The 52,820-nt window shown below is 63.1% G+C and carries 46 protein-coding genes and 1 pseudogene; 35 read left to right on the forward strand and 12 right to left on the reverse strand.

Annotation, left to right across the window (positions count from 1 at the left end):
• Positions 1 to 181 precede the first annotated feature (181 nt).
• Complete coding sequence (locus B3361_RS22040) at positions 182 to 1,558, reverse strand: glutamine synthetase family protein (protein WP_009681720.1); 1,377 nt, start codon at positions 1,556 to 1,558, stop codon at positions 182 to 184.
• Between the two features lie 574 nt (positions 1,559 to 2,132).
• Here B3361_RS22040 and B3361_RS22045 point away from each other — a divergent pair.
• The 7 genes from B3361_RS22045 to B3361_RS22075 all read left to right on the forward strand — a co-directional run bounded on the left by B3361_RS22045 (position 2,133) and on the right by B3361_RS22075 (position 10,443).
• A complete protein-coding gene (locus B3361_RS22045) occupies positions 2,133 to 3,491 on the forward strand; it encodes a glutamine synthetase family protein (protein ID WP_009681719.1) in 1,359 nt (452 codons plus the stop codon).
• Between the two features lie 48 nt (positions 3,492 to 3,539).
• Positions 3,540 to 4,901 (forward strand): aspartate aminotransferase family protein, encoded by a 1,362-nt coding sequence (locus B3361_RS22050; RefSeq protein ID WP_054905163.1) that lies wholly within the window; start codon positions 3,540 to 3,542, stop codon positions 4,899 to 4,901.
• A 169-nt stretch (positions 4,902 to 5,070) separates the two neighbouring features.
• Entirely contained in the window at positions 5,071 to 6,168 is a 1,098-nt protein-coding gene (locus tag B3361_RS22055) for a polyamine ABC transporter substrate-binding protein (RefSeq protein ID WP_009681717.1), read from the forward strand.
• A gap of 159 nt (positions 6,169 to 6,327) precedes the next feature.
• The gene (locus B3361_RS22060) at positions 6,328 to 7,422 is read left to right on the forward strand and encodes a polyamine ABC transporter substrate-binding protein (protein ID WP_009681716.1); all 1,095 of its coding nucleotides are present in this window, start codon (positions 6,328 to 6,330) and stop codon (positions 7,420 to 7,422) included.
• A gap of 71 nt (positions 7,423 to 7,493) precedes the next feature.
• The gene (potA, locus tag B3361_RS22065; RefSeq protein ID WP_009681715.1) at positions 7,494 to 8,636 is read left to right on the forward strand and encodes a polyamine ABC transporter ATP-binding protein; all 1,143 of its coding nucleotides are present in this window, start codon (positions 7,494 to 7,496) and stop codon (positions 8,634 to 8,636) included.
• Positions 8,633 to 9,553 (forward strand): ABC transporter permease subunit, encoded by a 921-nt coding sequence (locus B3361_RS22070; RefSeq protein ID WP_009681714.1) that lies wholly within the window; start codon positions 8,633 to 8,635, stop codon positions 9,551 to 9,553. Before potA ends, B3361_RS22070 begins: the two co-directional genes overlap by 4 nt.
• Positions 9,550 to 10,443, forward strand: coding sequence for an ABC transporter permease subunit (locus B3361_RS22075; RefSeq protein ID WP_054905162.1), 894 nt, complete (start codon positions 9,550 to 9,552; stop codon positions 10,441 to 10,443). Before B3361_RS22070 ends, B3361_RS22075 begins: the two co-directional genes overlap by 4 nt.
• A 105-nt stretch (positions 10,444 to 10,548) precedes the next feature.
• Here the strand turns inward: B3361_RS22075 and B3361_RS22080 are convergent.
• Positions 10,549 to 11,003 (reverse strand): annotated as a pseudogene (locus B3361_RS22080) (REP-associated tyrosine transposase).
• Between the two features lie 314 nt (positions 11,004 to 11,317).
• On the opposite strand from B3361_RS22080, the gene B3361_RS22085 reads away from it, so the two are divergent.
• From B3361_RS22085 to B3361_RS22135, 11 genes are all read left to right on the forward strand, one after another.
• Entirely contained in the window at positions 11,318 to 12,406 is a 1,089-nt protein-coding gene (locus tag B3361_RS22085) for an efflux RND transporter periplasmic adaptor subunit (protein WP_054905161.1), read from the forward strand.
• Positions 12,403 to 13,470 (forward strand): efflux RND transporter periplasmic adaptor subunit, encoded by a 1,068-nt coding sequence (locus B3361_RS22090; protein ID WP_054905160.1) that lies wholly within the window; start codon positions 12,403 to 12,405, stop codon positions 13,468 to 13,470. The genes B3361_RS22085 and B3361_RS22090 overlap by 4 nt, the downstream gene beginning before the upstream one ends.
• Positions 13,467 to 16,520 carry an efflux RND transporter permease subunit gene (locus B3361_RS22095; protein ID WP_054905159.1) on the forward strand — a complete coding sequence of 1,018 codons (3,054 nt, stop codon included), beginning with the start codon at positions 13,467 to 13,469 and terminating at the stop codon, positions 16,518 to 16,520. Before B3361_RS22090 ends, B3361_RS22095 begins: the two co-directional genes overlap by 4 nt.
• Before the next feature lie 244 nt (positions 16,521 to 16,764).
• Positions 16,765 to 16,947 carry a sulfur starvation response protein OscA gene (oscA, locus tag B3361_RS22100; RefSeq protein WP_009683706.1) on the forward strand — a complete coding sequence of 61 codons (183 nt, stop codon included), beginning with the start codon at positions 16,765 to 16,767 and terminating at the stop codon, positions 16,945 to 16,947.
• Between the two features lie 47 nt (positions 16,948 to 16,994).
• A complete protein-coding gene (locus B3361_RS22105) occupies positions 16,995 to 18,002 on the forward strand; it encodes a sulfate ABC transporter substrate-binding protein (protein WP_054905158.1) in 1,008 nt (335 codons plus the stop codon).
• A gap of 172 nt (positions 18,003 to 18,174) precedes the next feature.
• Entirely contained in the window at positions 18,175 to 18,993 is an 819-nt protein-coding gene (cysT, locus tag B3361_RS22110) for a sulfate ABC transporter permease subunit CysT (RefSeq protein WP_009683704.1), read from the forward strand.
• A gap of 11 nt (positions 18,994 to 19,004) precedes the next feature.
• Positions 19,005 to 19,877, forward strand: coding sequence for a sulfate ABC transporter permease subunit CysW (gene cysW, locus B3361_RS22115; RefSeq protein ID WP_009683703.1), 873 nt, complete (start codon positions 19,005 to 19,007; stop codon positions 19,875 to 19,877).
• A gap of 3 nt (positions 19,878 to 19,880) precedes the next feature.
• Entirely contained in the window at positions 19,881 to 20,870 is a 990-nt protein-coding gene (locus B3361_RS22120; protein ID WP_054905157.1) for a sulfate/molybdate ABC transporter ATP-binding protein, read from the forward strand.
• 201 nt (positions 20,871 to 21,071) lie between these two features.
• Positions 21,072 to 21,653 (forward strand): alpha/beta hydrolase, encoded by a 582-nt coding sequence (locus B3361_RS22125; protein WP_054905156.1) that lies wholly within the window; start codon positions 21,072 to 21,074, stop codon positions 21,651 to 21,653.
• 49 nt (positions 21,654 to 21,702) lie between these two features.
• Positions 21,703 to 22,545 (forward strand): sigma 54-interacting transcriptional regulator, encoded by an 843-nt coding sequence (locus B3361_RS22130; protein WP_054881744.1) that lies wholly within the window; start codon positions 21,703 to 21,705, stop codon positions 22,543 to 22,545.
• 161 nt (positions 22,546 to 22,706) lie between these two features.
• Positions 22,707 to 23,492, forward strand: coding sequence for a MetQ/NlpA family ABC transporter substrate-binding protein (locus B3361_RS22135; protein ID WP_054905155.1), 786 nt, complete (start codon positions 22,707 to 22,709; stop codon positions 23,490 to 23,492).
• A gap of 162 nt (positions 23,493 to 23,654) precedes the next feature.
• On the opposite strand, the gene B3361_RS22140 is transcribed toward B3361_RS22135, so the two are convergent.
• On the reverse strand, positions 23,655 to 26,018 hold the full coding sequence (locus tag B3361_RS22140; RefSeq protein ID WP_054905154.1) for a penicillin acylase family protein: 2,364 nt from the start codon (positions 26,016 to 26,018) through the stop codon (positions 23,655 to 23,657).
• A gap of 85 nt (positions 26,019 to 26,103) precedes the next feature.
• On the opposite strand from B3361_RS22140, the gene B3361_RS22145 reads away from it, so the two are divergent.
• Positions 26,104 to 26,670 carry a sugar O-acetyltransferase gene (locus tag B3361_RS22145; protein WP_054905153.1) on the forward strand — a complete coding sequence of 189 codons (567 nt, stop codon included), beginning with the start codon at positions 26,104 to 26,106 and terminating at the stop codon, positions 26,668 to 26,670.
• On the opposite strand, the gene B3361_RS22150 is transcribed toward B3361_RS22145, so the two are convergent.
• The gene (locus B3361_RS22150) at positions 26,649 to 27,218 is read right to left on the reverse strand and encodes a DUF6436 domain-containing protein (protein ID WP_054905152.1); all 570 of its coding nucleotides are present in this window, start codon (positions 27,216 to 27,218) and stop codon (positions 26,649 to 26,651) included. The genes B3361_RS22145 and B3361_RS22150 overlap by 22 nt on opposite strands.
• A 217-nt stretch (positions 27,219 to 27,435) precedes the next feature.
• Here B3361_RS22150 and B3361_RS22155 point away from each other — a divergent pair, with 217 nt between their 5' ends.
• Complete coding sequence (locus tag B3361_RS22155) at positions 27,436 to 28,362, forward strand: alpha/beta hydrolase (RefSeq protein ID WP_286920362.1); 927 nt, start codon at positions 27,436 to 27,438, stop codon at positions 28,360 to 28,362.
• Here the strand turns inward: B3361_RS22155 and B3361_RS22160 are convergent, their stop codons facing one another.
• The gene (locus B3361_RS22160) at positions 28,363 to 29,115 is read right to left on the reverse strand and encodes a DUF2059 domain-containing protein (RefSeq protein ID WP_054905150.1); all 753 of its coding nucleotides are present in this window, start codon (positions 29,113 to 29,115) and stop codon (positions 28,363 to 28,365) included.
• 113 nt (positions 29,116 to 29,228) lie between these two features.
• Between B3361_RS22160 and B3361_RS22165 the strand changes: the two genes are divergently transcribed.
• A complete protein-coding gene (locus tag B3361_RS22165; RefSeq protein WP_054905165.1) occupies positions 29,229 to 29,861 on the forward strand; it encodes a 2OG-Fe(II) oxygenase in 633 nt (210 codons plus the stop codon).
• A gap of 83 nt (positions 29,862 to 29,944) precedes the next feature.
• Here the strand turns inward: B3361_RS22165 and B3361_RS22170 are convergent, their stop codons facing one another.
• Entirely contained in the window at positions 29,945 to 30,433 is a 489-nt protein-coding gene (locus B3361_RS22170) for a transporter substrate-binding domain-containing protein (RefSeq protein WP_009683689.1), read from the reverse strand.
• 224 nt (positions 30,434 to 30,657) lie between these two features.
• On the opposite strand from B3361_RS22170, the gene B3361_RS22175 reads away from it, so the two are divergent.
• Positions 30,658 to 31,134, forward strand: coding sequence for a DUF4399 domain-containing protein (locus tag B3361_RS22175; RefSeq protein ID WP_054905149.1), 477 nt, complete (start codon positions 30,658 to 30,660; stop codon positions 31,132 to 31,134).
• A 150-nt stretch (positions 31,135 to 31,284) separates the two neighbouring features.
• Here the strand turns inward: B3361_RS22175 and serA are convergent, their stop codons facing one another.
• Positions 31,285 to 32,514 carry a phosphoglycerate dehydrogenase gene (serA, locus tag B3361_RS22180; protein ID WP_009683687.1) on the reverse strand — a complete coding sequence of 410 codons (1,230 nt, stop codon included), beginning with the start codon at positions 32,512 to 32,514 and terminating at the stop codon, positions 31,285 to 31,287.
• Between the two features lie 171 nt (positions 32,515 to 32,685).
• On the opposite strand from serA, the gene B3361_RS22185 reads away from it, so the two are divergent.
• The 4 genes from B3361_RS22185 to B3361_RS22200 all read left to right on the forward strand — a co-directional run bounded on the left by B3361_RS22185 (position 32,686) and on the right by B3361_RS22200 (position 36,899).
• A complete protein-coding gene (locus B3361_RS22185; protein ID WP_054905148.1) occupies positions 32,686 to 34,083 on the forward strand; it encodes an FAD-binding oxidoreductase in 1,398 nt (465 codons plus the stop codon).
• A gap of 25 nt (positions 34,084 to 34,108) precedes the next feature.
• Positions 34,109 to 34,774: a fumarylacetoacetate hydrolase family protein gene (locus B3361_RS22190; RefSeq protein WP_054905147.1), complete on the forward strand. Its 666-nt coding sequence runs from the start codon at positions 34,109 to 34,111 to the stop codon at positions 34,772 to 34,774.
• Between the two features lie 211 nt (positions 34,775 to 34,985).
• Positions 34,986 to 35,906: an SdiA-regulated domain-containing protein gene (locus B3361_RS22195; protein ID WP_029887617.1), complete on the forward strand. Its 921-nt coding sequence runs from the start codon at positions 34,986 to 34,988 to the stop codon at positions 35,904 to 35,906.
• Between the two features lie 90 nt (positions 35,907 to 35,996).
• Positions 35,997 to 36,899: an SdiA-regulated domain-containing protein gene (locus tag B3361_RS22200; RefSeq protein ID WP_054905146.1), complete on the forward strand. Its 903-nt coding sequence runs from the start codon at positions 35,997 to 35,999 to the stop codon at positions 36,897 to 36,899.
• A 103-nt stretch (positions 36,900 to 37,002) separates the two neighbouring features.
• Here the strand turns inward: B3361_RS22200 and rpiA are convergent, their stop codons facing one another.
• The gene (gene rpiA / locus B3361_RS22205; RefSeq protein WP_047150262.1) at positions 37,003 to 37,677 is read right to left on the reverse strand and encodes a ribose-5-phosphate isomerase RpiA; all 675 of its coding nucleotides are present in this window, start codon (positions 37,675 to 37,677) and stop codon (positions 37,003 to 37,005) included.
• A gap of 133 nt (positions 37,678 to 37,810) precedes the next feature.
• Between rpiA and ilvA the strand changes: the two genes are divergently transcribed.
• The 4 genes from ilvA to ptsP all read left to right on the forward strand — a co-directional run bounded on the left by ilvA (position 37,811) and on the right by ptsP (position 42,724).
• Positions 37,811 to 39,325: a threonine ammonia-lyase, biosynthetic gene (gene ilvA / locus B3361_RS22210; protein ID WP_054905145.1), complete on the forward strand. Its 1,515-nt coding sequence runs from the start codon at positions 37,811 to 37,813 to the stop codon at positions 39,323 to 39,325.
• A 43-nt stretch (positions 39,326 to 39,368) separates the two neighbouring features.
• The gene (locus B3361_RS22215) at positions 39,369 to 39,794 is read left to right on the forward strand and encodes a DUF2269 domain-containing protein (protein ID WP_054905144.1); all 426 of its coding nucleotides are present in this window, start codon (positions 39,369 to 39,371) and stop codon (positions 39,792 to 39,794) included.
• Positions 39,795 to 39,942: 148 nt separating this feature from the next.
• The gene (locus B3361_RS22220) at positions 39,943 to 40,422 is read left to right on the forward strand and encodes an RNA pyrophosphohydrolase (protein ID WP_003249017.1); all 480 of its coding nucleotides are present in this window, start codon (positions 39,943 to 39,945) and stop codon (positions 40,420 to 40,422) included.
• Between the two features lie 22 nt (positions 40,423 to 40,444).
• Complete coding sequence (gene ptsP, locus B3361_RS22225; protein WP_009685081.1) at positions 40,445 to 42,724, forward strand: phosphoenolpyruvate--protein phosphotransferase; 2,280 nt, start codon at positions 40,445 to 40,447, stop codon at positions 42,722 to 42,724.
• A 57-nt stretch (positions 42,725 to 42,781) separates the two neighbouring features.
• On the opposite strand, the gene B3361_RS22230 is transcribed toward ptsP, so the two are convergent.
• Positions 42,782 to 43,528: an NRDE family protein gene (locus B3361_RS22230; protein WP_054882075.1), complete on the reverse strand. Its 747-nt coding sequence runs from the start codon at positions 43,526 to 43,528 to the stop codon at positions 42,782 to 42,784.
• A 129-nt stretch (positions 43,529 to 43,657) separates the two neighbouring features.
• Between B3361_RS22230 and B3361_RS22235 the strand changes: the two genes are divergently transcribed.
• Genes B3361_RS22235 through B3361_RS22245 form a run of 3 tightly spaced genes read left to right on the forward strand, consistent with a single transcriptional unit; the run spans position 43,658 to position 46,286 of the window.
• Positions 43,658 to 44,440: a sulfite exporter TauE/SafE family protein gene (locus tag B3361_RS22235; RefSeq protein ID WP_054882076.1), complete on the forward strand. Its 783-nt coding sequence runs from the start codon at positions 43,658 to 43,660 to the stop codon at positions 44,438 to 44,440.
• 16 nt (positions 44,441 to 44,456) lie between these two features.
• The gene (lgt, locus tag B3361_RS22240; protein WP_009685084.1) at positions 44,457 to 45,263 is read left to right on the forward strand and encodes a prolipoprotein diacylglyceryl transferase; all 807 of its coding nucleotides are present in this window, start codon (positions 44,457 to 44,459) and stop codon (positions 45,261 to 45,263) included.
• A 51-nt stretch (positions 45,264 to 45,314) separates the two neighbouring features.
• A complete protein-coding gene (locus B3361_RS22245) occupies positions 45,315 to 46,286 on the forward strand; it encodes a thymidylate synthase (RefSeq protein ID WP_029887260.1) in 972 nt (323 codons plus the stop codon).
• Between the two features lie 190 nt (positions 46,287 to 46,476).
• Here the strand turns inward: B3361_RS22245 and cadR are convergent, their stop codons facing one another.
• Positions 46,477 to 46,920 (reverse strand): cadmium resistance transcriptional regulator CadR, encoded by a 444-nt coding sequence (gene cadR, locus B3361_RS22250; protein WP_054905143.1) that lies wholly within the window; start codon positions 46,918 to 46,920, stop codon positions 46,477 to 46,479.
• Between the two features lie 82 nt (positions 46,921 to 47,002).
• Here cadR and B3361_RS22255 point away from each other — a divergent pair, with 82 nt between their 5' ends.
• Entirely contained in the window at positions 47,003 to 49,231 is a 2,229-nt protein-coding gene (locus tag B3361_RS22255; protein WP_054905142.1) for a heavy metal translocating P-type ATPase, read from the forward strand.
• Positions 49,232 to 49,275: 44 nt separating this feature from the next.
• Here B3361_RS22255 and B3361_RS22260 read toward each other — a convergent pair whose 3' ends face one another.
• Positions 49,276 to 50,640, reverse strand: a complete 1,365-nt coding sequence (locus tag B3361_RS22260; protein ID WP_029887257.1) for a GTPase/DUF3482 domain-containing protein — start codon at positions 50,638 to 50,640, stop codon at positions 49,276 to 49,278.
• Positions 50,633 to 52,024 carry a DUF2868 domain-containing protein gene (locus B3361_RS22265; RefSeq protein ID WP_082414655.1) on the reverse strand — a complete coding sequence of 464 codons (1,392 nt, stop codon included), beginning with the start codon at positions 52,022 to 52,024 and terminating at the stop codon, positions 50,633 to 50,635. The genes B3361_RS22260 and B3361_RS22265 overlap by 8 nt, the downstream gene beginning before the upstream one ends.
• A 54-nt stretch (positions 52,025 to 52,078) precedes the next feature.
• Between B3361_RS22265 and B3361_RS22270 the strand changes: the two genes are divergently transcribed.
• Positions 52,079 to 52,594: a dihydrofolate reductase gene (locus B3361_RS22270; RefSeq protein ID WP_029887255.1), complete on the forward strand. Its 516-nt coding sequence runs from the start codon at positions 52,079 to 52,081 to the stop codon at positions 52,592 to 52,594.
• Positions 52,595 to 52,820: the final 226 nt, after the last annotated feature.

The following is a 52,820-nucleotide window of genomic DNA, read 5'->3' on the forward strand; positions in this document are numbered from 1 at the left end:
CGAGCGCAGCTCGCGATGCGCCGCGCGGGCGGCGCTAGCTCAAACAGGCGCTGCATACGTTGAGGCAAACACCTGTCAGCCCTGATGCGATCACCGTGGGAGCTGGCTTGCCGGCGATAGGGCCGCAAAGCGGCCCCGGCAATCTCAGCGTGTACAGAACATCTTGGCGGCGGCGTTTTGTTTACACGGTATGCAGGTACCAGTTGTACTCGAGGTCGGAGATCGAGTGTTCGAACTCCTCCAGCTCGCTTTCCTTGCACGCGACGAAGATGTCGATGTACTTCGGATCGATGTACTTGTTCAGAATCTCGCTGTCGTCCAGCTCACGCAAGGCATCGCGCAGGTTGTTCGGCAAGCTCTGCTCAAGTTGCTCGTACGAGTTGCCTTCGATCGGCGCGCCTGGCTCGATCTGGTTGGTCAGGCCATGGTGCACGCCCGCCAGCACGGCAGCCATCATCAGGTACGGGTTGGCGTCGGCACCGGCTACGCGGTGCTCGATGCGCACAGCATCGGCCGAGCCGGTCGGTACGCGCAACGCCACGGTACGGTTGTCCAGGCCCCAGCTTGGCGCGTTCGGTACGTAGAACTGCGCACCGAAGCGGCGGTAGGAGTTGACGTTCGGGCAGAGGAACGCCATGGACGCTGGCAGGGTCTCGAGCACACCGCCGACAGCGTGACGTAGCGCGGCGTTCTGCTCGGGATCCTCGCTGGTGAAGATGTTGTTGCCATCTTTGTCCAGCACGGAAATGTGTACATGCAGGCCGTTGCCTGCCTGGCCCGGGTAGGGCTTGGCCATGAAGGTGGTGTCCATTTCATGGTCGTACGCAATGTTCTTGATCAAGCGCTTGAGCAGTACCGCGTAGTCGCAGGCCTTGAGCGGGTCTGGCACGTGGTGCAGGTTGACTTCGAACTGCGCCGGGGCGCTTTCCTTGACGATGGCGTCGGCCGGGATGCCTTGTTCCTTTGCGCCTTCGAGGATGTCCTGCAGGCAGTCGGCATATTCGTCGAGGTCGTCGATCAGGTACACCTGGGTCGACTGCGGGCGTTTGCCCGAGATTGGCGAGCGCGGTGGCTGTGGGCGGCCGTTCACGTTCTCCTGGTCGATCAGGTAGAACTCCAGCTCGAACGCGGCGCAGATGGTCAGGCCCATGTCGGTGAACTTGCTCACCACCTGGCGTAGCACTTCGCGCGGGTCGGCGAAGAACGGCTCGCCTTCCAGCTCGTGCATGGTCATCAGCAGCTGGGCAGTGGGGCGCTTTTGCCACGGTTCGTTACAGAGTGTGTCTGGGATCGGATAGCAGATGCGGTCGGCATCGCCGATATCCAGGCCCAGGCCAGTGCTTTCGACGGTGGAACCGTTGATGTCGAGGGCGAAGAGAGAGGCCGGCAAGTTGATGCCTTTCTCGTAAACCTTGTGGAGGCTGGTGCGCTCTATGCGCTTGCCGCGCACCACACCATTCATATCTGCAATCAGAAGGTCAACGTAGAGAACCTCAGGATGTTCCTTAAGGAACGCGTTCGCTTCGTTAAGCTGAACGGCACGCGGGGGTACCGACATGATGCAACACCTTTGTTGTTAAAAATATCAATCAAGGGGGGCTTGCAAGACCAGTCAACCGAAAAGCCATACTGATGTCAAGCCAACCCCATGATGCCCTGAAATGGCCCATCTACGGCAGATTTGCTGCAAATCGGGGCATGGCATTATCCGCTATTTCCCCGGTAAAGAGCTATCTCAAGCGTGCCGTGTTTTATTTTTTACGCGGGTGTTGTGTAAAAAAATGAACAAGGCTAAGCTCGGTCTCAACCCAGAACACAATAATACGAGGGTCACATGGTCCGCTTGCCGCGACCTGAAAGCACTGCGTGCGCAGTGCCATCGGGTACCTCCGCCGTTCATGCAAGCTGCGTCGCTGTTGCTGCCGCCCTGGCCGCAATAATTGACGTTTGGCGTTCCCGGACCTGCCCTCGCAGCGGCTTGCCGCCCTTCGTTTCATCTTCCTGCCTTTTGAACTCATTTCGGACACAGCTGATTTCAGTGTATCCACTGTGGCTCTGCGCGGGGGTTTTTGCTTTAGCAATCTTCTCCATCCAGAATCAAGTCGCGGACCACCTTACCTCCTGAGGTATTTATGAGTAACAACCTCGACCAGCTCACCGATTGGTTGAAAGAGCACAAGATCACCGAAGTCGAATGCATGATCAGTGACCTGACCGGCATCACGCGCGGCAAGATTTCGCCTACCAACAAATTCATTGCCGAAAAGGGCATGCGCCTGCCCGAGAGCGTGCTGCTGCAGACCGTGACCGGCGACTACGTCGACGACGACATCTATTACGAATTGCTCGACCCGGCCGACATCGACATGATCTGCCGCCCTGACGAAAACGCCGTGTTCCTCGTGCCGTGGGCCATCGAGCCCACCGCGCAGGTGATCCACGACACCTACGACAAGAAGGGCAACCCGGTCGAACTGTCGCCGCGCAACGTGCTGAAAAAAGTGCTCAAGCTCTACGCCGACAAAGGCTGGCAGCCGATCGTCGCGCCGGAAATGGAGTTTTACCTCACCAAGCGCAGTGAAGACCCGGACTTCCCGCTGCAGCCGCCGGTAGGCCGTTCCGGTCGCCCGGAAACCGGCCGACAGTCGTTCTCGATCGAAGCGGCGAACGAATTCGACCCGTTGTTCGAAGACGTGTACGACTGGTGCGAGCTGCAGCAACTGGACCTCGACACGCTGATCCACGAAGACGGCACGGCGCAGATGGAAATCAACTTCCGTCATGGCGACGCCCTGCACCTGGCTGACCAGATCCTGGTGTTCAAGCGCACCATGCGCGAAGCAGCGCTCAAGCACAACGTGGCGGCCACCTTCATGGCCAAGCCGATGACCGGCGAGCCGGGCAGTGCCATGCACCTGCACCAGAGCGTGGTCGACGTGGCCACGGGCAAGAACATCTTCAGCAATGCAGATGGCAGCATGAGCGAACTGTTCCTGCACCACATTGGCGGCTTGCAGAAGTTCATCCCCGAGGCGCTGCCGCTGTTCGCCCCCAACGTCAATTCCTTCCGCCGCTTCCTGCCCGACACATCGGCGCCGGTCAACGTGGAGTGGGGCGAAGAAAACCGCACCGTCGGTTTGCGTGTACCGGATGCCGGCCCGCAGAGCCGCCGGGTCGAGAACCGCCTGCCGGGCGCTGACGCCAACCCCTACCTGGCCATCGCCGCCAGCCTGCTGTGTGGCTACATCGGCATGGTCGAAGGTATCGAAGCCAGTGCGCCGGTGCAGGGCCGTGGTTACGAACGGCGCAACCTGCGCCTGCCGCTGACCATCGAAGATGCCCTGGAGCGCATGGAGAACAGCCGTGCGCTGGTGCAGTACCTGGGCAAGAAATTCATTACCGGCTATGTCGCCACCAAGCGCGCCGAGCACGAGAACTTCAAACGTGTAATCAGCTCCTGGGAGCGTGAGTTCCTGCTGTTTGCTGTCTGATCAACCCTGGCGCCGCAGGTGCGCGGCGGCCGAACTACGGAGAAGCCCATGAGCGTCAACAACCCGCAAACCCGTGAATGGCAAGCCCTGAGCGGGGAGCATCACCTGGCACCTTTCAGTGACTACAAGCAGCTGAAAGAGAAGGGGCCACGCATCATCACCAAGGCCCAGGGTGTGCATTTGTGGGACAGCGAGGGGCACAAGATTCTCGATGGCATGGCCGGCCTGTGGTGCGTGGCCGTTGGCTATGGCCGCGAAGAGCTGGTGCAGGCGGCAGAGAAGCAGATGCGTGAACTGCCGTACTACAACCTGTTCTTCCAGACCGCCCACCCGCCGGCGCTGGAGCTGGCCAAGGCGATCACCGAGGTGGCGCCGCAAGGCATGACCCATGTGTTCTTCACCGGCTCCGGCTCCGAAGGCAACGACACGGTGCTGCGTATGGTCCGCCATTACTGGGCGCTGCAGGGCAAGCCGCAGAAGCAGACCATCATCAGCCGCATCAACGGTTACCACGGTTCGACCGTCGCCGGCGCGAGCCTGGGTGGCATGAGCGGCATGCACGAGCAGGGTGGCCTGCCGATTCCGGGCATCGTGCACATCCCGCAGCCGTACTGGTTCGGCGAAGGCGGCGACATGACGGCGGACGAATTCGGGGTGTGGGCTGCCGAACAGCTGGAGCAGAAAATTCTGGAGGTCGGCGAGGACAACGTTGCTGCGTTCATCGCCGAGCCCATCCAGGGGGCCGGCGGCGTGATCATCCCGCCTGAGACCTACTGGCCGAAGGTGAAGGAGATTCTGGCCCGTTACGACATCCTGTTCGTCGCCGACGAAGTGATCTGCGGTTTTGGCCGGACCGGCGAGTGGTTCGGTTCCGACTACTACGGGCTGCAGCCCGACCTGATGACCATCGCCAAGGGCCTGACCTCCGGGTACATCCCCATGGGCGGGGTGATCGTGCGGGACACCGTGGCCAAGGTCATCAGCGAAGGGGGTGAGTTCAACCACGGTTTCACCTATTCGGGCCACCCGGTGGCCGCCGCCGTAGGCCTGGAAAACCTGCGCATCCTGCGCGACGAGCACATCGTCGAGAAGGCGCGCACGGAAGCGGCACCGTATTTGCAAAAGCGTTTGCGTGAGCTGCAGGACCACCCGCTGGTGGGCGAGGTACGCGGCCTGGGCCTGCTCGGCGCGATCGAGCTGGTCAAGGACAAGGCCACCCGCAGCCGTTACGAAGGCAAGGGTGTGGGCATGATCTGCCGCAACTTCTGTTTCGAAAACGGCCTGATCATGCGCGCTGTGGGTGACACCATGATCATCGCGCCGCCGCTGGTGATCAGCCATGCAGAGATTGATGAGCTGGTAGAAAAGGCGCGCAAATGCCTGGACCTGACACTCGAAGCGATTCGGTGAGCGTTTGCTAGGCTAGCGAAGTGACATTAAGTCGTTACCAGGCCCTGCTTTCCTTGATACAGGGCCCGGTAACTTGCCAGACTAGCGACTGTTTCAGTCGCCGCACGCTCTGCACCGTGGGTTCTGGCAGCTGAACGGAAGGCTAAACAAAAATTCTGGAGCATTACGCATGAAGAAAATGGGCAAGACGTTGCTGGCCGCCGCCCTGATGGGCGCCATGGCCTCCGCTGTTCAGGCTGAAGACAAGGTGTTGAACGTCTACAACTGGTCGGACTACATCGCTCCGGACACCATCGCCAAGTTCGAGAAACAGACAGGCATCAAGGTCAAGTACGACGTCTTCGACAGCAACGAAACCCTCGAGGCCAAGCTGCTGGCCGGCAAGTCGGGCTACGACATCGTGGTGCCGTCCAACAACTTCCTGGCCAAGCAGATCAAGGCTGGTGTGTACGAAGAGCTGGACCGCTCCAAGCTGCCGAACTGGAAAAACCTCGACCCCGACCTGCTCAAGGCCGTGGGCGATGCCAGTGACAAGGGCAACAAGCACGCCTTCCCGTACATGTGGGGCTCGATCGGCATCGGCTACAACCCGGAGAAGGTCAAGGCCGCGCTGGGTGTGGACAAAATCGACTCGTGGGACGTGGTGTTCAAGCCAGAGAACATCGCCAAGCTCAAAAGCTGCGGCGTAAGCTTCCTCGACGCGCCGACCGAAATGCTGCCGGCCGCGCTGCACTACCTGGGCCTGCCGACCGACAGCACCAAGAAAGATGACCTGAAGGCCGCTGAGGACCTGTTCCTCAAGATCCGCCCTTCGATCACCTACTTCCACTCGTCCAAGTACATTGGCGACATGGCCAACGGCAACATCTGCGTGGCCGTTGGCTACTCGGGTGACCTGGAGCAGTCCAAGGCCCGTGCCCATGAAGCCGGCGACAAGGTCAAAGTGGACTACGTGATTCCGAAAGAAGGCGCCGGTACTTTCTACGACATGGTCGCCATCCCCAAGGATGCCGAGCATAAGGACGCTGCCTACCAGTTCATGAACTTCCTGATGCAGCCGGAAATCATGGCTGAAATCACCAACGCCGTGCGCTTCCCGAACGGTAACCAGGCCGCGACCCCGTTGGTCGACAAAGACATCACCAGCGACCCGAGCATCTACCCGCCTGCCGACGTGAAGAAAAAGCTGTACGCGATCGCCGCGCCTGATGCTTCGGTACAGCGTGTGATCACCCGCAGCTGGACCAAGATCAAATCGGGCAAATAAGCCCGATGGCAGTACCTCCGGGCCGGTAAATGCCGGCCCAGAGGCTTTGAAAGGCAATTGTTCATTGCGGCATCGAAGCTGCGAAGGTAAGTTGCGCGCCGGTTTTGCGTGTGCGGCAGCATTGTCGCTACCCAGGCACTGATTGTGAGGACCACCCACTTGTCTATTTCTGTATTCCGCAAGGCCTTGCTGGCCGGCGCGGGCCTGACGCTGGCATGCAGCGTCCAAGCGGCGCCAACGGTGCACTTCTATAACTGGTCCGACTACATCGGCCCGACCACACTCGCGGACTTCGAGAAAGCCACGGGCATCAAGCCCGTGCAGGATGTATTCGACTCCAACGAAACCCTGGAAGGCAAGCTGCTGGCCGGTAATACCGGCTACGACGTGGTCGTGCCGTCCAACCATTTCCTCGGCAAGCAGATCAAGGCGGGCGCGTTCCAGAAGCTCGACAAGAGCCTGCTGCCCAACTATTCGAACCTCGACCCGGCGCTGATGAAGCGCCTGGAAAAGAACGACCCGGGCAACCAGTACGCGGTGCCCTACCTGTGGGGCACCAACGGCATCGGCTACAACGTCGACAAGGTGAAAGCCGCCCTGGGCGTGGACACCATCGACTCGTGGGCCGTGCTGTTCGAGCCCGAGAACATGAAGAAGCTGTCCAAGTGCGGGGTAGCCTTCCTCGACTCGGCGGACGAAATGCTCCCGGCGGTGCTCAACTACATGGGCCTGAACCCCAACAGTACCAACCCCAAGGATTACGCCAAGGCCGAACAGAAGCTGCTGGCCGTGCGCCCTTACGTGACCTACTTCCATTCGTCCAAGTACATCACCGACCTGGCCAATGGCGACATCTGCGTCGCGGCGGGCTTCTCGGGTGATGTGTTCCAGGCCAAGGCCCGCGCTGAAGAAGCGAAGAAGGGCGTGAACCTGGCTTACGCCATTCCCAAGGAAGGCGGCAACCTCTGGTTCGATGTACTGGCGATTCCCAAGGACGCCAAGAACGTCAAAGAGGCGCATGCCTTCATCAACTATTTGCTGAAACCTGAGGTTATCGCCCAGGTCAGTGATTACGTCGGTTACGCCAACCCGAACCCCAAGGCTGGCGACCTGATGGACCAGGCCGTGAGGACTGACGCCGCGGTTTACCCACCGCAGGAAGTGCTGGACAAGATGTTCGTCAATTCAGAGTTGCCACCCAAGGTGCAACGGCTGATGACCCGCAGCTGGACCAAGGTCAAGTCGGGCAAGTAACAATCCAGACCCGCGCCGGCGCCTGCCAGGCAGGCCGCGCGGGCACAAAAATCTTGTTGGGAGTTTCACTCATGGCAGTTGCCTCCGGTGCCTATAAAAAAGCCCTCGAGGGTGGCCAGCAACCCAAGCAGGTGCTGGTCAAGATCGACCGGGTCACGAAAAAATTCGACGAAACCGTAGCCGTGGACGATGTGTCCCTGGAAATCCGCAAGGGCGAGATCTTCGCCCTGCTCGGTGGCTCCGGTTCCGGCAAGTCCACCTTGCTGCGCATGCTGGCAGGCTTCGAACGCCCGACCGAAGGGCGGATCTACCTCGATGGCGTCGACATCACCGACATGCCGCCGTACGAGCGGCCGATCAACATGATGTTCCAGTCGTACGCCTTGTTCCCGCACATGAGCGTGGCGCAGAACATCGCTTTCGGCCTGCAGCAGGACAAAATGCCCAAGGCCGAGATCGACGCCCGCGTGGCCGAGATGCTGAAGCTGGTGCACATGACCCAGTACGCCAAGCGCAAGCCGCACCAGCTGTCTGGCGGCCAGCGCCAGCGCGTGGCCCTGGCCCGCTCGCTGGCCAAGCGCCCGAAGCTGCTGCTGCTTGACGAGCCAATGGGCGCGCTGGACAAGAAACTGCGCTCGCAGATGCAGCTGGAACTGGTCGAGATCATCGAGCGCGTGGGGGTGACCTGCGTGATGGTGACCCACGACCAGGAAGAGGCCATGACCATGGCCCAGCGCATCGCCATCATGCACCTGGGCTGGATTGCCCAGATCGGTTCGCCGGTCGATATCTACGAAACGCCCACCAGCCGCCTGGTGTGCGAGTTCATCGGCAACGTCAACCTGTTCGAAGGCGATGTGGTCGATGACGCCGAGGGCTACGCGATCATTGCCAGCCCGGAACTGGAGCGCAAGATCTACGTTGGCCACGGCATCACCACCTCGGTGGAAGACAAGCACATCACCTATGCCCTGCGCCCGGAGAAACTGCTGGTGACCACCAAGCAGCCGGAGTTCGAGCACAACTGGTCGCGTGGCAAGGTGCACGATATCGCCTACCTGGGTGGCCACTCGGTGTTCTACGTCGAGCTACCCAGCGGCAAGGTGGTCCAGTCGTTCGTCGCCAACGCCGAGCGCCAAGGCGCGCGGCCGACCTGGGGCGATGAAGTGTATGTGTGGTGGGAAGACGACAGCGGCGTGGTACTGCGGTCATGAAACTGCGCAAGCTCAAGCGAGCCTTCCAGCGCATAACCCCGGAGGGGCGGCACCTGGTGATCGGCGTGCCGTTCATCTGGCTGTTCCTGTTCTTCATGCTGCCGTTCTTCATCGTGCTGAAGATCAGCTTCGCCGAAGCCGACGTGGCGATCCCGCCGTACACCGAGATCTACACCTACGTCGAAGACAAGATCCAGCTGGTCCTGAACCTGGCCAACTACGGCTTGCTGACCGAGGATGAGCTGTATATTTCCGCCTACCTGGGTTCGCTGAAGATGGCGTTCTTCAGCACCCTGCTGTGCCTGCTGATCGGCTACCCGATGGCCTACGCCATTGCCAACGCCAAGAAGGAAACGCAGACGGTCCTGCTGTTGCTGATCATGATGCCGACCTGGACGGCGATCCTGATCCGCGTCTACGCCTGGATGGGCATTCTCAGCAACAACGGGCTGCTCAATGGCTTCCTGATGTGGACGGGGCTGATCGACCAGCCGTTGCAGATCCTCAACACCAACCTGGCGGTGTACATCGGCGTGGTCTATTCGTACCTGCCGTTCATGATCCTGCCGCTGTTCGCCAACCTGGTAAAGCACGACCCGTCGCTGCTGGAGGCCGCTTCGGACCTGGGTTCGAGTACCTTCAACAGCTTCTGGAAGATCACCGTGCCGCTGTCGAAGAACGGCATCATCGCTGGCTGCATGCTGGTGTTCATCCCGGTGGTGGGCGAGTTCGTCATCCCCGAGCTGCTCGGCGGCCCTGAAACCCTGATGATCGGCAAGGTGCTGTGGCAAGAGTTCTTCAACAACCGTGACTGGCCGGTGGCCTCTGCCCTGGCGGTAGTGATGCTGGCGATCCTGATCGTGCCCATCCTGCTGTTCAACCGTAGCCAGGCCAAAGAGATGGAGGGCCGCGCATGAAACGCTTCAGTTTCTCCAAGCTGATGCTGGTGCTGGGCTTGCTGTTCATCTACCTGCCGATGCTGATCCTGGTGATCTACTCGTTCAACGCCTCCAAGCTGGTGACGGTGTGGGGCGGCTGGTCGGTGAAGTGGTATGTCGGCCTGCTCGACAACACCCAACTGATGGGTTCGGTGATGCGCTCGCTGGAAATTGCCTGCTACACGGCGGTGGCAGCGGTGGCGCTGGGTACCCTGGCCGCGTTCGTGCTGACCCGCGTCACCCGCTTCAAGGGCCGCACGCTGTTCGGCGGCCTGGTCACCGCACCGTTGGTAATGCCCGAGGTGATCACCGGCCTGTCGCTGTTGCTGCTGTTCGTGGCCATGGCGCAAATGATCGGCTGGCCGCAGGAGCGCGGCATCGTCACCATCTGGATCGCCCATACCACGTTCTGCGCCGCGTATGTGGCGGTGGTGGTGTCGGCGCGCCTGCGTGAGCTGGACTTGTCGATCGAGGAAGCGGCGATGGACCTGGGTGCCAAGCCTTGGAAGGTGTTCTTCCTGATCACCATCCCGATGATCGCGCCATCGCTGGCGGCGGGGGGCATGATGTCGTTCGCGCTGTCGCTGGACGACCTGGTATTGGCCAGCTTCGTTTCCGGGCCTGGCTCGACCACCTTGCCGATGGAAGTGTTCTCGGCGGTGCGCCTGGGTGTGAAGCCCGAGATCAACGCCGTGGCCAGCCTGATTCTGCTGTCGGTGTCGCTGGTGACCTTCTTTGTCTGGTTCTTCAGCCGCCGTGCCGAAGAGAACCGCCGCCGGGCGATTCAGCAGGCGATCGAAGAGGGTGCAGCAGCGAACGCTTCACAGCCGCAGGTCAAGCGCCCGACGCAAGTGGCGGCTTCGGCCTGATCCGGCCTTTTCGCGGGCACGCCCGCTCCCACAGGTACAGCGCAGGCCTTGAGACTGCGCTGTACCTGTAGGAGCGGGCAAGCCCGCGAAGGCCCCAGCACCGATTCAAAGCCATACCGCATCCCAGTGTGGATAATCCCTGACACTCCGGACCAAGCCTGCCCTCAAGGGATTGGCAACGATGTACCGGGCCACATGCACCACATTCTCTTCCCGCCGCAGTGCATGGTCGTGGTACCCCGGTTGCCATATCGGCTTGTGCCTGACACCTGCCTTGCGCAAGGCAATGGCTGTGCGGGATTTGAACTTGCGCATCAGTGTCGCCAATGCCACTTCCTTCAGTTCGATCAACCAATGCAGATGGTCCGGCATCACTACCCAGGCCAATGACCGGCAGTCCTCGATGCCATCGGATACCCGCAGGTGTCTGACCACCAGGCGAGCGTGGACGAAGTCATTGAACAGTGGCCGCCGCAGGTGTGTTTTGGTGGTCAGCATGTAAAGCTGCCTGGCTCGGAAAAGCGCCCACGGCGCAGCAGATGGGATTCGGCTAACGGCATTGTGATCTTCCTTGAAGTTGAACCTCCCTTTGAAAGTAGTGGCTGAAGCGGGGTGGCCGGGTGGTTGGTGGTTTCCGGATATAACTGAAGCACGTGCTTGGCTGTGCCGGCCCTTTCGCGGGCTTGCCCGCTCCCACAGGAAAAGCGCAGGCCCTGAGACTTGCGCTTACCCGGTGGGAGCGGGCGTGCCCGCGAAGAGGCCGGCGCAAGCGCCGAAACTGCCGAACTGACCCCCGTCAGTGATGTTTATCGAACCCTGAACTACGCTGACAGTCGCATCCCACAAACCATTTGTGCGCAAGCAAGGAGCCTGCATGACGTTGATACGTCCGCTGTCGGTCGTTTGCCTGGGGCTGCTGTGCATGCTCGCCGGGTGTAGCAAGGAAGAGGTGCCTGAAACATTGCCGCGGGTGGGCGTGCAGCAGGTTCAACCCACCGATTTCGCCGCCAGGGTCACCCTGACCGGCGATGTACAGGCGCGGGTGCAGACGGACCTGTCGTTCCGTGTGGGGGGCAAGATCATTTCGCGCAGCGTCGATGTGGGTGACCACGTCAAGGCCAACCAGGTGCTCGCACGCCTGGACCCGAAAGACCTGCAGAACAACGTGAATTCGGCCAAGGCCGAGGTGTTTGCCGCGCAGGCGCGGGTCACCCAGACCCGCGCGGCCTTCGTGCGCCAGCAAAAACTGCTGCCCAAGGGCTACACCAGCAAAAGCGAATACGATGCCGCCGAAGCGGCGCTGCGCAGCAACCAGAGCGCGCTCAAGGCGGCCCAGGCGCAACTGGCCAGTGCCAATGAACAACTCGGCTACACCGCGCTGGTCTCCGACGCCGCCGGGGTGATCACCGCGCGGCAGGCCGAAGTAGGCCAGGTGGTGCAGGCGACCATGCCGATCTTCAGCCTGGCCGTCGATGGCGACCGCGATGCCGTGTTCAATGTGTACGAATCCTTGCTGGTGGCACCGCCCGGCAACGCCGAAATACTCGTCCGCCTGCTGGACGACCCCAAGGTCCAGGCGCGCGGCGTGATCCGCGAAATCACGCCCACCGTGTCGGCGCAAAGCGGCACGGTACAGGTCAAGGTGGCCCTGAAGGATGTACCCGCCGAAATGCAGCTGGGCGCGCCGGTGACGGCCAGCACCAGTACCGTGGGGCGGCCGAGCATCGAGCTGCCGTGGTCGGCCTTGACCAAGGCCCTGCACGCACCTGCCGTGTGGGTAGTGGGTGAGGGTGACAAGGTCGAACTGCGCAAGGTCGAAGTCGGCCGCTACCTGACTGGCAAGGTGGTCATCGCCAGCGGCTTGCAGGCGGGCGAAACCGTGGTGGTCAACGGCAGCCAGCTGTTGCACCCCGGCATGCAGGTGGAGAAGGTGGATGCCAAACGCCCAGGGGGTGAGCTATGACACGGCTGCTGCTGATACTGTCAGCCGGCATGCTGCTGGCTGCCTGCGAGGGTGACGAGCAAGCCCCAGAGCCGATCCGGCCGGTGCTGTCGGTGAAGGTCGAGCCGCAGGTGCAGACGCAACTGGGCCGCTTCGCTGGCAATATCGAGGCACGCTTCGAGAGCACCTTGGGCTTCCGCGTAGCCGGGCGCATTGCCCGGCGTTGGCTGGACGTGGGAGCCCAGGTCAAGCCGGGCGATACCTTGGCCACCCTCGACCCCACCGACCAGCAGAACCAACTGCGTGCCGCCGAAGGCGACCTGGCCAGGGTGCAGGCGCAATGGATCAATGCCCAGGCCGATGCCCGTCGCCAGCAACAGCTGTACGACCGTGGGGTGGGTGCCCAGGCGCAGCTGGATGTCGCCCAGACCAACCTGAAAACCACCAGCGCGACGCTGGAGCAGGCGCGCGCCTCTGTCAGCCAGGCCCGTGACCAGCTCGGCTACAGCACACTGCGTAGCGACCATGCAGCGGTCATCACGGCCTGGCAGGCCGAGGCCGGGCAGACGGTCACCGCCGGGCAGGCCGTGGTGACCCTGGCCCGGCCTGATGTGAAGGAGGCGGTGATCGACTTGCCGATCAGCCTGGCAGAGCAACTGGACAAAGGGCTGACCTTCACCGTCGCTTCGCAACTCGACCCGACCATCAACACCACCGCTACCCTGCGCGAGCTGGAGCCGCAGGCCGACCCCACGACCCGTACCCGCCGTGCGCGCCTGACCTTGGCAAACACCCCGGCAGCCTTCCACCTGGGCACCGCGGTCAGTGTGACGCTGACCTCGCAAGTGTCGCCGCGCAGCGAGCTGCCCTTGAGTGCCTTGCTCGAACGCGACGGCAAGACCCAGGTGTGGGTCATCGACACCCGGCAGAAAACGGTCGGCACCCGTGACGTGACCCTGATCGACCGTACTTCCGACAGCATCGTCGTGGCCTCTGGCGTGCAGCCTGGTGAACGTGTGGTGACTGCGGGCGTGAACAGCCTCAAGCCTGGCCAGAAGGTCGCTTTCGACGAGGATGCGCAATGAAAGGAAGCTTCAACCTGTCCGACTGGGCACTCAAGCATCAATCGTTCGTCTGGTACCTGATGTTCGTTGCCCTGTTGATGGGGATTTTTTCCTACTTCAACCTGGGCCGTGAAGAAGACCCGTCGTTCACCATCAAGACCATGGTCATCCAGACCCGATGGCCCGGTGCGACCCAGGACGAGACCCTGTACCAGGTCACCGACCGTATCGAGAAAAAGCTCGAAGAACTCGACTCGCTCGACTACACCAAGAGCTACACCCGGCCGGGCGAATCCACGGTCTACGTGTACCTGCGTGATACCACCAAGGCCGAGGATATCCCGCAAATCTGGTATCAGGTGCGCAAGAAGATCCAGGACATCCGTGGCCAGTTCCCTGCTGGCATCCAGGGGCCTGGGTTCAACGACGAGTTCGGCGATGTGTTCGGTTCGATCTATGCCTTCACCGCCGACGGCCTTACCCTGCGCCAGCTGCGTGACTATGTGGAGCAGGCCCGTGCAGAAGTGCGCGATGTACCCAATATCGGCAAGATCGAGTTCATCGGCACCCAGGATGAAGTGCTGTACCTGAACTTCTCCACCCGCAAGCTGGCCGCCCTGGGCATTGACCAGCGCCAGGTGATGCAGGCCCTGCAAGCGCAGAACGCGGTCACCCCGGCGGGGGTGATAGAGGCCGGACCAGAGCGCATCTCGGTGCGAACCTCCGGGCAGTTTGCCTCGGAAAAGGACCTGCAAACCGTCAACCTGAAGATCAATGACCGCTTCTTCCGCCTGGCCGATATCGCCGCTATCGAGCGCGGTTATGTCGACCCGCCTTCACCGATGTTCCGCTACAACGGCCAGACCGCCATTGGTCTGGCCATTGGCATGAAGGCCGGCGGCAACGTGCAGGCGTTCGGCGCCGCACTGAAAAAACGCATGGACCAGGTAACCCAGGACCTGCCGATAGGCGTTGGCGTGCATACCGTGTCGGACCAGGCCGTGGTCGTCAAGAAGGCGGTTGGCGGCTTCACCAGTGCGTTGTTCGAAGCGGTGGTGATCGTGCTGGCGGTAAGCTTTGTCAGCCTAGGCATGCGCGCGGGGCTGGTGGTGGCCTGCTCGATACCCTTGGTGCTGGCGATGGTGTTCGTGTTCATGGAATACAGCGGTATCACCATGCAGCGGATTTCGCTGGGCGCGCTGATCATTGCCCTGGGCTTGCTGGTGGACGATGCGATGATCACCGTGGAGGTCATGGTCACCCGGCTGGAAATGGGCGACAGCAAGGAGCAGGCGGCCACGTTCGCCTACACCTCCACGGCCTTCCCGATGCTTACCGGTACCCTGGTCACGGTGGCCGGCTTCGTGCCGATCGGCCTTAACGCCAGTTCTGCAGGCGAGTACACCTTCACCCTGTTCGCGGTAATCGCCGTGGCCTTGCTGGTGTCCTGGGTGGTGGCGGTGTTCTTCGCCCCGGTGCTGGGGGTGCACATCCTGAGCAGCAGCAAGGTCAAGGCTCACGAAGCCAAGCCTGGGCGCGTGGCCAGGGCGTTCGAGGGTGGGCTGCTGTGGTGCATGCGCCATCGCTGGCTGACCATCATCGGTACCATCCTGCTGTTTGCCCTGGCGCTGTTCAGCATGCGCTTCGTGCAGAACCAGTTCTTCCCCGCGTCGGACCGCCCGGAGATCCTGGTCGACCTGAACCTGCCGCAGAACGCTTCGATCGAGGAGACGCGCAAGGTGGTCGACCGCTTCGAAGCGCGCCTGAAGGACGACCCGGACCTGGTGCACTGGAGCACCTACATCGGCCAGGGCGCCGTGCGGTTCTACCTGCCGCTCGACCAGCAGTTGCAAAACCCGTATTACGCCCAGCTGGTGATTGTCAGCAAGGGCCTGGAAGAGCGCCAGGGCATGATCGAGCGTTTGCAGAAAATCCTGCGTGAAGAGTTCGTCGGCATCGGCACCAACGTGCAATCGCTGGAAATGGGCCCGCCGGTGGGGCGGCCGATCCAGTACCGGGTCAGCGGCACCAGTATCGACGAGGTGCGCAAGCACGCCATCGACCTGGCGACCTTGCTCAACCAGAACCGCAACATAGGCGAGATGATCTACGACTGGAACGAGCCTGGCAAAGTACTGCGCGTGGACATTGCCCAGGACAAGGCGCGCCAGCTGGGGCTGTCGTCGGAAGATGTGGCCAACGTGATGAACAGCATCGTCAGCGGTGTGCAGATCACCCAGGTCAACGACAGCATCTACCTGATCGACGTGGTCGCGCGTGCCGAGGACAGCGAGCGTGGTTCGCCCGATACCCTGCAGAACCTGCAGATCCTGACCTCCAACGGCACCTCGATTCCGCTGCTGTCGTTTGCCACCGTGCGCTACGAGCTGGAGCAGCCGCTGGTATGGCGGCGTGACCGCAAGCCAACCATCACCATCAAGGCCTCGGTCAACGGCGACATTCAACCCACCGACCTGGTGGCGCAACTGAAGCCGAAAATCGACGAGTTCGCCAGCAAACTGCCGGTAGGCTACGAAGTGGCCACGGGCGGTACCGTGGAGGAGAGTGGCAAGGCCCAAGGGCCGATCGCCAAGGTCATCCCGCTGATGCTGTTCCTCATGGCCACGTTCCTGATGATCCAGCTGCACAGCGTGCAGAAGCTGTTCCTGGTAATCAGCGTGGCGCCACTGGGGCTGATCGGCGTGGTGCTGGCGCTGGTGCCTACCGGTACGCCGATGGGCTTCGTGGCGATTCTCGGCATCCTGGCGCTGGTCGGTATCATCATCCGCAACTCGGTGATTCTGGTTACCCAGATCGATGAGTTCGAGGCGCAGGGCTATGCCCCTTGGGACGCGGTGGTGGAGGCCACCAACCACCGTCGCCGGCCGATCCTGCTGACGGCAGCCGCAGCGAGCCTGGGCATGATCCCGATTGCACGTGAAGTGTTCTGGGGGCCGATGGCCTACGCCATGATTGGCGGCATCATCAGTGCAACGCTGCTGACGCTGCTGTTCCTGCCGGCCTTGTACGTGGCCTGGTACAAAATCCGCGAGCCACAGAAGCAAAACTGAAGGCTCAAGGCTCTATCGCCGGCAAGCCAGCTCCCACAGGGGCCTCACAAAACTGAGAGGCAGTGACACGCCTGTGGGAGCCGGCTTGCCGGCGATAGGGCCCTCGAACCAGAAAAATAAAACGGTTATATAAAAATTCTTAAATAGTATTTTTAAGAATAAAAGCCCCTCGCTACTATTGCCCTCAAGCCAGGCAATACCCCTTCAAATCCCCGCCCGGCATCTCACGCCAAGGAGAACGAGCATGAGTGCACCGCTGCGTAATATCGATGGTCAGGACGAAGCCAGCCTTTTGCGGGAGATCCAGAACGCCCTGCGCGACCTGCGCTTTGGCGCGGTGGAGATCACGGTGCATAACGCCCAGGTCGTGCAGATCGAGCGCAAGGAGAAGTTCCGTCTGCAACAGCCGGGAAACAAGGCCGGCTGAGCCCACACCCTTTCAAAACTAGAACAAGTGCCATCGGGAGCTTCACCATGTCCATCCGCCGTTATGCGCTCGCCGCCCTGGCCAGTGCCGTTTTTGCCGGTTCCGCCATCGCCAAGGATTACGAACTGCTGAACGTGTCATACGACCCCACCCGTGAGCTGTACCAGCAATACAACGCCGAGTTCATCCAGCATTGGCAGCAGGCGCACCCGGGCGACACGGTGAAGATCCAGCAATCCCACGGTGGCTCGGGCAAGCAGGGCCGGGCGGTGATCGACGGCCTGCGCGCTGACGTGGTGACCCTGGCGCTGGCCGGTGATATCGACGAAATCGCCAAGCTGGGCAAGAGCTTGCCGGAGAACTGGCAAAGCCGCCTGCCGGACGCCAGCACCCCCTATACCTCGACCATCGTGTTCCTGGTGCGCAAGGGCAACCCGAAAGGCATCAAGGACTGGGGCGACCTGATCAAGAACGACGTGTCGGTGATTACCCCCAACCCGAAAACATCTGGCGGCGCACGCTGGAACTTCCTTGCCGCCTGGGCTTACGGCCTGAAGGCCGGCGGCAGTGAAGACAAGGCCAAGGCCTACGTGCAGGAACTGTTCAAGCACGTACCGGTGCTGGATACCGGCGCGCGCGGCTCTACCATCACCTTCGTCAACAATGGCCAGGGCGATGTGTTGTTGGCCTGGGAAAACGAAGCGTTCCTGGCACTGAAGGAAGACGGCGGTGCCGACAAGTTCGAGATCGTCGTGCCGTCGCTGTCGATTCTTGCCGAGCCGCCGGTGGCGGTGGTGGACAAGAACGCCGAGAAGAAAGGCAATACCGAGATTGCCACCGAATACCTCAAACACCTGTACAGCCCAGCCGGGCAAAAAATTGCCGCCGAGAACTTCTACCGCCCGCGTGATGAAAAGGTCGCGGCCGAGTTTGGCAAGCAGTTCCCGAAACTGGACCTGGTGACCATCGACAAGGACTTTGGTGGCTGGAAGACTGCACAACCGAAATTCTTCAATGATGGCGGTGTGTTCGACCAGATCTATCAGGCACAGTAACGGCGACGCGGTCTCTGTGGGAGCGGGCGTGCCCGCGAAGAATCCAGCGCGGTGGCCGGCACCGGCTACGCCGGTGTTCGCGGGCATGCCCGCTCCCACAAGGACCTCGCTTCAAAAGCCTGTACCGGCCCCGGATCGATACTGGGCCGAGTGCATTCAACCAGGGATATTTATGTCACGCCGCATTTCCCCCGTCATACCCGGCTTCGGGCTGACGCTGGGCTACACCTTGGTGTACCTCAGCCTGATCGTGCTGATACCGCTGGCGGCCATGTTCATCCATGCCTCGCAGCTGACCTTCGAGCAGTTCTGGAACATCATCAGTGCGCCGCGGGTAATCGCCGCGCTCAAACTGAGTTTCGGCACTGCCCTGTTCGCGGCCATCATCAATGGTGTGATTGGCACCCTGCTGGCCTGGGTGCTGGTGCGCTACACCTTCCCGGGGCGTAAGGTCATCGATGCGATGATCGACCTGCCGTTCGCCCTGCCCACGGCCGTTGCCGGTATTGCCCTGACCGCGCTTTACGCCCCCCAGGGCTGGGTCGGTCAGTTCGCCACCGACCTGGGCTTCAAGATCGCCTACACCCCACTGGGCATCACCCTGGCGCTGACGTTCGTCACCCTGCCGTTCGTGGTCCGCACCGTGCAGCCGGTTCTGGCCGACATCCCGCGTGAAGTGGAAGAGGCTGCGGCCTGCCTGGGTGCCAAGCCGCTGCAGGTGTTCCGCCACATCCTGGCGCCGGCCCTGCTGCCCGCCTGGCTGACCGGCTTTGCCCTGGCCTTCGCCCGTGGCGTGGGCGAGTACGGTTCGGTGATTTTCATTGCTGGCAACATGCCAATGAAGACCGAGATCCTGCCGCTGCTGATCATGGTCAAGCTCGACCAGTACGACTACACCGGGGCCACCGCCATTGGCGTGCTGATGCTGGTGGTTTCCTTCATCCTGCTGCTGCTGATCAACCTGCTGCAGCGCCGTATCGAAACCCCTTGAAGGAGGCCGGCATGTCCAGTTCATCCCTGAGTGCAAGCGCGGCCGCCAACGCCGCCCGCCGTGGCAGCGCCACTTCGCGGCGTATCCTGATCGGCCTTGGTTGGCTGGTGTTCGTGCTGTTTTTGCTGCTGCCCCTGGTCATTGTGGTATCGCAGGCGCTGAAGAACGGTTTTGGCACCTTCTTCGAGGCGATCCTCGAACCCGACGCCTTGTCGGCGCTGAAACTGACCCTGCTCGCCGTGGCCATCTCGGTGCCGCTGAACCTGGTGTTCGGGGTAAGCGCCGCCTGGTGCGTGAGCAAGTACACCTTCCGCGGCAAGAGCATCCTGGTCACCCTGATCGACTTGCCGTTCTCGGTGTCGCCGGTGATCGCCGGCCTGGTCTACGTGCTGATGTTCGGCGCGCAGGGCCTGTTCGGGCCGTGGCTGCAAGACCACGATATCCAGATCGTCTTCGCCCTGCCGGGCATCGTCCTGGCGACCATTTTCGTCACCGTACCGTTCGTGGCCCGTGAGCTGATCCCGCTGATGCAGGAGCAGGGCACGCAAGAGGAGGAGGCCGCGCGGCTGCTCGGCGCCAACGGCTGGCAGATGTTCTGGCACGTGACCCTGCCGAACATCAAGTGGGGGCTGATCTACGGCGTGGTGCTGTGTACTGCGCGGGCCATGGGCGAGTTTGGCGCGGTGTCGGTGGTGTCCGGCCACATTCGTGGCGTGACCAACACCCTGCCGCTGCACGTGGAAATTCTCTACAACGAGTACAACCACGTCGCAGCCTTCAGCGTGGCCAGCCTGTTGCTGATCCTGGCGCTCTTCATCCTGCTGCTCAAGCAGTGGAGCGAGAACCGTATTAACCGCCTGCGCCACGGCGCCGCGGAGGAATGACTCATGTCGATCGAAGTTCGTAACGTCAGCAAGCGCTTCAACAGCTTCCAGGCCCTGGACAACATCACCCTGGACATCAACAGCGGCGAGCTGGTGGCCTTGCTCGGCCCGTCCGGCTGCGGCAAGACCACCCTGCTGCGCATCATCGCCGGCCTGGAAACCCCGGACCAGGGCAACATCGTGTTCCATGGCGAGGACGTGTCGGGCCGCGACGTGCGCGACCGCAACGTGGGGTTCGTGTTCCAGCACTATGCACTGTTCCGCCACATGAGCGTGTTCGACAACGTGGCGTTCGGCCTGCGCATGAAGCCCAAAGGCGAGCGCCCCAGCGAAAGCAGGATCGCCGAGAAAGTGCATGAGCTGCTGAACATGGTGCAACTGGACTGGTTGTCCGACCGCTACCCTGAGCAGTTGTCGGGTGGCCAGCGCCAGCGCATCGCCCTGGCCCGGGCATTGGCGGTGGAGCCCAAGGTGCTGCTGCTGGATGAGCCGTTCGGTGCGCTGGATGCCAAGGTGCGCAAAGAGCTGCGCCGCTGGCTGGCGCGGCTGCACGAGGACATCAACCTGACCTCGGTATTCGTCACCCACGACCAGGAAGAAGCCATGGAGGTGGCAGACCGCATCGTGGTGATGAACAAAGGCGTGATCGAGCAGATCGGTTCGCCGGGCGAGGTGTATGAGCAACCGGCCAACGATTTCGTCTACCACTTCCTCGGTGACTCCAACCGCCTGGCGTTGAGCGAAGGGCACCATGTGCTGTTCCGGCCGCACGAGGTGTCTTTGTCGCGCCATGAAACCGAAGGCCACCATGCGGCCGAAGTGCGCGACATTCGGCCGTTGGGCGCGACTACCCGGGTGACCCTGAAGGTGGAAGGGCAGAGCGAGTTGATCGAAGCCGAAGTGGTCAAGGACCACGATAGCCTGACCGGCCTGGCGCGTGGGGAGACGCTGTTCTTCCGGCCGAAGGTTTGGGAGAAGGTGGCGGATATCTGAGTCGCGGTGGCTGATGCAAAGCCCGGGGTTGGTCCCGGGCTTTTTTGTACCTGTGAGATTGCCGCGGCTGCTTTGCAGCCCACCGCAACGCAACGCCAATACTGGTATTTTGGTTATTAATAAATAGCTTCTTATTCCTTTACGAATATAACCCCGTCTTTATACTGGCCTCCAAGCACGCAAACTTACTGGAGGCGTCCCATGCGCAATGAGTCGATTCGATACCTGATTGTGCCGGGCTGGCAAGGATCGCCAGACAACCACTGGCAAAGCCACTGGCAGCGCACCCTGCCCAACAGCGCGCGGGTCGAGCAGCATGACTGGTTGACCCCGCAACGCCAGGACTGGGTGCAGGCGCTGGAACAGGCGATTGCCGCCGAGCCCTCGCCAGTCATCCTGATCGCCCATAGCCTAGGCTGCATCACCGTCGCCCATTGGGCCGCGCAGGCCAGCCCGGCGTTGCTGCGGCGGGTGAGGGGGGCGTTGCTGGTGGCGCCTGCGGACGTCGAGCGGCCCGCCTGTGCGTCGGCCCTGCGCAACTTTGCGCCGATTCCGCTCGGGGTGTTGCCATTTCCCAGCCAGGTTGTCAGCTCGGACAACGACCCTGCCGTGAGCGTGCCGCGGGCGTTATACCTGGCCCAGGCCTGGGGTGCCGAAGCGGGGTTGCTGAGCAACGCCGGGCACATCAACGTCAAGTCCGGGCATGAGCGCTGGGAACAAGGCTTCGCCTACTTGTATCGCTTGCAAAGCCGGGTCGAGCAGCGCGCACTGCGCCGCGCCTGATTGGCCCCTGTACGCCCGGCCACCTCAGGCCTGGGGCGGGAGTTTCTTCATGACTTTTCAAAACCCGTTTGGCCAGCCGCTGCTGACCTTTCCTGAACTGGACAAAAGCCCCTTGAGCATCCGTGCCAAGGCATTGGTGTTCATCGACCCACGCTCGCAGCGGCTGCGCGATGAGCTTGAGCTCCTGGCGCCGCAACCCTTGCCGGTGCTGATCCGTGGCGAGACCGGTACCGGCAAGGAGCTGCTGGCGCGGCAAATCCACCGTACCAGCGACCGTAGCGGGCTGTTCGTGTCGGTCAACTGCGCGGCCATCAGCCCGACCTATGCCGACGCCGAGTTGTTCGGCTATAGCGCTGGCAGCCATGGCGGTACGGCCAGCAGCCGCGCCGGCTGGTTTGGCTCGGCCAACGGCGGCACGCTTTACCTGGACGAAATCGCCGACTTGCCGCTGGCCATCCAGGGCAAGCTGCTGGCAGCGCTGGAGAACCGTGAGGTGATGCGTGTTGGGGCGCAACAGCCACAGCCGGTGGATGTACGGCTGGTAGCCGCCAGCAGTATCGACTTGGCTCGGGTGGTGCGTGCCGGTCGCTTCCACGAGCGGCTCTACCACTACCTGCATGAAGGCGCGCTGGAGCTGCCGCCCTTGCGCGAGCGGCCAGGCGATATCCTGCCGTTGGCCGAGTATTTCGTGGGTATCTACAGTGCCCGGCTGCAGCGCCCGGTGCCCCTGGTGAGCGAGGCCGCGCAGCAGGTGCTGGAAGCCCACCCGTGGCCGGGCAATACCCGCGAGCTGGAGAATGTCATTCACTTTGCCCTGCTGGTAAATGATAGCGACGAGCTGTTGCCCCATGACCTCGACCTGCCAAGACCCCTGGCTAGCCATGGCTCATAAGCAAAACCCGTAGTGACTGTATTTTTTGGAATAACTAGCGAAATAAAAGATATTGTTACGGAATAAAAATTCTAGGTATTGTCCGCTTCACGCCCACTGGTGAAGCGGTTGGGCAGCCGATTCGCCATCGCCGATGGCCCAGATTCAGAATAAGGACCACCATGAAGAAGACCCTGCTGACCACCGCCCTGGCCGCCGCCCTCGCGTTTTCCGGCCTGGCCGCCGCTGCCGAGAAACTGGTGGTTGCCGCTACCCCGGTACCGCACGCCGAAATCCTCGAGCTGATCAAGCCTACCCTGGCCAAAGAAGGGGTGGACTTGCAGATCAAGGTCTTCACCGACTACGTGCAGCCGAACGTGCAGGTGGACCAGAAGCGCCTGGACGCCAACTACTTCCAGACGCTGCCTTACCTGAAGAGCTTCAACGAAGGCAAGGGCACCCACCTGGTAACCGTGGTGGGCGTGCACGTCGAGCCGTTCGGTGGCTATTCGAAGAAGGTCAAGAGCCTGAGCGAGCTGAAAGAGGGCGCCACCGTTGCCATTCCGAACGAAGGGAGCAACAGCGGGCGTGCTCTGATCCTGCTGCAGAAGGCCGGCCTGATCACCCTGAAGGACCCGAAGAACGCCCTGGCCACCCCCAAGGACATTGCCGAGAACCCGAAGAACCTGAAGTTCCGCGAGCTTGAGTCGGCCATGCTGCCACGCGTGCTGGACCAGGTGGACCTGGACATGATCAACACCAACTACGCCCTCGAAGCCGGCTTGAACCCGGCCAAGGATGCGCTGGTGATCGAAGGTGCCGACTCGCCGTACGTGAACTTCCTGGTCGCGCGCCCGGACAACAAGGACAGTGATGCCATGCAGAAACTGGCCAAGGCCCTGACCAGCCCGCAAGTGAAGGAATTCATCGCCAAGAAGTACCAGGGCGCCGTACTGCCGGCGTTCTGATCCGCCAGCAGTCAACGAAAAAACGCCGACCCCCATGTGTCGGCGTTTTTGCTTCCGGCCGCAGCGCCCCTACCAAAGCGCCATCTTGTAGGAGCGGCCTTGTGTCGCGATGGGCTGCAAAGCAGCCCCGGCAATCTCAAAGCGACATACCAACCAGAGCAATCACTGCGCCGGCACCAGCCTGAGCGTGCTCTGCGCCGGAATCACCCCCATCTGCGCCTTCTGATACCGCCCTTGCACATACCCCTCGGCCTGGTCTGCGTAATGCCGGTCGAAGGGCACGCCACTCTGCCCTACCGGGTTGCTGGTCAGCGCCTGCCCGGCATCGGCAAAGTCGATCAGCCGCCGCGTCGAGGGGCCGTAGGTGACCGGCCATGGCGCCGGGCCGATTTTCGCCGACAGGTTGTTCGGTACTTCATGTGTACCGGGGGCGGCGAATGGCCCAACGTTGAACAGCAGGTTCAGCGGCTTTTTCACCCCCAGGGGGTGGTTGTGGGTCAAGGTATGGGCCTTGCCCCACTGCCAGCGCGACGGGTCGTCGCCCAGGGTGTCGCGCAGGTGCTTCAGGCTGTTGTGCCATGCCGTACGCACCACTTGGGTCCTGTCGGTGCGCTGGCTGCCACCCCGGGTATTCCACCAGGGCGAATCGGCATCCGCCGCCAGCCGTGGCAAGGCCGCGTCGATGGCGCGGGTACTGATCAGTACCGGGAACCAGGTATCGCCCAGTTCATCATGCAGGGCCGAGTAGGCCAGCTCGTAAAGGAACTGGTTGAACAGGGTGGCGCTGGTCGAGTCCAGCGGGTAATCGCCCGCCCAGGCGGCCAGTTGTTCCACCAGTTCCTTTTCCTCATCACCTTCGGCTATGGCGCGCAGGGTCGCCAGCAGCGGGGCCAGCGTGCGCGGGCCATAGCCGCTGGTGGTGTCCAGCTGTAGCGCCTGGCTGTTCTGGGTGTCCCACTTCACCTCAGGGTTGGCCAGCTGGCGATCGAGCTGGCGGCCACGATCGGGCAGGTTGTAGTACCCCGGTATCGGCACCGCCGCCGGTGGTTGGTAATTGGCCGAGACGATATAGCCGCGGGCCGGGTTCTCCTGCTGCGGGTTGGCGCTGAAGGGGTAGAAACCGAGCTTGTCGGCCTGGCTGCTGGCGCCGTCGAGGATGAACGCCGGGTCGACGCCGGCTGGGCGTATCGGCAACTTCGCTGCCGCCCACCAGCCGATATCACCGCGGGCGTTGGCCCAGACAAAGTTCAGCCCCGGCGCATGGACCTTGGCTGTGGCTTCGCGCATCTTGCCCAGGGAGTCGGCGCGGTTGAGCTGGTAGAAACCCTCGAGGATCGGGTTTTCGGTTTCGAGAAACGCCCACCACAGGGCTACTGGCGTGGTGCCGGCGATATTGCCCAGTACATCGTTGACGATGGGGCCATGGGGCGAGCGACGCAGGTTGAGGGTGACTGGCGCTTCACCCTTTACCGCAATCTGCTGCTGGGTGGTTTCCAGTGTGTGCCACCGGCCATCGACCATGACCTGGTTGCTGTCGGCCGGGTTGGTGCGTTCGGCGATCAGGTCGACATCATCGTTCTGGAACATGGTCAGGCTCCAGCCGAAGTCGCGGTTGTGGCCGAGCAGGGCGAACGGGTTGAGCGCCTGAAAGTAGCCGTACAGGTTGAAGCCGGGTGCCGACAGTTCGGCCTCGTACCACACCGCCGGTACTGCAAAACTGATGTGCGGGTCGCCTGCCAGCAACGGCCTGCCACTGCGTGTGCGGCTACCGGCGACGGCCCAGGCATTGCTGCCCTCGAACTGCGGAATGCCGGCATCGCCCAGTGCTTCGTGGCTGAGCCGGGCCAGGCCTTCGAGGCTGCGCCAGTCGGCCGCCGCCAGCGGTTTGCCCAGGGCCCCCTCGGGCTGCCAGCCCAGGTCGAAAATGTTCAGGTAGTCAGGGCCCAACTGGTCGCGGATGTAGGTCAGCGCCGGTTCGGTGCGAAACGCTGCGGCAAAACTGTACGCCAGGTAGCCGGCGATACTCAGGGTGTCTTCGGCGGTGAACGGGCGTGGGGTGATACCGAGCAGGTCGAACTCCACCGGCTTGGGGTGGCTGGCCTGCCAGCGGTTGACCCCGTCGAGGTAGGCTTGCAAAGCCAGGGCGGCCGGCGATTGCGGGTCCTGGCGCCTGGCCATCAGGGCGGCTTGCTCGCGTATGCGCAGGCTGCGGAACAGCGTGTCGGTGGGCAGCAGCTTGTCGCCCAGCACCTCGGCCAGTTCGCCACGTGCCAGGCGGCGCATGATCTCCATTTGAAACAGCCGGTCCTGGGCATGCACATAGCCCAGCGCACGGTACAGGTCCGCCTCGTTCTGCGCTTGCAGGTGCGGCACCCCGCGGCTGTCGTAGCGCACGCTGACCGGCGCCTGCAGGCCGGCCATCGCCACTTCGCCTTCACGCTGTGGCAGCTTGCCCTGTGCATACCAGTAACCAGCGCCAGCGGCCACGGCAACAACCACGGCCAGTAGGGTCAGGCTGCGCTTCATGCAGACTCCTTGAGCAATCTACGAAAAAAAAGGGTCCGACCTTGGGTGGATGCGCGAACGAGCACTGCCCCAGGAAGGTGTTTCCATGGCACTCAGCGAAAAACAGAAGATGCTTACCGGCCAGCTCTACCACGCTGGCTGCCCTGAATTGCAGGCCGAGCAGATCGCCAGCAAGCACTGGATGCACCGCTACAATAACAGCGTGGAACTGCTTAACGACGCCCGTCATGGCTTGCTGCGCGAGCATTTTTGCCATGTGGGCGAGGGCACCGTGATCCGCCCACCCTTCTACTGCGACTATGGCTACAACATCCGCGTCGGCCGCAACACCTTCATCAATTTCAATTGCGTGATGCTCGACGTGGTGCCGGTGTCTATCGGTGATGACTGCCAGGTCGGCCCCAATGTGCAGATCTACGCCGCCGACCACCCGCTGGACCCCGACGTGCGGCGCAGCGGGCTGGAAAGCGGGCGCCCCGTGACCATTGGCAACAATGTGTGGATCGGCGGTGCGGCGGTCATTCTGCCGGGTGTGACCATTGGCGATAACGCGGTGGTTGGTGCCGGCAGCGTGGTGACCCGGGATGTGCCGGCCGGTGCCACGGTGGTGGGTAACCCTGCACGGGTGCGTCAACCTGCCCAAGGGCAATAGCAGCCAACCGCCAGGGTATTGGAGGCACTGACCTGGCGGTCGTCGAGCAGTGCCTTGAGAATAGGTTCGATGAAGCTGTTGCTGGCATTGCAGACAGCGCCTTCGCTGTAGGGGCCGAAATAGGCCAAGTGACCTCGCCGATCCCAGATAGCCACGGCCGGCGAGGCGGGCAGGTGTTCGCTACCGGGCAGGCTGCCCAGCGGTTGCAGCCCGGTGAGGTTGGCTGGCAGCTGGCCATGGCTGCCGGGCTTTTGCAGCACGTGGAAGGCCACGCCCTGTTTGGCGAACTGGCTGACCAGGTCGCCTAGGTGTTGCTGGTTGCCGACGTTGCACGGGCAGGCCGGGTCCCAGAAGTGCACCACGCGGATCGGGCCCGGGCCGGCCAGCTCGGCGGGGAGCTGCAACTGGCTGCCGTCGAACAGCGTGGCCTGGTTGTCGAACGGGCGCAGGTAGCGGGCCTGGAAGGTGGTGTAGACCTGCCAAAGGGTGGCGGCGCAGAGCAGCAGGGCGAGGCTCATTAGGGCAGGTTTGGCGAGGCGGGTTTGCATGGATATCTGCTGGTATTTTTGTGGTGGGTTCACTGGCCCTGTCGCCCGCAAGGCAGCCCCCACAGGTTGTCAACGGCCTGAGGCCTGGTGATATCCCTATGGGAGCTGGCTTGCCGGCGATAGCGCCAGTACAGGTAATGCATGGCCGAAGCTTGCCACGATGCCGGCCAGAGCTGAATATCCCAGATCAATACTTGCTTCACTGTGGATGTACCCGATGCCCCCTGACTTTCAGCCCGACCGCCTGCGTGCCAGCCTGGCGCCGTTCACCGCGCGCCATCCGCTGTCGACTCAAGCGCAGGATTACCAGCGTTTCTATGGCCTGAACCTGTCGGCCCACAGCTGGCTGGGCGGTTTCCAGGCCGCGGGGTTCGAGTTGGCCGGGCAGGCTTGGCTACCCGAGCAGCCAAGCGCGACGCTGTTCCTGCTGCATGGCTATTACGACCACATGGGCCTCTATCGGCATGTGATCGAGTGGGCGCTCGGGCAAGGTTTTGCGGTCATCAGCTGCGACCTGCCCGGCCATGGGCTGTCCAGCGGCGAGCGGGCGAGCATCAGCGACTTCGCGGTGTACCAGCAGGTGCTGCAGGCGCTGTTCGAACAGGCGCGTTCGTTGCAGCTGCCGCGGCCATGGCATTTGTGCGGGCAGAGCACGGGTGGGGCGATCGCGGTGGACCATTTGCTGTACCAAGGTGCCCATAGCCCTGTGGATGGCCAGGTCATTCTGCTGGCGCCACTGGTGCGGCCATGTGCCTGGCGTTGGTCCAAGTTCAGCTATCGCGTGCTGCGCCATTTCGTCAATGGTATCGAGCGGCGCTTCAGTGAGAATACCAACGACCCTGCCTTCCTGCCGTTTCTCCAGGCCGACCCCCTGCAACCGCGCCGGCTGCCCACTGCCTGGGTGGGTGCCCTGATCGCCTGGGTCAAACGCATCGAGGCTGCGCCCAAAAGTACACGGCGGCCATTGATCGTACAGGGAGAGGCCGACGGCACGGTGGATTGGCCATACAACCTGGAGGTGCTGAAGGCCAAGTTCGCTGAGCCGCAGATCCTGATGCTGCCCGACGCGCGTCACCACCTGGCCAACGAGCTGCCAGGCATTCGCCAGCGCTACTTCGATTTCATCGACCAGCGCCTGGGCTGATCACCTCAGCTCGTTGCTGCTCTGGCCCACTGCCAGGCCGGCACGCACCGCGGCCAGTGCCGCCTGGTAGTAGGCCTTGCCGTCGGGCGACTCGGCAAAGGTGGCGAACTCTTCCAGCTCGGCGTCGGACAGGTCGCGGTACACGTACAGCAACGTATTGTTGAGGTCTTCGCCAATTTGCCCCATGAGCCGCTGGCGCTGACCGTCGAGCAGGCCTTGCGCCTGGCCGCCGCCCAACAGGCCGGGGATCATCGAGCTGAGGCTGTCGGCCGCCACGCCGGCGATGGCCAGGCTGACTTCGGCGCCGGCTTCGCGTGCTGGCAAGGCCTGAGCCAGGTGGCCAATGATCAGCAGGCGGTCATCGCTGGCCTGCATTTTCGGCAAGCCCTTGGCGTTTCTGGCCAGTTCATCCTTGCGCGTGGCCTTGAGCTCGGCGGCTACCACCTTGCGCCCCAGCGGCGACTGGAAGAACGCCAGGGCCGGTGCCGGGTTGGCCAGGCTGGCGCGCAGCTTTGCCTGGGCACGACGGTCTACCGCCTGGGCCTGGAAGCGCTGGTTGCTGTTGTCGACCAGCGCCTGGTACACGGCGGGCGGTAAACTGTTGCGGTAGCGCGCCTGGGCGGCGGTGAGGGCATCGTTGAAGTGGGCGCGCTGGTCGGGCCAGCCGGCAGCCTTGTACAGTTGATCCAGGTTATCTGCCCAGACAGGCGTGGTGCAGATCATCAGCAGAATCAGGGAAAACAGACGGCGCATTCAGGACTCCTGTCGGCAGGCGACCATTGTCCTTGGCCCGGCGCCGGTTTGTCGAGATATGTGCGTGTTTCTCGGCCAAGTGGCGCTGTGCGCCGCCAGGGCGAATGGATATGATGCGCGCCATGCATACTTCCCCCGAAAACCCGATGCTCGCGGCCGTCGTTGACGATCTGGCCACCCATGGCTGGTCCCAACAGGCGCTGTTTCTGCCTGTCGACCTTGCGCGCGCGTTGGCGGTCGAGTGCCGGCGCCGTTATGCCGAAGGCGAACTCAACCCGGCCGGGGTGGGGCGCGGTGATGCCCAGGAAGTACGCGAAACCATTCGCGGCGACCAGATCCAGTGGATCGACCCTGGCCAGGCCGAGGCTTGCGACCGGTACCTGGCGGCCATGGACCAGTTACGGCTGGCCATCAACCAGGGCCTGTTTCTCGGCCTGCAGGATTTCGAGTGCCATTTTGCCCTGTACCCACCCGGTGCATTTTATCGCCGGCATCTGGACCGCTTTCGTGACGATGATCGGCGCATGGTCTCGGCGGTGTTTTACCTGAACGAAGACTGGCAGCCGCAGGATGGTGGGCAGCTGCGCATGTTCCTCGCCGACGGTGCCGAGCCCCTGGTCGAGCCGCTGGCAGGTTGCCTGGTGGTGTTCCTGTCGGGTGAGGTGCCTCACGAAGTGCTGCCCGCCGGGCGTGAGCGCTTGTCGTTGACGGGCTGGTTCCGGCGGCGTGGCAATGACCCGTTCTGATTTGCCCAAGATGCTGGTCAGCGCTTGCCTGCCAAATCAATAAGCCACGTAGTGCGATGAGGGCGGCACAGACCGCACAAACCTCATTGCCCGGCCGCAGTCTCCTGCACACCCTTGAACCACTTCTGTTCGAGCTCGGCCGTGCGGCCACTGTCCTTCAACCGCTGCAGCGCATTGTTAACGGCACTTTCAAACGCCGGGTTGTCCTTCTGGAACGGGATCACCAGCTTCTTCTCGCCAAACGGCAGGCTCGCGTCAAGCGGACCGTCACTCTTGAGTGCTTCGCTCGCTGGGGTCAGCGCGACATCATACTTGCCGCTTTCCACACCTGGCAGTACCTCGTCCGCAGGCGCCTCGACAAATTCGGCACGCAGGTCCAGTTCGCGGGCCAGGTCCTGGCCAAATTCCACATCGAAACCGCTCAGCCGCTCGTCTTGCTTGAACGCATAAGGCGGGTTGTCGGCTTGTACGGCAATGCGCAGTTCGCCCCGGTCGGCGATTTCGTCGATCAGCTCCGCCTGGGCCAATGGACTGATCAGTACTGCCAGCAGTACCCCTATGGTCGAACGCATTGAAGGCCCCTTTTTCTTTTACAGGTGAATAACTTTCGTCATGGCTTTATTCCTCGCCATGATCGAACGCAGCCTAAGACCTTGGCGCCTCGGCATTGTTTAACCCTGACTCAAATTTTTCTGTCAGGCAACGTGAACACCTTGGCGCATATTTCAACTAAGGTGAACTACCGCCGCTGTTGGATGACAAGCTGCGGTCAATGAGTGAATCACAGGAGAAGTGAATGAACAGCCTATTTTCGCGTGCTGCCGTTGCCGGTTTGCTGATGGGAGCGTCGGTGTTGGCCAGTGCCGCAGACGCCCTGAAGAGCCAGGAGCCGCCCAAGGATGCCAAGGTCTTCATCGTTTCCCCCGCCGATGGTGCCACCGTCGACAAGACCTTTACCGTCAAGTTCGGCATTGAAGGCATGGGCCTGAAGCCTGCTGGTGACCAGACCCCGCACACCGGCCACCACCACTTGCTGGTGGATGTGGACAAAGAGCCCGTCGCCGACATGCCGCTGCCGACCAGCCTGATGCCAGAGGCCGGCACCGCACTGCCAGCCGGGCCGCAGGTGCTGCATTTCGGCAAGGCACAGACCGAAACCAGCATTACCCTGACCCCGGGCAAGCACACCCTGCAACTGGTGCTGGGTGACCAGTATCACGTGCCGTTCAAGCCGAGCGTCGAGTCGCAGAAGATTACTGTCGACGTGAAATAGGTGTTGGGCTTTTCGCGGGCTCGCCCGCTCCCACAGGGGGGGCCGCAAGCTTCGGGTTTGCGGTGATCCTGTGAGAGCAGGCGACGCCGCTTCCACCGGCAAAAAAAAGGGAGGCCACCAGGGCCTCCCTTTTTCATGCTGCAAGCAAACTCAGAACAGTACGCGGGAACGGATGGTGCCTTTGACCTGTTGCAGTTTTTCTTGCGCCAGGTCGGAGTACTCGGCGTCTACGTCGATTACCACGTAACCGACTTTCTCGTTGGTCTGCAGGAACTGACCGGAGATGTTGATACCGTTCTCGGCGAATACCTTGTTGATCTCGCTGAGTACGCCCGGGATGTTTTCGTGAATGTGCAGCAGGCGGTGCTTGCCTGGGTGCGCTGGCAGTGCCACCTCAGGGAAGTTGACCGAAGACACCGAAGTACCGTTATCGCTGTACTTGACCAGCTTCTCGGCCACTTCCAGGCCGATGTTGGCCTGGGCTTCGGCAGTGGAACCACCGATGTGCGGGGTGAGGATCACGTTGTCCAGGCCGCGCAGCGGGCTCTCGAACTCTTCGTCGTTGGAGCGTGGCTCGACCGGGAACACGTCGATGGCAGCGCCGATCAGGTGCTTGTCCTTGATGGCGGCGGCCAGGTGGTCCAGCTCGACCACGGTGCCACGGGCGGCGTTGATCAGGATCGCGCCCTTCTTCATCGAGCGGATTTCCTTCTCGCCGATCATCCACTGGGTGGAGGGCAGCTCAGGCACGTGCAGCGAGACGATGTCGGCCAGGCCCAGCAGTTCGTGCAGGCTGGTGACCTGTACGGCGTTGCCCAGTGGCAGCTTGGTCAGCGGGTCGTAGAAGTAGACCTGCATGCCCAGGTTTTCGGCCAGGACCGACAGCTGGGTACCGATCGAGCCGTAGCCGACGATGCCGAGTTTCTTGCCGCGAATCTCGAACGAGTTGGCTGCGCTCTTGATCCAGCCGCCACGGTGGCAGGAGGCGTTTTTCTCTGGGATGCCACGCAGCAGCAGGATCGCTTCGGCCAGTACCAGCTCGGCGACCGAGCGGGTGTTGGAGTAGGGCGCGTTGAACACGGCGATACCGCGCTCGCGGGCAGCTTCCAGGTCTACCTGGTTGGTGCCGATGCAGAAGCAGCCAACGGCGACCAGTTTCTTGGCGCAGTCGAAGATCTCTTCGGTGAGCTGGGTGCGCGAACGGATGCCAATGAAGTGGGCATCGGCGATCTTTTCCTTCAGCTCGGCTTCCGGCAACGAACCAGTGAGGTATTCGATGTTGGTGTAGCCGGCGGCCTTGAGGGTATCGACCGCGTTCTGGTGCACACCTTCAAGAAGAAGGAACCGGATCTTGCTCTTGTCGAGAGAAGTCTTGCTCATCTGCGTAAACCTGTATCCCGGAGAAAAAATGGCGAGGGGTGATGCCAGGCGCGAGGGCGGCCTTAGCATGAACAGCGGGAGCGCTATGCTAGCATACGCGACACAATCTGAGCTTATCCCGACAGGTGAAGAGTGCTCAGGGTGACTATGAATAAGTCGAGAGTTCCAGCGATGACCCACCCCGCTGCAATTGAAGAACTGATGACCCTTGTCGACCCTGGCAAGGTCCTGACCGACCCGGCATCCCTCGACGCCTATGGCAAGGACTGGACCAAGCACTATGCACCGGCGCCCAGCGCCATCGTGCTGCCCAAGACCATCGAGCAGGTGCAGGCCATTGTCCGTTGGGCCAATGCGCACAGGGTGGCGCTGGTGCCGTCGGGTGGGCGCACCGGGCTCTCCGCGGGGGCCGTGGCGGCCAATGGCGAAGTCGTGGTGGCCTTCGACAACATGAACCGGATTCTCGACTTCAATGCCTTCGACCGCACGGTGGTTTGCCAGCCCGGGGTGGTCACCCGCCAGTTGCAAAGCTACGCCGAAGCGCAGGGCCTGTATTACCCGGTAGACTTCGCCTCCAGCGGTTCCAGCCAGATAGGCGGCAACATCGGCACCAATGCCGGCGGCATCAAGGTGATCCGCTACGGCATGACCCGCAATTGGGTGGCCGGGCTGAAGGTGGTGACGGGCAAGGGCGAGTTGCTGCAGCTGAACAAGGACCTGATCAAGAACGCCACCGGTTATGACCTGCGCCAGCTGTTCATTGGCGCCGAAGGCACGCTGGGTTTCGTGGTGGAAGCCACCATGCGCCTGGACCGCGCCCCGCGCAACCTCACCGCCATGGTGCTGGGCACGCCGGACTTCGACTCGATCATGCCGGTGCTGCACGCCTTCCAGGGCGGGCTCGACCTCACGGCCTTCGAATTTTTCTCGGACAAGGGCCTGGCCAGGATCCTTGCGCGTGGTGATGTGCCGGCGCCATTCGCCACCGACTGCCCCTTTTATGCGCTGCTGGAGTTCGAGGCCAGCACCGAGGCAGTCGCCAACCAGGCACTGGCCACCTTCGAGCATTGCGTCGAGCAGGGCTGGGTACTGGACGGGGTGATGAGCCAGAGCGAAACCCAGCTGAAAAACCTGTGGAAGCTGCGTGAGTACCTGTCGGAAACCATCTCGCACTGGACCCCGTACAAGAACGATATTTCAGTCACGGTCTCGAAAGTACCGGCGTTTCTGCGCGATATCGATGCCATCGTGGCCGAGCATTACCCGGATTACGAAGTGGTGTGGTACGGCCATATCGGCGATGGCAACCTGCACCTGAACATCCTCAAGCCCGAGCACATGGACAAAGACGTGTTCTTTGCCTCGTGCGCCAAGGTCAACAAGTGGGTGTTCGAGATCGTCGAACGCTACAACGGCTCGATCTCTGCCGAGCACGGCGTAGGCATGACCAAGCGCGACTACCTGGGCTACAGCCGCTCGGCCGAAGAAATTGCCTGCATGAAGGCGATTAAGGCCGTGTTCGACCCTAACGGCATCATGAATCCGGGTAAGATCTTCGCTCCTGAATAAAAAGCAGCATGCAAAGGAGTCGGCCATGAGTTACCAGCACCAGTATGTAGACGGCACGCGCATCCACTTCCCGTTGGGCAAGGTGGTGTGCATTGGCCGTAACTATGCCGAACACGCCAAGGAACTGGACAACCCGATCCCCAGCGAACCGCTGCTGTTCATCAAGCCCGGCAGTTGCGTGGTCGCCGCGCAAGGCGGCTTCAAGATCCCGACCGAGCGCGGTTCGGTGCATTACGAGGCAGAAATCGCCGTGTTGCTGGGCAAGTCACTGTCCTCGCACCCCAGCGAGGAAGAGGTGCTGGACGCCATATCCGGCTACGCCCCGGCCCTGGACCTGACCCTGCGCGACGTGCAGGCCAAACTGAAGGAAAAAGGCCTGCCATGGGAGCTGGCCAAGAGCTTCGACGGTGCCTGCGTACTGCCGCCGTTCGTCTCGGCTGCCAGCTTCCCGGACGTGACCGACATCCCGGTACGGCTGACGGTGAACGGCGAAGTACGCCAGGACGGCAACAGCGCAATGATGCTCAACCCTATCGTGCCGATGATTCAGCACATGGCCGCGAATTTTTCGCTGCTGGCGGGGGATGTGATCCTCACCGGCACCCCGGCGGGCGTGGGGCCGTTCAATGTCGGTGACGAGCTGGTGCTGGAACTGCCGGGTGTCAGCCGCTTCGAAAGCCGGGTGCTCTGAGCCCTGTGAGAGCGGCCTTGCGTCGCGAAAGGGCCGCAGTGCGGCCCCGGCAATAGGTGCTTGACGCATGAATCCCGGGGGCGCTTCGCACCCCTTTCCGCGACACAAGGCCGCTCCCACAAAGAATGCGCGTCCAGGCAGGATTTGGCGTTTTTTTCACACCGAATGCGGATAATGCGCGCATCTACGCCCACTGCTTCAGGACCGCTGCATGCCATCACCCCCCAACGCCCCGGCAACCCCCAAGCGTCGTTTCTACCTGCGCTGGCCCTTTGGCCTGGCGGTGGCGGCGGTGATTGGCTATGGCGTGGCCATGGCGATGCACTGGGATGACCGTGGTGCGCTATGGCTGAAGGAAGGTTTTGAAAGCCGCGCCGAGCGCAGCGAAAGCGTATGGCTGCCGGATTATCAGGTAGACATCGATGCCAAGCCCCTGCCGGGCATGGACGATGACGAAGCGTCGGACGTGGCGTTCAACCCGCAGACCCGGACGCTGTTCGCGGTCATGGGCAAGAACCCGTTCCTGGTCGAACTGAGCCTGGACGGCGATGTGCTGCGCAAGATCCCGCTCAACGGCTGGAACAACCCGGAAGGCGTTGCCGTGCTGGAAGACGGTTACCTGGCCATCACCGACGAGCGCCTGCATGACCTGACCCTGGTCAAGGTGGACGGGCACACGGCGGTGCTCAACCACGCCGACTTCAAAAGCTATGACCTGGGGCAGTCGGTGAAAAGCAACAAAGGCTTCGAGGCCGTCGCCTGGGACCCGCTGCACCAGCGCCTGGTCATCGGCGAGGAGCGCCCGCCCAAGCTGTACACCTGGAACACCGATGGCCGCAGCCAGCTCAAGGGCGACAAGCAGCCGCTGCCAAGCGATCAGCTCGACTTGCGCAACCTCTCGGCGCTGGGTGTCGACCCGCGTACAGGCCACCTGTTGGTCTTGTCGGCCGACTCCAACATGCTGCTGGAGCTGGACCAGCAGGGGCAGCAGGTCAGCTTCATGACTTTGCTCGGCGGGTTCAACGGCCTGCAAGGCACCATCCCGCGGGCCGAGGGGGTGGCGATGGACGACCAGGGCAATCTGTACATGGTCAGTGAGCCGGCATTGTTCTATCGCTTCAGAAAACCCTGAGCCAACAATCCGCTTTTGCGGATGCTGGCATTAAGCTTTATTTCAGTCATTCATGGTTAGATTCGCCATCCTTGTGCCGAGTCTGCCTGTATGCGTGGTTTTGTTCGTCTATCCCTGGTAATAGCCGTTGTCTGCCTGTGCCTGCTCGGCTGGGCCGGGCATGAGTTCCGCCTTTACGAGCGCGCCTGGTTCAACTTCAAGACCTGGTGGCAGCCCGCCGAGCAGAGCATGGGCCTGGAGCGCTACCGGGTGGTGCTGGAAGCGCAGCCTATCGAAGGGTTGAACGACGATATATCGGCGCTGACCTACGACCCTGACCGCAAGACCCTGTTTACCGTCACCAACGCCCGTTCGGAGTTGATCGAGCTGTCGCTGGACGGGCGCATCCTGCGCCGCGTGCCGCTGACGGGCTTCGGCGACCCGGAGGCCGTGGAGTATGTCGGGCCAAACAGCTATGTGATTTCCGACGAGCGTCAGCAACGGCTGATCCGGGTGCGCCTGGACGACGACACGTTGTTCCTTGATGCCGGCGATGCCGAGCAGCTCAGCCTGGGCATTGGCCTGAACGGCAACAAAGGCTTCGAAGGGCTGGCCTACGACTCAGCGGGCAAGCGCTTGTTCGTGGCCAAGGAACGCGACCCGATGCTCATCTACGAGGTTCACGGCTTCCCGCATGACAACCCGGAAAGGCCCTATGCCGTGCATGTAGTACAGGACCGCAAGCGCGATTCACGGTTGTTCGTGCGGGACTTGTCGAGCTTGCAGTTCGATGAGCGCAGTGGGCACCTGCTGGCATTGTCCGACGAGTCGCGGCTGTTGCTGGAGCTGGATATCGAGGGCAGGCCGCTGAGTACCCTGTCGCTGCGCAAGGGCTACCAGGGCTTGCAGGCGACCGTACCGCAGGCGGAGGGGATTGCGATGGACGAGGCGGGAACCCTTTATCTGGTCAGTGAGCCGAACCTGTTCTATGTGTTCAAGCAGCCGGCTGACTGATCGTCTGTCAGGGCCCTTCGCGGGTAAACCCGCTCTTACAGATAGCTCGCCAGGCTCCATGCCAGTGGCGATCGCTGTAGGAGCGGGTTACCCGCGAAGCGGTTTAATTGGCCGTCAGGGTCTTCACACCTTCAGCAGTACCCAGCAACAGCAGGTCCGCCGGCCGCGCCGCGAACAGGCCGTTGGTCACCACGCCAACAATGGCGTTGATCTGTGCTTCCAGCTCCACCGGGTTGGTGATCTGCAGGTTGTACACATCGAGGATCACGTTGCCGTTGTCGGTCACCACACCCTCGCGGTACACCGGGTCGCCGCCCAGCTTGACCAGTTGGCGGGCCACGTGGCTACGGGCCATCGGGATCACCTCGACCGGCAGTGGGAAGGCGCCCAGCACCGGCACCAGCTTGCTGGCATCGGCGATGCAGATGAAGGTCTTGGCCACTGCTGCAACGATCTTCTCACGGGTCAGGGCTGCGCCGCCGCCCTTGATCAGGTTCAGGTGCGCGTCGCTTTCATCGGCGCCGTCCACGTAGAACTCCAGCTCGCTGACGCTGTTCAGTTCGTACACCGCAATACCATGCCCCTTCAGGCGCTGGGCCGTGGCCTCGGAGCTGGCGACGGCACCGTCGAAGGCGGTCTTGTGCTGAGCCAGGGCATCGATGAAGAAGTTGGCGGTCGAACCGGTACCGACGCCGACGACGCTCTTTTCATCCAGCTTGGGCAGAATGAAGTCGACAGCGGCCTGGGCGACGGCCTGTTTGAGTTGGTCCTGGGTCATGCGGGCTCCGGAAGGGGCAGGGCGGTTTCAAAGTTGCCTAGTATAACGGCTCGCACGGCTTTGCTGTGGTCGCCCGACGTAGCGCTGGGGTAGACTTCCAGCCCTTGTCCCGCTGCCCAGTGATGCTTTCCCGATGCTCGAACAGTACGTCAAGAAGATCCTCACCTCGCGCGTCTATGACGTTGCCGTCGAAACCCCGTTGCAGAGCGCCGGGCAACTGAGCAAGCGCCTGGGCAACCAGATTCTGCTCAAGCGCGAAGACCTGCAGCCGGTGTTCTCGTTCAAGATCCGCGGGGCGTACAACAAGCTGGCCCAGCTGACCCCGGAAGAACTGGCCCGCGGCGTGGTCACCGCCTCGGCCGGCAACCACGCCCAGGGTCTGGCCCTGGCCGCGCGGGAAATGGGCATCAAGGCCACCATCGTGATGCCCAAGACCACCCCGGAGATCAAGGTCGAAGGCGTGCGCTCGCGTGGCGGCAAGGTGGTGCTGCATGGCGACTCGTTCCCCGAGGCGCTGGCTTATTCGCTGAAGCTGGTCGATGAAAAGGGCCTGGTCTATGTCCACCCTTACGATGACCCGCACACCATCGCCGGGCAGGGCACCGTGGCCATGGAAATCCTGCGCCAGCACCCTGGCCAGCTGGACGCGATCTTCGTGCCGGTGGGCGGCGGTGGCCTGATCGCCGGTATTGCCGCCTACGTGAAGTACCTGCGTCCGGATATCAAGGTCATTGGTGTTGAGCCGGATGACTCCAACTGCCTGCAGGCGGCCATGGCCGCGGGTGAGCGCGTGGTGCTGCCGCAGGTCGGGCTGTTCGCCGACGGCGTGGCGGTGGCGCAGATCGGCCAGCACACCTTCGATATCTGCCGCCACCATGTGGATGAAGTGGTCACGGTCAGCACCGATGAAATCTGTGCCGCAATCAAGGATATCTACGACGATACCCGCTCGATCACCGAGCCTGCCGGCGCGTTGGGTGTGGCGGGCATCAAGCGTTACGTCGAACTGTACGGCGTGACCGGCCAGACCCTGGTGGCAATCGACTCCGGCGCCAATGTCAATTTCGACCGCTTGCGCCATGTGGCCGAGCGTGCCGAACTGGGTGAAAAGCGCGAGGCGATCATCGCCGTTACCATTCCTGAACGCCCGGGCAGCTTCAAGGCGTTCTGCCAGGCGATTGGCAAACGCCAGATCACCGAGTTCAACTACCGCAAGCACACCTCGGACGAGGCGCATATCTTCGTGGGCGTGCAGACCCACCCGGAAAACGACCCGCGCGCAGCCTTGGTGCAGCATTTGGGCGAGCAGGGCTTCCCGGTAACGGACCTGACCGACAACGAGCTGGCCAAGTTGCACATTCGTCATATGGTCGGCGGCCACTCGGCTGGCGCCAGCGATGAAATGGTGCTGCGCTTCGAGTTCCCGGAACGGCCGGGGGCGCTGTTCAATTTCCTCGACAAGCTGGGTGGGCGCTGGAATATCTCGATGTTCCACTACCGTAACCACGGCGCGGCAGACGGGCGTGTGGTGGCGGGCCTGCAGGTGCCGGAAGACGAGCGCCACCTGGTGCCAGCGGCACTGGCCAAGATTGGTTACCCCTACTGGGACGAAACCGAGAACCCGGCTTACAAGCTGTTCCTGGGCTGAGCAGCTAAGCTGGGCCTAAGGCCTGCTCAAGGACAACGCACACATGGAACATCTGACCACCCTGAAAACACTGCACATCATCGCCACTGCACTCCTGCTGCTGGGTGCCCTGGGCCTGGCGGTGTGGACCGTGCGCGCCCGCCGCCAGGGCGATGCGCAGGCCTATGCCAAGCTGCTGCGCCGGCCGCTGGTGTTCGTGTGGCTGGTAATGGTGCTGTGCCTGGTAAGCATGCCCTTCACCGGCTGGTGGCTGGTGCACCTGGTCGGCTGGCCGCTGGGGCAGACCTGGGTGCTGGCGTCCAGCGTCATCTATACGCTTGGTGCGTTTGCCATGTGGTCGCTGCTGGTGCGGCTTAACAGGCTGCGCAAGGCCGAGCCGGTAGGGTTGCGCTTCACCTTGGCGCTGGCGGTGTTCAGTGGCGTCTGCCTGCTGTCCATCGCCGGGCTGATGGGCGCCAAGCCAGTCTGACGCAGCAGCGGCCAACGCTTGCCAGCATCACCTTGCCTTCACCGAACAAGGAGTTTTCACGCCGCGGCACATAAGCGTGGCGGGCGCGTTGCTGCGCTCGCAAGCTTTGTGGAACAATGCGGTGACATGCGTTTGCGAGGTTGCTGCCGTGATCGACCCGGATGGTTTTCGCCCCAATGTCGGGATCATTCTCACGAATGATGCCGGGCAGGTGCTATGGGCTCGACGGATCAACCAGGATGCCTGGCAATTTCCCCAGGGTGGAATCAACCCTGACGAAACGCCGGAAGATGCCCTGTACCGCGAGCTGAACGAAGAAGTTGGCCTTGAACGCGATGATGTGGAAATTCTTGCCTGCACCCGTGGCTGGTTGCGTTATCGTTTACCGCAGCGCCTGGTGCGGACCCACAGCCAGCCGCTGTGCATCGGCCAGAAGCAGAAGTGGTTCCTGCTGCGCCTGGTCAGCAACGAACAACGGGTAAGAATGGACCTCACCGGCAAGCCGGAGTTCGACGGCTGGCGTTGGGTGAGCTATTGGTACCCGCTGGGCCAGGTTGTGACATTCAAGCGCGAGGTATACCGGCGCGCCCTGAAAGAGCTAGCACCGCGTCTTCTGACGCGCGACTGACGACGGAGTTCGACCCCGAGCCATGCTCAATACGCTGCGCAAGATCGTCCAGGAAGTAAACTCCGCCAAAGATCTCAAGTCGGCGTTGGGGATCATTGTCTTGCGCGTCAAGGAGGCCATGGGCAGCCAGGTCTGCTCGGTGTACCTGCTTGATCCGGAAACCAATCGCTTCGTGCTGATGGCCACCGAAGGCCTGAACAAACGCTCCATCGGCAAGGTCAGCATGGCGCCCAACGAAGGTCTGGTCGGCCTGGTCGGTACCCGCGAAGAGCCGCTGAACCTGGAAAACGCCGCCGACCACCCGCGTTACCGCTACTTTGCCGAAACTGGCGAAGAGCGATTCGCCTCGTTCCTGGGTGCACCGATCATTCACCACCGCCGCGTGGTCGGGGTGCTGGTCATCCAGCAGAAGGAGCGCCGCCAGTTCGACGAGGGCGAAGAAGCGTTCCTGGTCACCATGAGCGCCCAGCTTGCCGGGGTTATCGCCCACGCCGAGGCCACCGGCTCGATCCGTGGCCTGGGCCGGCAGGGCAAGGGCATCCAGGAAGCGCGTTTCGTCGGCGTGCCTGGCTCGCCAGGCGCTGCCGTAGGGCGTGCCGTGGTCATGTTGCCGCCTGCCGACCTCGAAGTGGTGCCCGACAAGGCCGTCGATGACATCGACGCCGAGCTCAAGCTGTTCGAAAACGCCCTTGAAGGCGTGCGCGAAGACATGCGCAAGCTGTCGGCCAAACTGGCGACGCAGCTGCGCCCGGAAGAGCGCGCTCTTTTCGATGTGTACCTGATGATGCTCGAAGACGCAGCGCTGGGCGGCGAGGTGACCGCGGTCATCAAGACCGGCCAGTGGGCCCAGGGCGCCCTGCGCCAGGTGGTCGGCGAGCACGTCAACCGTTTCGAGCTGATGGACGACGACTACCTGCGCGAGCGTGCCTCCGACGTGAAGGATCTGGGCCGGCGTTTGCTGGCCTACCTGCAAGAGGCCCGCTCGCAGTCGCTGGTCTACGCCGACAACACCATCCTGGTCAGTGAAGAGCTGACCCCGGCAATGCTCGGCGAAGTGCCGGAAGGCAAGCTGGTCGGCCTGGTGTCGGTACTGGGGTCGGGCAACTCCCACGTTGCCATCCTGGCCCGTGCCATGGGTATCCCCACGGTAATGGGCCTGGTCGACCTGCCTTACTCCAAGGTCGACGGCATCGAGCTGATCGTCGACGGTTACAAGGGCGAGGTGTTCACCAACCCGAGCGAAGTGCTGCGCAAGCAATACAGCGACGTGGTCGAGGAAGAGCGCCAGTTGGCCCAGGGCCTGGATGCCCTGCGCGAGCTGCCCTGCATCACCCCCGACGGCCACCGCATGCCGTTGTGGGTCAATACCGGCCTGCTGGCCGATGTGGCCCGGGCCCAGCAACGCGGTGCCGAAGGGGTGGGCCTGTACCGCACCGAAGTGCCGTTCATGATCAACCAGCGCTTCCCCAGCGAAAAAGAGCAGCTGGCCATCTACCGTGAGCAGTTGGCGGCCTTCCACCCACTGCCGGTGACCATGCGCACCCTAGACATTGGTGGCGACAAGGCGCTGTCCTATTTCCCGATCAAAGAAGACAACCCGTTCCTCGGCTGGCGCGGCATCCGTGTGACCCTCGACCACCCGGAAATCTTCCTGGTGCAGACCCGCGCCATGCTCAAAGCCAGCGAGGGCCTGAACAACCTGCGCATCCTGCTGCCGATGATTTCCGGTATTCACGAGCTGGAAGAGGCGCTGCACCTGATTCACCGGGCCTGGGGCGAGGTGCGCGACGAAGGCACCGACGTGCCGATGCCGCCGGTTGGCGTCATGGTGGAGATCCCTGCGGCGGTGTACCAGACCAAGGAGTTGGCGCGGCAGGTGGATTTCCTGTCGGTCGGTTCCAACGACCTTACCCAGTACCTGCTGGCCGTGGACCGCAACAACCCACGGGTCGCCGACCTGTACGACTACTTGCACCCGGCGGTGCTGCAGGCGCTGAACACCGTGGTGCGTGATGCCCATGGCGAGGGCAAGCCGGTCAGCATCTGCGGCGAGATGGCGGGTGACCCCGCGGCAGCGATCCTGTTGATGGCGATGGGCTTCGACAGCCTGTCGATGAACGCCACCAACCTGCCCAAGGTGAAGTGGATGCTGCGCCAGGTGAACATGGGCAAGGCCAAGGAGCTGCTGGTCGAAGCCTTGAGCCACGACAACCCGCAGGTTATCCACAGCTCGTTGCAGCTGGCGCTGAAAAACCTGGGGCTGGCGCGGATGATCGGGCCTGGAGCCAATAAAACCCTGTAAGGGGGGGTGCCTGTTCGGGCCTCTTCGCGGGCACGCCCGCTCCCACGAAGGCGCTGTTCAGACCGACAGCTCAACCTCCCCCAGGTGCCCTCCAAACGGCCCGAAACTGCGCTCGATCAGGCGCCTTCTGCCCTGATCATCCACAATCAGCACAGTACTCGCGCGTGTCCCATAACTCTGGCTGGCAATAAACACACTCGACAGCAGCTTCTCGGTCGCCATGCCCACGCCTGTGTCCGGTAGCTCCCCGTCAGCTGCAGGCTCGCCATCGGCCAGCAGCGCCAGCAACTGTGGCGGCTCCGGCGTTTCCAGCAACCTCTGCAGCCCGCTTCGCGCCTTCACCAGCTTTGGCCATGGGGTATCCAGCCCGGCATTGGACAGCCCATACACCCCGGCTTCCAGCAGGCGCGGCGCCACGTCTGGGCCATGCAGGTAACCCAGCTGGCGCCCATCACCCACCAGCAGGTTGAACCCCGAATACTGCCCGCTACGGCTGGCCACCTCGTCCAGGTAAGCCTCAACCCCCAGCTCACCCCGTAAATACCCCGCCACCAGCTCGCCGCGCGAGCGGGGCCCCTGCGCCTGCCGCGGGTCACGGATATTGGTCAGCGCTGCAAAGCGCCCCTGTGGGCCCACACCCAGCCAGGTGCCACCGGCCTCCAGGTCCCGCCCGGCATGCACCCCGGGCGCATCCTCCCAGGCCGCCAGGGCCTGGGCAGGGCGGGCGTAGAATTCGTCGCGGTTGGCCGCGACGATCAGCGGCAGGGCGTGCCCCGGCCGCCAGGCGAATACGATCAGGCACATCGGTCAGGCCTCTGTGTTTTCTGCCACTGTACCCACAGCTGCGGGCAGGATCCATCCTGACACAGACTTCACTAGAGCCTCGAACCCGGCTTCCGTTACCATGCCGGATTGATTTCTCGGGGATGCCGAATGGAATTCGTGCTCTATCTGCTGTTGGGCGCCTGTGCCGGCGTGCTGGCGGGGCTGTTCGGCGTGGGCGGCGGCATCATCATCGTGCCGGTGCTGGTGTTCAGCTTCACCCTGCAGGGTTTCGACGCCTCGGTACTGACCCACCTGGCGGTGGGTACGTCGTTGGCGACCATCGTGTTCACCTCGATCAATGCCGTGCTCGAACACCACCGCAAGGGTGCGGTGCAATGGCCGATATTCGCCTGGATGACCCTGGGCATCCTCCTGGGGGCCGGGGTCGGCGCCAAGACCGCCTCGCTGATCCAGGGCCCGCTCCTGCAAAAGATCATTGGTGTCTTCGCACTGGTCATCGCTGCGCAAATGGCCCTGGACCTCAAGCCCAAGGCCAGCCATGGTGTGCCTGGCAAGCCTGTGCTGGTCGGCGCGGGTGGGGTGATCGGTTGGGCCTCGGCCATTTTCGGCATTGGGGGTGGCTCGCTGACCGTGCCTTTCCTGACCTCGCGCAGCCTGCCCATGCAACAGGCAGTGGCCACATCCTCTGCCTGCGGCCTGCCGATCGCCATGGCCAGTGCCTTGAGCTTCATGCTGCTAGGTTGGCATGAGCAGCACCTGCCGCCCCACAGCCTGGGTTACGTGTACCTGCCGGCGCTGGTCGGCATTGCCGTGACCAGCATGTTTTTCGCGCGCTTTGGCGCGCGCCTGGCGCACAAGCTGTCGCCGCGCCTGTTGAAACGCCTGTTCGCAGCCCTGCTGTTCTGTGTTGGCCTCAGCTTTTTGATTTGAATCGAGAGGAAGTTCCATGCTGCCTTACCCGCAGATAGACCCCGTGGCCGTGGCCATTGGCCCGCTGAAAATTCACTGGTACGGCCTGATGTACCTGATCGGCATCGGTGGCGCCTGGTTGCTGGCCTCCCGTCGGCTGAACCGTTTCGACCCGACCTGGACCCGTGAAAAGCTCTCCGACCTGGTGTTCTGGCTGTCGATGGGGGTAATCGTCGGTGGCCGCCTGGGCTACGTGCTGTTCTACGACCTGCACGCCTACCTGGCCAACCCGACCTTGATCTTCGAAGTGTGGAAGGGTGGCATGTCGTTCCACGGCGGCTTCATTGGGGTGATGCTGGCAGCCCTGTGGTTCGGCAAGCGCAACAACAAGTCGTTCTTCGAGCTGATGGACTTTGTCGCGCCGCTGGTGCCGATCGGGCTGGGCGCCGGGCGTATCGGCAACTTCATCAACGCCGAATTGTGGGGCAAGCCGACCGACGTGCCGTGGGCGATGATCTTCCCGCCCTTCAGCGACCCCGCGCAACTGCCGCGCCACCCGTCGCAGCTCTACCAATTTGCGCTGGAAGGCGTGGCTCTGTTCGTGATCCTCTGGCTGTTCTCGCGCAAGCCGCGGCCGACCATGGCCGTGTCCGGGATGTTCGCGCTGTTCTATGGCATTTTCCGTTTCATCGTCGAGTTCGTTCGCGTACCGGACGCCCAGCTGGGCTATCTGGCGTGGGGCTGGCTGACCATGGGTCAGATTCTCTGCGTGCCGATGATCCTCGCTGGCCTCGGCCTGATCTGGTGGGCTTATAATCGCAAGCCCACGGCGAATCCCGCCTGATTAATCCCACGGCAGGGGCGATCCCCCTGCCGTATCTGCTACAGGTAAGCCATGAAACAGTATCTGGACCTGGTCCGCGACGTTATCGAAAACGGCACGCTGCAGGGCAACCGCACCGGCATCCGCACCATCAGCCTGCCGGGTGCGATGCTGCGTTTCGACCTGCAGAAGGGCTTCCCGGCCATTACCACGCGCAAGCTGGCGTTCAAGTCGGCGATCGGCGAGATGGTCGGCTTCCTGCGCGGCGTGAAGAACGCCGGTGAGTTCCGCGAGCTGGGCTGCAAGGTGTGGGACCAGAATGCCAACGAAAACGCCCAGTGGTTGGCCAACCCGTTCCGCCAGGGCCATGATGACCTGGGTGAAATCTATGGCGTGCAATGGCGCCAGTGGCCTGGCTACAAGCGCATCCCGCTGGGCAACCCCGCCGCTATCGCCATGGCCGAGCAGGCGGGCTTCCGCCGTATTGCCCAGGACGAGGAAGACGGTGTCGCCTTCGTCATCCTGTACAAGGCTATCGATCAGGTGCGCCAGTGCCTGGACACCATCGCCAACGACCCGGGCAGCCGGCGCATCCTGTTCCACGGCTGGAACTGCGCGCAGCTCGACGAGATGGCGCTGCCGCCGTGCCACCTGCTGTACCAGTTCCATCCGAATGTCGAGACCAGGGAAATTTCCCTGACGCTTTACATCCGTTCCAACGACTTGGGCCTGGGGACACCGTTCAACCTTACCGAAGGTGCGGCGCTGCTGGCCCTGTTCGGCCGCCTGACCGGGTACACCCCGCGCTGGTTTACCTACTTTATCGGCGATGCCCACGTGTATGAAAACCACCTGGACATGCTCAACGAGCAGCTCAAGCGCGAGCCGCTGGAAGCGCCGAAGCTGGTGATCAGTGACCGGGTGCCGGCGTTTGCCGAAACGGGCAAGTACGAGCCCGAGTGGCTGGAGAAGATCGAGCCGAGTGATTTCTGGCTGGAAGGCTATGAGCACCATGCGCCGATGACGGCACCGATGGCGGTGTAGGTACCTGGATGGCCGGGGCGCTTTGCGCCCCTTTCGCGACACAAGGCCGCTCCTACATCTGTAGCGTGAGCTTGAAGCCAGCACCCTAACCTGTGGGAGCGGGCGTGCCCGCGAAGCAGGCGACGCGGTGGCTGGCACCGGCTTTGCCGGTGTTCGCGGCTGAAGCCGCTCCCACGGTAGATCGTGTTCCTCAATGCCCGTGGCTGCGGCCCACGTGCGAATGCTCGGTTTCCGGCACCGTTACCGCACCATTCGTCTCCAGTTGCTGCAAGATCGCGCATTCTGCCCCCTGTGCGCTGCAGCGCCGGCGCAGTTCCATCAACTGCGCCTGCAACGCTACCAGCCCGTCGATGCGCGCCTGCACATGCTCGATATGCTCGTCGATCAGCGCGTTGACGCTGCCGCACGCGCCAGCCGGGCTGTCGCGCAGGCTTAGCAGGCTGCGGATTTCATCGAGGGTCATGTCCAGCGTGCGGCAATTGCGGATGAACGTCAGCCGCTCGACATGCGCCTGGGTGTAGAGGCGGTAGTTGCCGTCGCTGCGCGCAGGTGCGGGCAGCAGGTTTTCCCGCTCGTAGTAGCGGATGGTTTCCACCGCGCAGTCGGTGGCTTTGGCCAGTTCACCGATCTTCATTACCAAATTCCCCGCTAATGGCTTGACCCTATAGTGGCTACAGGGTGTTCACTTGGCAACAGGCTCACTTTAAGGACCCCCCATGAACCAGCCTGTCAGCCACGAACACAAGCACGGTCACCACCACGATCATGCCCATGGGCACAGCTGCTGCAGTGCCGAAGCTGCGCCGGCGCTGGTGCAGTTGAGCGAGCAGGCCAGTGGCCACGCGCACCTCAGCCGCTTCCGCATCGATGCCATGGACTGCCCCACCGAGCAGACCTTGATCCAGGACAAGCTCGGCAAGCTGGCTGGCGTCGAGCAATTGGAGTTCAACCTGATCAACCGCGTGCTTGGCGTGCGCCACACCCTGGGTGGTACCGCCGAAATCGAGCGGGCTATCGACAGCCTGGGCATGAAAGCCGAGCCGCTGGGCGCCGAAGACGACGGCAGCGCCAGCGCATCGGCACCGGCGAAAACCCGTTGGTGGCCGCTGGCGTTGGCGGGTACTGCGGCAATCGCCGCGGAAATCGTGCACTTTTCTGCGCTTGCGCCGGAGTGGGTGGTGGCCGCGCTGGCACTCGCAGCCATACTCGGCTGCGGTCTGGGCACCTATAAAAAGGGCTGGATCGCCCTGAAAAACCGCAACCTCAACATCAACGCACTGATGAGCATCGCCGTCACGGGTGCGGTACTGATCGGGCAGTGGCCGGAGGCAGCCATGGTGATGGTGCTGTTCACCATCGCCGAGCTGATCGAAGCCCGCTCGCTGGACCGTGCGCGCAATGCCATCAGCGGCCTGATGCAACTGACGCCGGACATGGCGACGGTGCAGCAAGCCGATGGCCAGTGGCGTGAAGTGCCAGTGCGTGAGGTAGCCATCGGTGCACAGGTGCGGGTGCGCCCTGGCGAGCGCATTGGCCTGGACGGTGAAGTGACCAGCGGGCAATCCAGCGTCGATCAGGCGCCGATCACCGGCGAAAGCCTGCCCGTGGAGAAGGCGGTCGGCGACAAGTTGTTTGCCGGCACCATCAACCAGGCAGGGGCGCTGGAGTTTCGCGTGACCGCTGCTGCCGGGCAGTCGACCCTGGCCCGGATCATCAAGGCTGTGGAGCAGGCGCAAGGGGCACGGGCGCCGACCCAGCGCTTCGTCGACCGCTTCTCGCGCATCTACACGCCGGTGGTGTTCGCCATCGCCTTGGCCGTGGCGGCGGTGCCGCCGCTGTTCATGGCCGGTGCCTGGTTCGACTGGGTGTACCGCGCCTTGGTGCTGCTGGTAGTGGCGTGCCCGTGCGCCCTGGTGATCTCCACCCCGGTGACCATCGTCAGCGGCCTGGCCGCCGCTGCGCGCAAGGGTATTCTGGTCAAGGGGGGCATTTACCTGGAAGGCGGCCGCCACCTGGACTTCCTGGCCCTGGACAAGACCGGCACCATCACCCATGGCAAACCTGCCCAGACCGACGCCGAGGTGCTGGCGCCGCTGTTCGAAGGCCGCGCCCAGGCCTTGGCCGCCAGCCTGGGCGAGCGTTCGGACCACCCGGTGTCGCGAGCCATCGCCCAGTTCGGCAGGCAGCAAGGCCTGGCCTTGAGCGAGGTAGACGACTTTGCCGCCCTGGCCGGGCGGGGCGTGCGTGGCACCATCGACGGCCAGGTCTACCACTTGGGCAATCACCGCCTGGTCGAGGAGCTGGGGCTGTGTTCGCCCGAGTTGGAGGCCCGCCTGGATGGGCTGGAGCGCCAGGGCAAGACCGTGGTCCTGCTACTCGACCGCAGCGGCCCGCTGGCGCTGTTTGCAGTGGCCGACACGGTCAAGGAAAGCAGCCGTCAGGCGATTGCCGAACTGCATGAGCTGGGCATCAAGACGGTGATGCTGACCGGTGACAACCCGCACACCGCCCAGGCCATTGCCGCCGTGGTAGGCATCGACCGCGCCGAGGGCAACCTGCTGCCGGCCGACAAACTGCAAAGCATTGAGGCCTTGTACGCCCAGGGCCACCGGGTGGGTATGGTCGGTGACGGCATCAACGATGCGCCGGCACTGGCCCGTGCCGAGATCGGTTTCGCCATGGCCGCGGCCGGCACCGATACCGCCATCGAAACCGCCGATGTGGCGCTGATGGACGATGACTTGCGGAAAATCCCGGCCTTCGTTCGGTTGTCGCGGCAAAGCGGGGCGATCCTGCTGCAGAACATCGTTCTGGCGCTGGGCATCAAGGCCATATTCCTGGCGATCACCTTTGCCGGCATGGCCACCCTGTGGATGGCGGTATTTGCCGACATGGGCGTGAGCCTTCTGGTGGTGTTCAACGGTTTGCGCCTGCTGCGCAAATAAAGGCCTGCCTGGTGCGTATGGGGCGGTTCAGGCTCGCCGCCCGTTCAAAACTGAGACACCAGCGCCTCCAGCTGTTCCTGGCGCTCGGCCTGGTTCAGCTTCGCCCCCGGGTTCAGGGTGGACCACTGTGGATGCGCCCGCGCCCTGACCAGTGCCTCTGGCAGCTTGCCCTCACGCCAGGCCTTTTCATCCAGTTCACCCAGCCTGATGCTGTCCTGCGCTGCATGCCCGCGGCTGTCCAGGGCCACCATCAACTGCTGCTGACGCAAGGCCAGCAAGCGCAACACCGTATCGTCCACGGTCAACTCGCGCTTGCCCTTGAGTTTGCCCAGCAAGCGCGCGCCATAGTTGCGCGCCGTCTGCAACGCACCGCCGGCCAGCGCCCCGGCCAGTGCCGCTGCCCCCAGGGTAAGCCCGCCAACCAGCAAGTCGACCCCGGCACCGGCCGCTGCGCCGGCGGCTACGCCGCTGCCCAGGCGTACGCCCAGCAGCTTCAAGGTTTCGGGGTTGAACAGGTCATCGCCCCAGCGCCCATCCAGCAGCGGCAGGTCGCTGGCGTGGGCATCGTCGCGGCGGAAGGCATACAGCTTGAGCAGGGCTTCGACACACCGTTGCTCACGCTGACGAATATCCTGGCGCAGCGCTTCGATGGCCCGGGCTTCGGCCGCCGGTTCGGCATCGACGCTGCGCCGGCAGGCAGCGCAGTCCAGCAGCAGCTCGGCAATCAGGCGCTTGCCGCTGTGCTGGCGAGCCAGGCGTTGGGCCTGCTGGTCGTCGATCAGCCGCTGCAAGGCCGGGCGGGCGCTTTCCAGCAGCAGGGCCAGGCTTTCGTAGAGGCGGCGTTCGCCGTCCTCGGGTGGGGCTACGCTGTCGAACCGTACCAACGCGTGAAGGCCAAGCCGGGCAAGGGCTTCGCGCCATTGCGCCTCGCGGTGCTGGTGGCTGGCGACAAAGTTGAGCACCGGCAACAGTGGCTTGCCGCAACTGGCCAGCACCTCCAGTTCGTCGCGGTACTTGGCCAGCACTGGCTCGCGGGCATCGATCACATACAAGCCGGCGTCGCTGGCCAGCAACTGGCGCAGCACCTTGGCTTCCTGCTCGAAACGCTGGCGCGCTTCGCTGCCTTGCAGGAACCGCTCGAGGCGGGCAGGGCCGTCCAGGCGCTCGCCCGGGCGCTCCAGCCGCTCCAGGTAGTCGAGCAAGGCGATGGCGTCCTCCAACCCTGGCGTGTCGTAAAGCTCCAGTAACGGTTCGCCGTCCACCGACAGCCGCGCGCCTTCGACATGGCGAGTGGTGCTGGGGCGGTGGGACACCTCGCCGAAGCCCACGTCGCGGGTCAGGGTGCGCAGCAGCGAGGTCTTGCCAACGTTGGTGTGGCCGACCACGGCCAATTTCAGCGGCTCAGTCATGGCCATGCTCCAGCCAGGTCAGCGGTGAGGTGTCGGCATAGGGCAGGCCCAGCCGCTCGAGGGCTTCATGCCAGTCGCCCAGGCGCCGAGCGTCCAGCGCCTGGCCGGGTGCTGCCTGCAGCAGCCAGACCCTTGTGGCACCAGCATTGCGCGCCAGGTCGGCGAGCAGCGCCAGGCTGCCGCGGTCGGGCGAGCGGCGCGGGTCACAGGCGATGGCCAGGCGTGCCGGCGGAAAGCGGCTGAGTTGCTCGAGCAGGCGGTTGCGCGACTCGCGGCTGTCGAGCACGCCGGCATCGGTCACGCTTGGGGGCAGGCGGGGTGGCCAGGGCTGCTGGTCGTCCAGTTCCAGGCCCACCAGCAGGGCGCCGCTGCTGGCGCTTTGCAACTGCTCGGCGGCGAACCCTGGCAACGCCTCGGGGGCCGCGTCCTGCACGCCGATGCGCTCGCTGCGCGGCATCAGCGCTTCGCGCAGTTGGGCGTAACCCGGCAGGCTCAGGTCCAGGGTCAGGCGCTGGCGGCCCTGGCGCCAGCGCCACAGGCACAACCCGGCCAGCAGCACGCGGGGCAACAGGCCATATACCAGCACTACGCCGAGCAGCCAGCTGGCCCAGGCCTGGCGCGCCACGTCGAGGGCCGGCTGGCTGTCGCCACTGGCGCGGATCATGGCCTCGTCGGGCACGGCAAAGCCCAGCAGCGAAGGCAGCGCGCCCAGCGCCTGGGTGAGTTGGATGAACGGGTCGGCGGCGAGCAGGGTGGTTTCCCACACGAAGCCATAGCGACGGGTGGCCAGTAGAGCCAGCAGCATGCCCAGCGCGCAGAGCATCGCCAGCAGCCACAGGCTGTGTACCAGCAGGCCTAGCAGCCAGCGGTTGAGGCGCTGGCGCTGCAGCAGTACCAGCAGTGCCGGGCCCAGGTGCGCGGCCTTGGCATCGCGGGCGAAGCGCTCACTCAGCCATAGCCACAAACGGCCCAACCCCGCCCCGTGTTCGCCACTGAGGGCAAAACCAATGGCCCAGCCCAGCAGCGTCAGCAGGTTCAGCCCCAACAGGCTGCCCAACGCCCAGAAGACGTTGACCGGGCGCTGGCCGTCGCCAAGCGCCGCCAGGGCCAGGCCGGCGCCGCTGAGCACGGCTAGCAGCAGCAGGGCCAGCACCGCCAGGCGTGCGCCCTGTTTCCAGTGGCGCAGGGCCGTGGCCATGCCGTCGCGTTCGGCCAGGAACAGCGCCCGGCTTTCGATGCGCGCCGCCAAGTCGCCGCCGCGCTGGCGCGCATGACGGTTGGCTGCCTGGTCTTCCAGCAGGCCGGCGTGTTCTTCGCGCAGGCGGACCGCTTCGGTCAGCCAGCGTTTGTCCAGTGGAGTCGGTGCGGTCACAAGGTCTTCCATTGCACAGGTCAGGGCAGAAGCATAACCCACACGCCCGGTGCTATCCTCGCTGGCATGAATACATCACTCCCCCTCAGCCTGATCGCGGCTCACGCCGAGAACCGTGTGATCGGCATCGACAACTCCATGCCCTGGCATCTGCCGGGGGACTTCAAGTACTTCAAGGCCACCACCCTGGGCAAGCCGATCATCATGGGGCGCAAGACCTGGGACTCACTGGGCCGGCCGCTGCCCGGGCGGTTGAATATCGTGGTCAGCCGGCAGCCTGGGCTGCAGCTGCAGGGCGCCGAAGTCTTCGGCTCGCTGGAGCAGGCGCTGGTGCGGGCCGAACAGTGGGCGCGCGAAAAAGGCGTCGATGAGCTGATGCTGATTGGCGGGGCGCAGCTCTATGGGCAGGCGCTGGAGAAAGGGCTGGTCAGCCGGATGTACCTGACGCGGGTGGAATTGGCGCCGGAGGGGGATGCCTGGTTTCCCGAGTTCGACCAGGGGCAGTGGAAGCTGGTGTCGAGCGAGGCACAGGGTGAAGAAGGCAAGCCTGGGTATCACTTCGAGGTTTGGGACAGGGTTTGAGATTTCTGGGGGCCGCTTGGCGGCCGATCGCGGGCAAGCCAGCTCCCATAGGGATTGCATCAGGGCTGACAGGTGGTCGCCACAAGATATGCAGTGCCTGTGAGATCGAGCGCCGCCCGCGCGGCGCATCGCGAGCTGCGGTCGCTGCTTGTATGTTGTGACTGGCCTGGCGGGAGAAGATATTCTCGTCAGGCTGAAGAAGCACTTCCGGGGAGGCCGATCGCTC

Source organism: Pseudomonas sp. UBA6699, from assembly GCF_002454615.1.
In the GTDB taxonomy this organism is placed as follows: Bacteria; Pseudomonadota; Gammaproteobacteria; order Pseudomonadales; family Pseudomonadaceae; genus Aquipseudomonas; species Aquipseudomonas juntendi.

What these genes read in the sequence shown, in the direction of transcription:
- B3361_RS22235 (WP_054882076.1), top strand. Translation starts at nt 43,658, where the DNA reads ATGGAATTCGTGCTCTATCTGCTGTTGGGCGCCTGTGCCGGCGTGCTG.
- B3361_RS22215 (WP_054905144.1), top strand. Translation starts at nt 39,369, where the DNA reads ATGGAACATCTGACCACCCTGAAAACACTGCACATCATCGCCACTGCA.
- ptsP (WP_009685081.1), top strand. Translation starts at nt 40,445, where the DNA reads ATGCTCAATACGCTGCGCAAGATCGTCCAGGAAGTAAACTCCGCCAAA.
- B3361_RS22145 (WP_054905153.1), top strand. Translation starts at nt 26,104, where the DNA reads ATGGCACTCAGCGAAAAACAGAAGATGCTTACCGGCCAGCTCTACCAC.
- B3361_RS22195 (WP_029887617.1), top strand. Translation starts at nt 34,986, where the DNA reads ATGCCATCACCCCCCAACGCCCCGGCAACCCCCAAGCGTCGTTTCTAC.
- B3361_RS22230 (WP_054882075.1), bottom strand. Translation starts at nt 43,528, where the DNA reads ATGTGCCTGATCGTATTCGCCTGGCGGCCGGGGCACGCCCTGCCGCTG.
- serA (WP_009683687.1), bottom strand. Translation starts at nt 32,514, where the DNA reads ATGAGCAAGACTTCTCTCGACAAGAGCAAGATCCGGTTCCTTCTTCTT.
- B3361_RS22165 (WP_054905165.1), top strand. Translation starts at nt 29,229, where the DNA reads ATGCGCGCCATGCATACTTCCCCCGAAAACCCGATGCTCGCGGCCGTC.
- potA (WP_009681715.1), top strand. Translation starts at nt 7,494, where the DNA reads ATGGCAGTTGCCTCCGGTGCCTATAAAAAAGCCCTCGAGGGTGGCCAG.
- B3361_RS22270 (WP_029887255.1), top strand. Translation starts at nt 52,079, where the DNA reads ATGAATACATCACTCCCCCTCAGCCTGATCGCGGCTCACGCCGAGAAC.
- B3361_RS22085 (WP_054905161.1), top strand. Translation starts at nt 11,318, where the DNA reads ATGACGTTGATACGTCCGCTGTCGGTCGTTTGCCTGGGGCTGCTGTGC.
- B3361_RS22095 (WP_054905159.1), top strand. Translation starts at nt 13,467, where the DNA reads ATGAAAGGAAGCTTCAACCTGTCCGACTGGGCACTCAAGCATCAATCG.
- B3361_RS22260 (WP_029887257.1), bottom strand. Translation starts at nt 50,640, where the DNA reads ATGACTGAGCCGCTGAAATTGGCCGTGGTCGGCCACACCAACGTTGGC.
- B3361_RS22040 (WP_009681720.1), bottom strand. Translation starts at nt 1,558, where the DNA reads ATGTCGGTACCCCCGCGTGCCGTTCAGCTTAACGAAGCGAACGCGTTC.
- B3361_RS22190 (WP_054905147.1), top strand. Translation starts at nt 34,109, where the DNA reads ATGAGTTACCAGCACCAGTATGTAGACGGCACGCGCATCCACTTCCCG.
- B3361_RS22125 (WP_054905156.1), top strand. Translation starts at nt 21,072, where the DNA reads ATGCGCAATGAGTCGATTCGATACCTGATTGTGCCGGGCTGGCAAGGA.
- cysW (WP_009683703.1), top strand. Translation starts at nt 19,005, where the DNA reads ATGTCCAGTTCATCCCTGAGTGCAAGCGCGGCCGCCAACGCCGCCCGC.
- B3361_RS22120 (WP_054905157.1), top strand. Translation starts at nt 19,881, where the DNA reads ATGTCGATCGAAGTTCGTAACGTCAGCAAGCGCTTCAACAGCTTCCAG.
- B3361_RS22200 (WP_054905146.1), top strand. Translation starts at nt 35,997, where the DNA reads ATGCGTGGTTTTGTTCGTCTATCCCTGGTAATAGCCGTTGTCTGCCTG.
- B3361_RS22135 (WP_054905155.1), top strand. Translation starts at nt 22,707, where the DNA reads ATGAAGAAGACCCTGCTGACCACCGCCCTGGCCGCCGCCCTCGCGTTT.
- B3361_RS22090 (WP_054905160.1), top strand. Translation starts at nt 12,403, where the DNA reads ATGACACGGCTGCTGCTGATACTGTCAGCCGGCATGCTGCTGGCTGCC.
- B3361_RS22155 (WP_286920362.1), top strand. Translation starts at nt 27,436, where the DNA reads ATGCCCCCTGACTTTCAGCCCGACCGCCTGCGTGCCAGCCTGGCGCCG.
- B3361_RS22170 (WP_009683689.1), bottom strand. Translation starts at nt 30,433, where the DNA reads ATGCGTTCGACCATAGGGGTACTGCTGGCAGTACTGATCAGTCCATTG.
- B3361_RS22245 (WP_029887260.1), top strand. Translation starts at nt 45,315, where the DNA reads ATGAAACAGTATCTGGACCTGGTCCGCGACGTTATCGAAAACGGCACG.
- B3361_RS22140 (WP_054905154.1), bottom strand. Translation starts at nt 26,018, where the DNA reads ATGAAGCGCAGCCTGACCCTACTGGCCGTGGTTGTTGCCGTGGCCGCT.
- rpiA (WP_047150262.1), bottom strand. Translation starts at nt 37,677, where the DNA reads ATGACCCAGGACCAACTCAAACAGGCCGTCGCCCAGGCCGCTGTCGAC.
- B3361_RS22130 (WP_054881744.1), top strand. Translation starts at nt 21,703, where the DNA reads ATGACTTTTCAAAACCCGTTTGGCCAGCCGCTGCTGACCTTTCCTGAA.
- B3361_RS22070 (WP_009681714.1), top strand. Translation starts at nt 8,633, where the DNA reads ATGAAACTGCGCAAGCTCAAGCGAGCCTTCCAGCGCATAACCCCGGAG.
- B3361_RS22185 (WP_054905148.1), top strand. Translation starts at nt 32,686, where the DNA reads ATGACCCACCCCGCTGCAATTGAAGAACTGATGACCCTTGTCGACCCT.
- cysT (WP_009683704.1), top strand. Translation starts at nt 18,175, where the DNA reads ATGTCACGCCGCATTTCCCCCGTCATACCCGGCTTCGGGCTGACGCTG.
- ilvA (WP_054905145.1), top strand. Translation starts at nt 37,811, where the DNA reads ATGCTCGAACAGTACGTCAAGAAGATCCTCACCTCGCGCGTCTATGAC.
- B3361_RS22055 (WP_009681717.1), top strand. Translation starts at nt 5,071, where the DNA reads ATGAAGAAAATGGGCAAGACGTTGCTGGCCGCCGCCCTGATGGGCGCC.
- B3361_RS22075 (WP_054905162.1), top strand. Translation starts at nt 9,550, where the DNA reads ATGAAACGCTTCAGTTTCTCCAAGCTGATGCTGGTGCTGGGCTTGCTG.
- B3361_RS22255 (WP_054905142.1), top strand. Translation starts at nt 47,003, where the DNA reads ATGAACCAGCCTGTCAGCCACGAACACAAGCACGGTCACCACCACGAT.
- B3361_RS22105 (WP_054905158.1), top strand. Translation starts at nt 16,995, where the DNA reads ATGTCCATCCGCCGTTATGCGCTCGCCGCCCTGGCCAGTGCCGTTTTT.
- B3361_RS22175 (WP_054905149.1), top strand. Translation starts at nt 30,658, where the DNA reads ATGAACAGCCTATTTTCGCGTGCTGCCGTTGCCGGTTTGCTGATGGGA.
- cadR (WP_054905143.1), bottom strand. Translation starts at nt 46,920, where the DNA reads ATGAAGATCGGTGAACTGGCCAAAGCCACCGACTGCGCGGTGGAAACC.
- B3361_RS22045 (WP_009681719.1), top strand. Translation starts at nt 2,133, where the DNA reads ATGAGTAACAACCTCGACCAGCTCACCGATTGGTTGAAAGAGCACAAG.
- B3361_RS22160 (WP_054905150.1), bottom strand. Translation starts at nt 29,115, where the DNA reads ATGCGCCGTCTGTTTTCCCTGATTCTGCTGATGATCTGCACCACGCCT.
- B3361_RS22265 (WP_082414655.1), bottom strand. Translation starts at nt 52,024, where the DNA reads ATGGAAGACCTTGTGACCGCACCGACTCCACTGGACAAACGCTGGCTG.
- oscA (WP_009683706.1), top strand. Translation starts at nt 16,765, where the DNA reads ATGAGTGCACCGCTGCGTAATATCGATGGTCAGGACGAAGCCAGCCTT.
- B3361_RS22150 (WP_054905152.1), bottom strand. Translation starts at nt 27,218, where the DNA reads ATGCAAACCCGCCTCGCCAAACCTGCCCTAATGAGCCTCGCCCTGCTG.
- lgt (WP_009685084.1), top strand. Translation starts at nt 44,457, where the DNA reads ATGCTGCCTTACCCGCAGATAGACCCCGTGGCCGTGGCCATTGGCCCG.
- B3361_RS22050 (WP_054905163.1), top strand. Translation starts at nt 3,540, where the DNA reads ATGAGCGTCAACAACCCGCAAACCCGTGAATGGCAAGCCCTGAGCGGG.